This is a genomic window from Micromonospora noduli (genome assembly GCF_003264365.1).
Taxonomy (GTDB): Bacteria; Actinomycetota; Actinomycetes; order Mycobacteriales; family Micromonosporaceae; genus Micromonospora; species Micromonospora noduli.
Genome location: NZ_PYAK01000012.1, coordinates 56,642 through 111,843, shown reverse-complemented (window position 1 = coordinate 111,843; position 55,202 = coordinate 56,642). Strand labels below are relative to the sequence as shown.

At 71.1% G+C, this 55,202-nt stretch carries 60 protein-coding genes (1 of these 60 cut by a window edge); 18 read left to right on the top strand and 42 right to left on the bottom strand.

Features of this window, described 5'->3' with window-relative positions:
- Window positions 1-26 precede the first annotated feature (26 nt).
- Window positions 27-491: an Lrp/AsnC family transcriptional regulator gene (locus tag GUI43_RS12660; RefSeq protein WP_030331732.1), complete on the bottom strand. Its 465-nt coding sequence runs from the start codon at window positions 489-491 to the stop codon at window positions 27-29.
- Between the two features lie 59 nt (window positions 492-550).
- Between GUI43_RS12660 and ddaH the strand changes: the two genes are divergently transcribed.
- A complete protein-coding gene (gene ddaH, locus GUI43_RS12655) occupies window positions 551-1,384 on the top strand; it encodes a dimethylargininase (protein ID WP_341866351.1) in 834 nt (277 codons plus the stop codon).
- 66 nt (window positions 1,385-1,450) lie between these two features.
- Here ddaH and GUI43_RS12650 read toward each other — a convergent pair whose 3' ends face one another.
- Window positions 1,451-2,638, bottom strand: a complete 1,188-nt coding sequence (locus tag GUI43_RS12650; RefSeq protein WP_112583879.1) for an ABC transporter substrate-binding protein — start codon at window positions 2,636-2,638, stop codon at window positions 1,451-1,453.
- Between the two features lie 80 nt (window positions 2,639-2,718).
- Window positions 2,719-3,516: an alpha/beta hydrolase family protein gene (locus GUI43_RS12645; RefSeq protein ID WP_112698862.1), complete on the bottom strand. Its 798-nt coding sequence runs from the start codon at window positions 3,514-3,516 to the stop codon at window positions 2,719-2,721.
- Between the two features lie 84 nt (window positions 3,517-3,600).
- On the opposite strand from GUI43_RS12645, the gene GUI43_RS12640 reads away from it, so the two are divergent.
- Window positions 3,601-4,203 carry a bacterial proteasome activator family protein gene (locus tag GUI43_RS12640; protein WP_112698861.1) on the top strand — a complete coding sequence of 201 codons (603 nt, stop codon included), beginning with the start codon at window positions 3,601-3,603 and terminating at the stop codon, window positions 4,201-4,203.
- A 2-nt stretch (window positions 4,204-4,205) separates the two neighbouring features.
- Here the strand turns inward: GUI43_RS12640 and GUI43_RS12635 are convergent, their stop codons facing one another.
- From GUI43_RS12635 to GUI43_RS12625, 3 genes are all read right to left on the bottom strand, one after another.
- Window positions 4,206-5,018, bottom strand: coding sequence for an HAD family hydrolase (locus tag GUI43_RS12635; protein WP_091396753.1), 813 nt, complete (start codon window positions 5,016-5,018; stop codon window positions 4,206-4,208).
- A complete protein-coding gene (locus GUI43_RS12630; protein WP_112698860.1) occupies window positions 5,018-5,839 on the bottom strand; it encodes an HAD family hydrolase in 822 nt (273 codons plus the stop codon). Before GUI43_RS12630 ends, GUI43_RS12635 begins: the two co-directional genes overlap by 1 nt.
- A gap of 279 nt (window positions 5,840-6,118) precedes the next feature.
- Complete coding sequence (locus GUI43_RS12625) at window positions 6,119-6,859, bottom strand: hypothetical protein (protein ID WP_112698859.1); 741 nt, start codon at window positions 6,857-6,859, stop codon at window positions 6,119-6,121.
- A 131-nt stretch (window positions 6,860-6,990) separates the two neighbouring features.
- On the opposite strand from GUI43_RS12625, the gene GUI43_RS12620 reads away from it, so the two are divergent.
- From GUI43_RS12620 to GUI43_RS12610, 3 genes are all read left to right on the top strand, one after another.
- Window positions 6,991-7,422, top strand: a complete 432-nt coding sequence (locus GUI43_RS12620; protein ID WP_112583873.1) for an OsmC family protein — start codon at window positions 6,991-6,993, stop codon at window positions 7,420-7,422.
- 149 nt (window positions 7,423-7,571) lie between these two features.
- Window positions 7,572-7,919 (top strand): metallopeptidase family protein, encoded by a 348-nt coding sequence (locus tag GUI43_RS12615; protein WP_181518411.1) that lies wholly within the window; start codon window positions 7,572-7,574, stop codon window positions 7,917-7,919.
- Window positions 7,920-8,029: 110 nt separating this feature from the next.
- On the top strand, window positions 8,030-8,752 hold the full coding sequence (locus GUI43_RS12610; RefSeq protein ID WP_112583872.1) for an AIM24 family protein: 723 nt from the start codon (window positions 8,030-8,032) through the stop codon (window positions 8,750-8,752).
- A gap of 87 nt (window positions 8,753-8,839) precedes the next feature.
- Here GUI43_RS12610 and pheA read toward each other — a convergent pair whose 3' ends face one another.
- The 5 genes from pheA to GUI43_RS12585 form a co-directional block, all read right to left on the bottom strand.
- Window positions 8,840-9,793 carry a prephenate dehydratase gene (gene pheA, locus GUI43_RS12605; protein ID WP_091397560.1) on the bottom strand — a complete coding sequence of 318 codons (954 nt, stop codon included), beginning with the start codon at window positions 9,791-9,793 and terminating at the stop codon, window positions 8,840-8,842.
- 10 nt (window positions 9,794-9,803) lie between these two features.
- Window positions 9,804-10,298, bottom strand: coding sequence for a hypothetical protein (locus GUI43_RS12600; protein ID WP_112698858.1), 495 nt, complete (start codon window positions 10,296-10,298; stop codon window positions 9,804-9,806).
- 207 nt (window positions 10,299-10,505) lie between these two features.
- Window positions 10,506-10,895, bottom strand: coding sequence for an ACT domain-containing protein (locus tag GUI43_RS12595; protein ID WP_112583870.1), 390 nt, complete (start codon window positions 10,893-10,895; stop codon window positions 10,506-10,508).
- Window positions 10,896-10,970: 75 nt separating this feature from the next.
- Window positions 10,971-11,429, bottom strand: coding sequence for a hypothetical protein (locus GUI43_RS12590; RefSeq protein ID WP_112583869.1), 459 nt, complete (start codon window positions 11,427-11,429; stop codon window positions 10,971-10,973).
- A 169-nt stretch (window positions 11,430-11,598) separates the two neighbouring features.
- Window positions 11,599-12,336 carry a hypothetical protein gene (locus GUI43_RS12585; protein WP_112583868.1) on the bottom strand — a complete coding sequence of 246 codons (738 nt, stop codon included), beginning with the start codon at window positions 12,334-12,336 and terminating at the stop codon, window positions 11,599-11,601.
- Window positions 12,337-12,499: 163 nt separating this feature from the next.
- On the opposite strand from GUI43_RS12585, the gene GUI43_RS12580 reads away from it, so the two are divergent.
- Window positions 12,500-13,717: an arginine deiminase gene (locus GUI43_RS12580; RefSeq protein WP_112601298.1), complete on the top strand. Its 1,218-nt coding sequence runs from the start codon at window positions 12,500-12,502 to the stop codon at window positions 13,715-13,717.
- Window positions 13,718-13,832: 115 nt separating this feature from the next.
- Here the strand turns inward: GUI43_RS12580 and GUI43_RS12575 are convergent, their stop codons facing one another.
- The 12 genes from GUI43_RS12575 to GUI43_RS12520 all read right to left on the bottom strand — a co-directional run bounded on the left by GUI43_RS12575 (window position 13,833) and on the right by GUI43_RS12520 (window position 25,855).
- Window positions 13,833-14,720, bottom strand: a complete 888-nt coding sequence (locus tag GUI43_RS12575; RefSeq protein ID WP_112698857.1) for a DUF5926 family protein — start codon at window positions 14,718-14,720, stop codon at window positions 13,833-13,835.
- 59 nt (window positions 14,721-14,779) lie between these two features.
- Window positions 14,780-15,199, bottom strand: a complete 420-nt coding sequence (locus tag GUI43_RS12570) for an ATP-binding protein (protein ID WP_225855275.1) — start codon at window positions 15,197-15,199, stop codon at window positions 14,780-14,782.
- Between the two features lie 61 nt (window positions 15,200-15,260).
- Window positions 15,261-16,715, bottom strand: coding sequence for a sensor histidine kinase (locus tag GUI43_RS12565; protein ID WP_112583864.1), 1,455 nt, complete (start codon window positions 16,713-16,715; stop codon window positions 15,261-15,263).
- Between the two features lie 54 nt (window positions 16,716-16,769).
- Window positions 16,770-17,558 (bottom strand): glycerophosphodiester phosphodiesterase, encoded by a 789-nt coding sequence (locus tag GUI43_RS12560; RefSeq protein ID WP_112583863.1) that lies wholly within the window; start codon window positions 17,556-17,558, stop codon window positions 16,770-16,772.
- A gap of 10 nt (window positions 17,559-17,568) precedes the next feature.
- Window positions 17,569-17,904, bottom strand: a complete 336-nt coding sequence (locus GUI43_RS12555; RefSeq protein WP_030487745.1) for a rhodanese-like domain-containing protein — start codon at window positions 17,902-17,904, stop codon at window positions 17,569-17,571.
- A gap of 58 nt (window positions 17,905-17,962) precedes the next feature.
- On the bottom strand, window positions 17,963-18,880 hold the full coding sequence (locus GUI43_RS12550; RefSeq protein ID WP_249037732.1) for an LCP family protein: 918 nt from the start codon (window positions 18,878-18,880) through the stop codon (window positions 17,963-17,965).
- A 220-nt stretch (window positions 18,881-19,100) separates the two neighbouring features.
- A complete protein-coding gene (locus tag GUI43_RS12545; protein ID WP_112601300.1) occupies window positions 19,101-20,372 on the bottom strand; it encodes an LCP family protein in 1,272 nt (423 codons plus the stop codon).
- 159 nt (window positions 20,373-20,531) lie between these two features.
- Window positions 20,532-21,758, bottom strand: a complete 1,227-nt coding sequence (locus tag GUI43_RS12540) for an LCP family protein (protein ID WP_112601301.1) — start codon at window positions 21,756-21,758, stop codon at window positions 20,532-20,534.
- 76 nt (window positions 21,759-21,834) lie between these two features.
- Window positions 21,835-22,812, bottom strand: a complete 978-nt coding sequence (locus GUI43_RS12535) for an NAD-dependent epimerase/dehydratase family protein (RefSeq protein WP_112601302.1) — start codon at window positions 22,810-22,812, stop codon at window positions 21,835-21,837.
- Window positions 22,813-22,892: 80 nt separating this feature from the next.
- Window positions 22,893-24,584 (bottom strand): monocarboxylic acid transporter, encoded by a 1,692-nt coding sequence (locus GUI43_RS12530; RefSeq protein WP_091396810.1) that lies wholly within the window; start codon window positions 24,582-24,584, stop codon window positions 22,893-22,895.
- The gene (locus GUI43_RS12525) at window positions 24,562-24,927 is read right to left on the bottom strand and encodes a DUF485 domain-containing protein (RefSeq protein ID WP_088950720.1); all 366 of its coding nucleotides are present in this window, start codon (window positions 24,925-24,927) and stop codon (window positions 24,562-24,564) included. Before GUI43_RS12525 ends, GUI43_RS12530 begins: the two co-directional genes overlap by 23 nt.
- 175 nt (window positions 24,928-25,102) lie before the next feature.
- Window positions 25,103-25,855 carry a flavin reductase family protein gene (locus tag GUI43_RS12520; protein ID WP_112698882.1) on the bottom strand — a complete coding sequence of 251 codons (753 nt, stop codon included), beginning with the start codon at window positions 25,853-25,855 and terminating at the stop codon, window positions 25,103-25,105.
- A gap of 589 nt (window positions 25,856-26,444) precedes the next feature.
- Between GUI43_RS12520 and GUI43_RS12510 the strand changes: the two genes are divergently transcribed.
- Both GUI43_RS12510 and GUI43_RS12505 read left to right on the top strand, forming a co-directional pair.
- On the top strand, window positions 26,445-27,230 hold the full coding sequence (locus GUI43_RS12510; RefSeq protein WP_112698855.1) for a helix-turn-helix domain-containing protein: 786 nt from the start codon (window positions 26,445-26,447) through the stop codon (window positions 27,228-27,230).
- A complete protein-coding gene (locus tag GUI43_RS12505) occupies window positions 27,227-27,433 on the top strand; it encodes a DUF397 domain-containing protein (RefSeq protein ID WP_112698854.1) in 207 nt (68 codons plus the stop codon). The genes GUI43_RS12510 and GUI43_RS12505 overlap by 4 nt, the downstream gene beginning before the upstream one ends.
- Here the strand turns inward: GUI43_RS12505 and GUI43_RS12500 are convergent.
- Window positions 27,430-29,133, bottom strand: coding sequence for an ABC transporter permease (locus GUI43_RS12500; protein WP_373861052.1), 1,704 nt, complete (start codon window positions 29,131-29,133; stop codon window positions 27,430-27,432). The two genes, GUI43_RS12505 and GUI43_RS12500, sit on opposite strands and share 4 nt — an antisense overlap.
- The gene (locus GUI43_RS12495; protein ID WP_091396824.1) at window positions 29,118-29,882 is read right to left on the bottom strand and encodes an ABC transporter ATP-binding protein; all 765 of its coding nucleotides are present in this window, start codon (window positions 29,880-29,882) and stop codon (window positions 29,118-29,120) included. The genes GUI43_RS12500 and GUI43_RS12495 overlap by 16 nt, the downstream gene beginning before the upstream one ends.
- A gap of 214 nt (window positions 29,883-30,096) precedes the next feature.
- On the opposite strand from GUI43_RS12495, the gene GUI43_RS12490 reads away from it, so the two are divergent.
- Window positions 30,097-30,597, top strand: a complete 501-nt coding sequence (locus tag GUI43_RS12490) for a SigE family RNA polymerase sigma factor (protein WP_112583858.1) — start codon at window positions 30,097-30,099, stop codon at window positions 30,595-30,597.
- On the top strand, window positions 30,590-31,435 hold the full coding sequence (locus GUI43_RS12485; protein ID WP_112698853.1) for a hypothetical protein: 846 nt from the start codon (window positions 30,590-30,592) through the stop codon (window positions 31,433-31,435). The genes GUI43_RS12490 and GUI43_RS12485 overlap by 8 nt, the downstream gene beginning before the upstream one ends.
- A 98-nt stretch (window positions 31,436-31,533) precedes the next feature.
- Here GUI43_RS12485 and GUI43_RS12480 read toward each other — a convergent pair whose 3' ends face one another.
- From GUI43_RS12480 to GUI43_RS12460, 5 genes are all read right to left on the bottom strand, one after another.
- Window positions 31,534-33,177, bottom strand: coding sequence for a sodium/solute symporter (locus tag GUI43_RS12480; RefSeq protein WP_091396835.1), 1,644 nt, complete (start codon window positions 33,175-33,177; stop codon window positions 31,534-31,536).
- A complete protein-coding gene (locus GUI43_RS12475) occupies window positions 33,178-33,591 on the bottom strand; it encodes a DUF485 domain-containing protein (protein WP_225855272.1) in 414 nt (137 codons plus the stop codon).
- A 44-nt stretch (window positions 33,592-33,635) separates the two neighbouring features.
- Complete coding sequence (locus GUI43_RS12470; RefSeq protein WP_249037731.1) at window positions 33,636-35,138, bottom strand: DUF4153 domain-containing protein; 1,503 nt, start codon at window positions 35,136-35,138, stop codon at window positions 33,636-33,638.
- Window positions 35,139-35,335: 197 nt separating this feature from the next.
- A complete protein-coding gene (locus GUI43_RS12465) occupies window positions 35,336-36,418 on the bottom strand; it encodes a sensor histidine kinase (RefSeq protein ID WP_112583855.1) in 1,083 nt (360 codons plus the stop codon).
- On the bottom strand, window positions 36,415-37,095 hold the full coding sequence (locus tag GUI43_RS12460) for a response regulator transcription factor (protein ID WP_112698851.1): 681 nt from the start codon (window positions 37,093-37,095) through the stop codon (window positions 36,415-36,417). The genes GUI43_RS12465 and GUI43_RS12460 overlap by 4 nt, the downstream gene beginning before the upstream one ends.
- A 183-nt stretch (window positions 37,096-37,278) precedes the next feature.
- On the opposite strand from GUI43_RS12460, the gene GUI43_RS12455 reads away from it, so the two are divergent.
- A complete protein-coding gene (locus GUI43_RS12455; protein WP_170158720.1) occupies window positions 37,279-37,830 on the top strand; it encodes a Uma2 family endonuclease in 552 nt (183 codons plus the stop codon).
- A gap of 92 nt (window positions 37,831-37,922) precedes the next feature.
- Here GUI43_RS12455 and GUI43_RS12450 read toward each other — a convergent pair whose 3' ends face one another.
- From GUI43_RS12450 to GUI43_RS12430, 5 genes are all read right to left on the bottom strand, one after another.
- Window positions 37,923-38,585, bottom strand: a complete 663-nt coding sequence (locus tag GUI43_RS12450) for a DUF5701 family protein (RefSeq protein WP_112698849.1) — start codon at window positions 38,583-38,585, stop codon at window positions 37,923-37,925.
- Between the two features lie 66 nt (window positions 38,586-38,651).
- On the bottom strand, window positions 38,652-39,413 hold the full coding sequence (locus tag GUI43_RS12445; protein WP_088950711.1) for a LytR/AlgR family response regulator transcription factor: 762 nt from the start codon (window positions 39,411-39,413) through the stop codon (window positions 38,652-38,654).
- Between the two features lie 23 nt (window positions 39,414-39,436).
- Window positions 39,437-40,663 carry a sensor histidine kinase gene (locus GUI43_RS12440; RefSeq protein ID WP_112583851.1) on the bottom strand — a complete coding sequence of 409 codons (1,227 nt, stop codon included), beginning with the start codon at window positions 40,661-40,663 and terminating at the stop codon, window positions 39,437-39,439.
- A gap of 39 nt (window positions 40,664-40,702) precedes the next feature.
- Window positions 40,703-42,274 carry a sugar transferase gene (locus GUI43_RS12435; protein ID WP_167457705.1) on the bottom strand — a complete coding sequence of 524 codons (1,572 nt, stop codon included), beginning with the start codon at window positions 42,272-42,274 and terminating at the stop codon, window positions 40,703-40,705.
- A gap of 264 nt (window positions 42,275-42,538) precedes the next feature.
- Window positions 42,539-43,399: an Fpg/Nei family DNA glycosylase gene (locus tag GUI43_RS12430; RefSeq protein ID WP_112601306.1), complete on the bottom strand. Its 861-nt coding sequence runs from the start codon at window positions 43,397-43,399 to the stop codon at window positions 42,539-42,541.
- Window positions 43,400-43,479: 80 nt separating this feature from the next.
- On the opposite strand from GUI43_RS12430, the gene GUI43_RS12425 reads away from it, so the two are divergent.
- On the top strand, window positions 43,480-44,751 hold the full coding sequence (locus GUI43_RS12425; protein WP_112698848.1) for a glycosyltransferase family 4 protein: 1,272 nt from the start codon (window positions 43,480-43,482) through the stop codon (window positions 44,749-44,751).
- Window positions 44,752-45,061: 310 nt separating this feature from the next.
- On the opposite strand, the gene GUI43_RS12420 is transcribed toward GUI43_RS12425, so the two are convergent.
- The 5 genes from GUI43_RS12420 to GUI43_RS12400 all read right to left on the bottom strand — a co-directional run bounded on the left by GUI43_RS12420 (window position 45,062) and on the right by GUI43_RS12400 (window position 48,840).
- Entirely contained in the window at window positions 45,062-45,784 is a 723-nt protein-coding gene (locus GUI43_RS12420; protein ID WP_112698847.1) for a CDP-alcohol phosphatidyltransferase family protein, read from the bottom strand.
- Window positions 45,759-46,826: an iron-containing alcohol dehydrogenase family protein gene (locus GUI43_RS12415; RefSeq protein WP_112583846.1), complete on the bottom strand. Its 1,068-nt coding sequence runs from the start codon at window positions 46,824-46,826 to the stop codon at window positions 45,759-45,761. The genes GUI43_RS12420 and GUI43_RS12415 overlap by 26 nt, the downstream gene beginning before the upstream one ends.
- Window positions 46,814-47,545 (bottom strand): phosphocholine cytidylyltransferase family protein, encoded by a 732-nt coding sequence (locus tag GUI43_RS12410; protein ID WP_112698846.1) that lies wholly within the window; start codon window positions 47,543-47,545, stop codon window positions 46,814-46,816. The genes GUI43_RS12415 and GUI43_RS12410 overlap by 13 nt, the downstream gene beginning before the upstream one ends.
- 78 nt (window positions 47,546-47,623) lie before the next feature.
- The gene (locus GUI43_RS12405) at window positions 47,624-48,391 is read right to left on the bottom strand and encodes a hypothetical protein (RefSeq protein ID WP_112698845.1); all 768 of its coding nucleotides are present in this window, start codon (window positions 48,389-48,391) and stop codon (window positions 47,624-47,626) included.
- Complete coding sequence (locus GUI43_RS12400; RefSeq protein ID WP_181518408.1) at window positions 48,388-48,840, bottom strand: NUDIX domain-containing protein; 453 nt, start codon at window positions 48,838-48,840, stop codon at window positions 48,388-48,390. The genes GUI43_RS12405 and GUI43_RS12400 overlap by 4 nt, the downstream gene beginning before the upstream one ends.
- A gap of 109 nt (window positions 48,841-48,949) precedes the next feature.
- Here GUI43_RS12400 and GUI43_RS12395 point away from each other — a divergent pair, with 109 nt between their 5' ends.
- The 4 genes from GUI43_RS12395 (at window position 48,950) to corA (ending at window position 52,563) form a co-directional block, all read left to right on the top strand.
- Window positions 48,950-49,342, top strand: a complete 393-nt coding sequence (locus tag GUI43_RS12395) for a CBS domain-containing protein (RefSeq protein WP_091396882.1) — start codon at window positions 48,950-48,952, stop codon at window positions 49,340-49,342.
- Between the two features lie 83 nt (window positions 49,343-49,425).
- Window positions 49,426-49,884, top strand: a complete 459-nt coding sequence (locus GUI43_RS12390) for an ester cyclase (protein ID WP_112583998.1) — start codon at window positions 49,426-49,428, stop codon at window positions 49,882-49,884.
- Window positions 49,885-49,990: 106 nt separating this feature from the next.
- Entirely contained in the window at window positions 49,991-51,085 is a 1,095-nt protein-coding gene (locus GUI43_RS12385) for an aminotransferase-like domain-containing protein (RefSeq protein ID WP_112583842.1), read from the top strand.
- A gap of 323 nt (window positions 51,086-51,408) precedes the next feature.
- On the top strand, window positions 51,409-52,563 hold the full coding sequence (gene corA / locus GUI43_RS12380) for a magnesium/cobalt transporter CorA (RefSeq protein WP_112601310.1): 1,155 nt from the start codon (window positions 51,409-51,411) through the stop codon (window positions 52,561-52,563).
- Window positions 52,564-52,644: 81 nt separating this feature from the next.
- Here corA and GUI43_RS12375 read toward each other — a convergent pair whose 3' ends face one another.
- On the bottom strand, window positions 52,645-53,424 hold the full coding sequence (locus GUI43_RS12375; RefSeq protein ID WP_112583840.1) for a hypothetical protein: 780 nt from the start codon (window positions 53,422-53,424) through the stop codon (window positions 52,645-52,647).
- An 84-nt stretch (window positions 53,425-53,508) separates the two neighbouring features.
- On the opposite strand from GUI43_RS12375, the gene GUI43_RS12370 reads away from it, so the two are divergent.
- Entirely contained in the window at window positions 53,509-54,039 is a 531-nt protein-coding gene (locus GUI43_RS12370; protein ID WP_091396894.1) for a peptidylprolyl isomerase, read from the top strand.
- A 94-nt stretch (window positions 54,040-54,133) separates the two neighbouring features.
- The gene (locus GUI43_RS12365; protein ID WP_112583839.1) at window positions 54,134-55,045 is read left to right on the top strand and encodes a rhomboid family intramembrane serine protease; all 912 of its coding nucleotides are present in this window, start codon (window positions 54,134-54,136) and stop codon (window positions 55,043-55,045) included.
- Here GUI43_RS12365 and GUI43_RS12360 read toward each other — a convergent pair.
- On the bottom strand, window positions 55,038-55,202 hold the final stretch of the coding sequence (locus tag GUI43_RS12360) for a PH domain-containing protein (RefSeq protein ID WP_112583838.1). It continues 264 nt past the right edge of the window; 165 of the gene's 429 nt are visible here — the last part of the coding sequence; its start codon lies beyond the right edge, outside the window — the gene reads right to left on this strand; its stop codon occupies window positions 55,038-55,040. The two genes, GUI43_RS12365 and GUI43_RS12360, sit on opposite strands and share 8 nt — an antisense overlap.

Sequence of the window (55,202 nt, the reverse complement as noted above, 5' to 3'; positions counted from 1 at the left end):
GTCCATCTCCTCAACCTGGGTTGAGGTCAAGAGGTGCCGGCGGACGGGCCGACGCCGGGCGATTCGACCAGCCGGGAGAGCACGATGGTGCTGCGGGTGGAGGTCACGAAGGACTCGGCACGCAGCCGCTCCAGGGCCGCCTCCAGGTGGGCGATGTCGGCGGCGCGCAGGTGCACGAGCGCGTCCGCCTCCCCGGAGACGGTGTACGCGCCGACCACCTCGGGGTGTCGGCGGGCGGCGACGCCGATCTGCGCCGGGGTGGTCCGGCCGGCGCAGAACAACTCGACGAAGGCCTCAGTGGTCCAGCCGACGGCGGCCGGGTCAACGACGGCCGTGAATCCCCTGATGACGCCGGTGGCGCGCAGCCGGTCGACGCGACGCTTGACCGCTGGGGCGGAGAGTGACACCCGGGCACCGATGTCGGCGTAGGACGCACGGGCGTCCGCGACGAGTAACGCAATGATCCGCTGGTCTACCGCGTCTATCTGCAACGTTCCGCCTCTGGGAAGCAACGCTTGTGGCTGTTTTCAAAGTTCTACGGTACCTACTCTTGGTGACCGTGAACCAGCAGCGTTTCCCGCGAAAGCGGACATATCTCATGTGCTCGCCGGAGTACTTCGCGGTCGAGTACGCGATCAACCCGTGGATGGACGTGACCACCCCGGTCGACCGGGACCTGGCCGTCAAGCAGTGGGACCGGCTGCGCGAGACGCTTGTCGGCCTCGGCCACGAGGTGCACCTGCTCACCGCCGAGCAGGGCCTGCCCGACATGGTCTACGCCGCCAACGGCGGCTTCGTCGTGGACGGCACCGTCTACGGCGCCCGGTTCAAGCACGAACAGCGGGCCGCCGAGGCCGCCGCCCACCACGCCTTCTACGAGGCGCAGGGTTGGCGGTTCATCGCACCCAGCGAGACCAACGAGGGTGAGGGCGACTTCGCGTACGTGCCGGAGGCGCACGGGGGGCTCATCCTGGCCGGGCACGGCTTCCGTACCGAGATCCCCGCGCACGCGGAGGCGCAGGAGGCGCTGGGTCGTCCGGTGGTGTCGCTGCGCCTGATCGATCCCCGCTTCTACCACCTGGACGTGGCGCTCGCGGCCATCGACGACACGAACGTCGTCTACTTCCCGGGTGCGTTCTCGGCGGCCAGTCAGCGGGTGCTCACCCAGCTCTTCCCGGACGCGGTGATCGCTGACGACGAGGACGCGATGGCCTTCGGGCTCAACCTGGTCAGCGACGGCGCGAACGTGGTGCTCAACAGCGAGGCCACCCGCCTGGCCGGCAAGCTCAAGGCGGCCGGATACACCCCGGTCCCCGTCGAGCTGGCCGAGCTGAAGAAGGGCGGCGGCAGCGTGAAGTGCTGCATCGCCGAGCTGCGGCACTGACCCGCGAACGTCTCGGGGCCGGCCTCCCACTGGGAGACCGGCCCCGAATCGTGCTCCGGGTGGGCGTCAGCCCAGCGTGGCCAGCTCGTTGATCAGCACGTTCGACATGACCTGACCGTCGCGCTGCACCTCGCGCAGGTACCACTTCTGCTGCGGGGTACGCGGCTGGTTGAACTGCCAGATGCCGCGCGGGCTGTCGATCTGGCCGATCTTGCCCAGGGCCAGGTTGACCTGCTGCGGCGTCGGCTTTCCACCGGTCAGCTGGATGGCCTGGTCGAGCACCTGCGCCGCGTCGTACGACGCCATCGCGTACGTGGTGGGGGTGACCTGGTACTTCTTGCGGTACGCCGAGGCGAAGACCCGGTTCGACGTGTTGTTCAGGTCGGCCGAGTAGTTCAACGCGGTCTGGATGCCCAGCGCGTTGTCCTTCAGGTTCTCCAGCACGGCGCCCTCGGTGAGGAAGCCGGGTGCGTAGATCGGCCCGGCGAACTTCTCACGCAGTTGCTTGATGAACTCCACCGCCGCAGCTCCGGCGAAGAAGCAGAAGACCGCTGTGGGCTTCTTGGCCAGCGCCTTCGTGATGTCCGAGGCGTACGTCGTCTTGCCGGGGTTGGAGGTGGCGTTGGTGTAGGTCACCGGGTCGCCGATCCGCGGGTCGGTCGCGCCGAACTCCTGCCGGAAGCCGCGGACCACGTCCGGGCTGCCGACGTTCTCCGGCATGATGATCGCGATGCGGCCGTTCGCCGGCAGTTGGTCGCGCAGGTAGCGGCCCAGCGCCCGACCGGCCTCGTCGAGCACGTACGAGGTCCGCCAGATGTAGAAGACGCTCTGCAGACTGCTCGGTGAGGCGTTGGAGCCGATCAGCGGGACCCGGGCCTGCTCCACGGTGTCCCGGATACCGACCATCACCGCCGAGTTGACCACGCCGGTGAGTGCCAGCACGCCCTGCTTGAGCAGGCCCTCGACGGCAGCCTTGCCCGTCTTCGCGGTGTCGCCCTCATCGGCGGTCAGCAACTCCACGGGGTGGCCGCCGAGCCGCTGGTCGTGCAGGTCGAGGAAGAGCTGGAAGCCGTTGGTGATGTCGTCGCCGATGCTCTTGAAACCACCGGCCTGCGGCGTGATCAAACCGATCTTGATCGGGCCCCGGTCGGCGGTCGACTCGGCGTCACCGTCTGAGCCACACGCGGCGACGAACCCGGTGGTACCGAGCGCGGCCAACAGTTGGAGCGCCCGCCTGCGATTCATCTGCGACACCGAGTTCCTTCCAAGGAGCGTTGCAGGGCCGAACACAGCCCCACCGGCGTTCTACCTGGTCCGCGACGCTGCGTCAATGGCTAGTGATCATCGTGCAGGGACCGCAACACGACGAGGACCTGAGGCCAGGCGACGGCCTCCGGGTCGATCAGCCCGAAATGCTCGCATCCGGGCAGTTCAACAAGGGAAATATCGGAACCTGTGGCACGCGCCTCCGCGACGAAATCCCGGCTCATCTCCACCGGGACCTGATGATCGTCAGAGCCATGAACAACTACTATCCGTGTTCGTATCGGTACCAACATCCGTGGATCCGCGCTCGCGTACCGGTCCGGGACCTCCGCCGGTCCGCCGCCGAGCAGCGCGGCGACCGCGCCCGAGTCCAGATCCCGCCGGTACGCCTCGCCCAGATCGGCCACCGGGGCCAGGGCGAGCACTCCGCTCACCGTCGCCGGGGCGGTGGCCGCCACGTACAGCGCCAGGTGGCCGCCGGCGGAGTGCCCCACCAGGATCGGCGGGGCCAGGCTCACCCTGCCGGGCAGCGCCTCGGCCGCCAGCGCCGGCAGCTCGGCCACCCCGGTCAGTACGTCGGTCAGGGTGCCCGGCCAGCCACCTCCGGGCTGCCCGGTGCGGCGGTATTCCAGCTGCGCCACCGGGTAGCCGTCAGCGGCGAGCGCCGCGGCCAGCGGACCGGTGTGCCGCCGGTCGTACTCGGCCCGCCAGAAGCCGCCGTGCAGGACGACGACCAGCGGCCGGGCCGGCCCGGTTCCGGCCGGGAGGCGCAGATCGGCCACTTGATCCGGGTGGTCCCCGTACGCCACGGTCCGGTCGGGCTCCGGTGCGGGCCGGGTCAACACGGCGCGCGGGTCGACAGGCATGGCGCGACGGTAGCGCGCCCCGCCCGGGTGGTTCGGCCCCGGTAGTCGGTCCCGGCCGGCATGGTTCGCGCCCGCTGGGTAAAGATGGTCCCCATGACCGAAGCGCGCTCCGCTGGACAGAACGACGAGCCCGGCCCCGACGACTCCGGCCACTCCGGCACAGTGGTGGTGGTTGGCCCGGACGGCCGGCCGATCGGCACGATGCAGACCGACGAGGGCCAGGGCGAGGACCCGACCCGCCTGGTCGAACAGCCGGCCAAGGTGATGCGGATCGGCAGCATGATCAAGCAGTTGCTGGAGGAGGTGAAGGCCGCACCTCTCGACGACGCCAGCCGCAGCCGGATGCGCGAGATCCACGAGCGGTCGATCGTCGAGCTCAAGGAGGGCCTCGCCCCCGAGCTGCGCGACGAGTTGGAGCGCATCTCGCTGCCCTTCGCCGAGGACAAGGCCCCCAGCGAGGGCGAGCTGCGGATCGCGCACGCCCAGCTCGTCGGCTGGCTGGAGGGCCTGTTCCACGGTATCCAGGCGGCCCTGGTGGCCCAGCAGATGGCCGCCCGGGTGCAGCTGGAGCAGATGCGCGGCGGCCGGCAGGCGCTGCCCAGCGGCCCCGGTGGGGTCGTCCCCGGGATGCCGGGCATCGGCCAGCCGGGCGGCGGCGAGGGTCACAACACCGGTCAGTACCTCTGACCTCAGTCCACCCCGAAGATCTTTTCCAGGTACGCCGCCACGCCGTCCTCGGTGTTCGCCGTCGTCACGTCGTCGGCGACCGCCAGGACGGCGCGGTGCGCGTTGGCCACCGCCACACCACGCCCGGCCCAGGTCAGCATCGGCACGTCGTTGGGCATGTCTCCGAAGGCCAGCACGTCCGCCGCGGCCACCCCGAGCTGGTCGCAGTACCAGGCCAGCCCCGCCGCCTTGGTCACCCCCGCCGCCGAGATCTCCACCAGCCCGGAGGACGACGAGTGCGTGGCCTCGGCCAACCCCGCCACCGCCGTGGCGATCAGCTCGGCGAAGGCATCCGGGTCCTGCTCGCCGGCTCGGGCGAGGAGCTTCACCGCCGGGACCGAGAGCAACTCCTCCGGCGTCTCGATTGGCCGGATGCCGTTGGCATCGGCGTCCCAGCGCAGCGGGTAGTGCGCCTCGTGCCGCATCTCCCGGCTGTCCAGGATCTCCACGGCGAAGCTGATGCCGGGCACCTCGGCCCGTAGCCTCCGGGCCACCTCGGCCAGGTGGTGCGGGGCGAGCGGGTCAGCCCGCACCACCTCGTCGGAGAACGGGTCGTAGACCACGGCGCCGTTGGCGCAGACCGCCGGCAGCGGTCGGGCGAGCTGGTCGTACACCATCTTGAGCCAGCGGACCGGACGGCCGGTGACCAGGACGACCGGCGTGCCTCGCGCGGAGATCCGCGCGAGCAGGTCAGCGGTGCGTGGGCTGACGGTGTGGTCGTCGCGGATCAGCGTGCCGTCGATGTCGGTGGCAATGAGGCGGGGTGTGTCTCCCATTACCGGGACAGTAGCCGGTCCAGATACACCGCCACCCCGTCGTCGTCGTTGCGCAAGGTCACCTCGTCGGCGGCGGCACGCAGCGCGGGGTGTGCGTTGGCCACGGCCACCCGCGACCAACCGGCCCACTCGAACATCGGCAGGTCGTTGGGCATGTCACCGAAGACCAGCACATCGGCCGGGTCGACCCCGAGGGTCTGCGCCACCACGGTCAGCCCGGTCGCCTTGTCCGCGCCGGGCGGGCAGATCTCGATGAAGCCGAGACCGGCCTGGGTGAGCGTCGCGACCTGCGGCGAGACGATCCGGCGGGCCACCGCCAACAGTTCGTCCACGTGGTGGTCGGCGGTCCGGGCGAACGCCTTGATCACGTCGCAGGCGAGGCACTCGTCGCGAGTGCGCGCCTCGAAGCGGTCCTGGTAGGGCCAGCTCTCGTGGTAGTCGCCCCACAGCGGGGCGTCGTGCTCGTCGGACGCCTCGACCATCACGGTCAGTGGGCCGACCTCCGCCTCCAGGTCGGCGAGGAGCCGGGCCAGCACCTCGGCGGGCAGCCGCTCGTCGCGGAGCACCACCGGGCCGCTCGGGTCGCTCTGGTCGACCACCCGTCCGCCGCCGGCCATCACCAGGAAGTCGGCGGCGCGGATGTCGTTGCGGGTCAACTCGGTCAGCCGAGGGCCGCGGCCGGTAGCGCCGACCACCGGAATTCCGGCGGCACGCACCCGGTCGAGCACCCCATGGGTGTACGCGGAGACGGTGTCATCGCTGCGGACCAGCGTCCCGTCGAGGTCGGTCGCGATCAACTTGGGCAGTCCCGGGCGGGTCATCGTTCCTCCTTCGCCCGCCGCCGTCGCACCTGCCGTGGCCAAGGAAACCAAGGCCCGGCGTGACGGCGGGCAGCAACCGTACCTCGCGGAACCGGTCGCATCCATGGCTTCCAGGCGAATCGGACGCCAACCCCGGGCACCCGCCAGATGACCGCCCCGCGCTATCCCACTCCCCGCGCGATCTTGCACTCTCGATTGCTGATTCGCGTGTTACGCACCCTTTGTCCGGACAGCGATTGCAAGATCGGCGACGCGAGGGGTGGCGAGGGTGGGTGGGAGTCAGGGCTGGGGGTCGGGGCGGGCGAAGGGGGCGGCGGGGGTGACCGTGAGGTCGGCTGGGGCGGGGAGGCCGTCCTCGATCGGGTCGGGGTCCCGGCGCCGGCGCCAGGGCCGTGGTGCTGGCGCGTCGCCGGGCCGGTCATCATCTGGTGGCCCGGCGAACACGCCGGAAGGCGTGGCGGGGGTCAGCCGCAGGGCGGCCGCGAACAGCACACAGGCGACGAAGGCCATCACCAGCCCACGGCCGTACTCGATGTGAAAGCCGTCCTCAAGCGAGTAGAAGAAGTTTCGCTGACCAGGGTTGTCGAGGCCGGCAGTGGCGGCCACCAGCAGCACCAGCAGGGCACCGGCCAGGGTGAGGCCGGCCAGCCGGGCGTTCGGCCGCACGGCCGCCGTGCCGCGCAACGTCAGCGCCACGGCGCAGACGAGGGCGAGAAGCCCGACCAGGTAGCCGACCCCGAAGCCACCGACCTCGGACACCCCGGCGGGCACCTCGAACGTCGCGTTCCCCTCGGGCCCGCCGTTCGGCAGGCTCATCACCAGCCACTCACCGACGAGCGAGGCGACAGCGGCCACCGCGCCCAGACCGGCGAGCAGCAGGGGCAGCCGAGGATCCTGCGCGAGATCGGCCAGGGACAAGGCGAAGCGGCGTCGCGGGGCACGCTCGTCGGCACCCCACTCGATCACCGCCGGGGCCTCGGATCGGTCGCCCTGCCGCGGGATTGGAAGCTCCTCGGACATCGGCCACCCTTCCGCCGGTCACGGACCTGTGTCGCATCATGGCACAGCAAGCTGGTGGTGACCGGGATCGCAGGGCTGGCGAGCGCGCCGGTCTGTCGCTCGGCGGTCGCCTTTCCGCTAGCGTTTGCCCCATGCCTATCCGTACCGCTTCAGCACAATGGCAGGGCAATCTCACCGAGGGCGCGGGCACCGTCCGCACCGGTAAGGGCGGCCTGTCCGGCAACTACTCCTTCAAGTCGCGCTTCGAGGAGGGTGAGGGCACCAACCCCGAGGAGCTGATCGCCGCCGCGCACGCCGGCTGCTTCTCGATGGCGTTCTCCAAGGCGCTTGCCGACGCGGGCTCGACGGCCACCTCGGTCGAGACCACCGCCAAGGTGCACCTGGACAAGACCGACGCCGGCATGACCGTGACCCGGATCGACCTTGAGACGGTCGGCCAGGTCCCGGGGATCGACGACGCGGAGTTCCAGAAGCTCGCCGAGGCCGCCAAGGCCAACTGCCCGATCTCCCGCCTGCTCTCGCCGGGTGCCGAGATCACCCTCAACGCCCGTCTGGCTGCCTGAGCTAGCCGGACCACACCGTACGTCCACGGAAGGAGCCTCCGCCCGGTCCCGGGTGGTCGCTTCTTCCGTGCATGTGCGGATGACGGCCATGGTCGTCCAGCAGGACCGGGCCGCGTGCCCCCGCGTCGGGCACAATGGGCGAGGTGCCGGTGGAGATGAGCCGTGAGCGCTTCGAGGAGTTGGTCGGCGAAGCCCTCGACGAGGTGCCCGAAGAACTTCTCGGCCTGATGAACAACGTGGTGATCCTGGTCGAGGACGACCCGCCACCGGGAGAGGTCGACCTGCTCGGCCTCTACGAGGGGTATGCGCTCACCGAGCGCGGTTGGGACTATGCCGGCGTGCTACCCGACCGGATCTTCATCTACCGCCGTCCGATCCTTCGGATCTGCGACAACGACGAGGACGTCATCGACGAGGTGGCGGTGACAGTGGTGCACGAGATCGCCCACCACTTCGGCATCGACGACGCGCGCCTGCACGCGCTGGGCTGGGGCTGAGCCCGCGCCGCTCGTCCCGCCCCCGCCGCGCCGTCCGTCCGATGGCCGGTGCTTGCCGAGGTCGCCTACCGTCGGTGCAGCGAACGCGACCCTATTCAGGAGGCCCTTTCATGCGCAGCGAGCTGTTCTCCGCGGAGAATCTGGAGAAGGAGTCCGCGCAGCCCGGCATGCGGTTGCAGAACTCCAAAATGTTGAAGATCGAGCTCAACGGCGAGGCGATGGCCCGGGTCGGGTCGATGGTCGCCTACCAGGGGAATGTGCAGTTCCAGGCGTTGGGTTCAGGCGGGCTCGGCAAGTTCCTCAAGCAGAAGCTCACCGGCGAGGGCGTCCCGCTGATGAAGGTCACCGGCCAGGGTGACGTCTTCCTCGCCGAGCTGGCCAAGGACGTGCACATCATCGACCTGGAGCCGGGCGACGCCCTCTCCATCAACGGCAGCAGCGTGCTCGCCTTCGACTCCACCCTCCAGTACGACATCAGGATGGTCGGTGGCGCTGGGATGGCGTCCTCGTCCGGCCTCTTCAACTGTGTGTTCAGCGGCTACGGGCGGATCGCCATCACCACCAAGGGCACCCCGGTCGTGCTGAACGTGGACGCCCCGACGTACGTCGACCCCCAGGCCGCGGTCTGCTGGTCGGCCAACCTCCAGACCGGCTACCACCGGGCCGAGCAGCTCGGCCTCGGCACTCTGCTCGGGCGCCGCACCGGTGAGTCGTTCACCATGAGCTTCGCCGGTCAGGGCTTCGTGGTGGTGCAGCCGTCCGAGGAGCCGCCGGTCCTGGGCAGTGGCCAGCAGCAGCAGGAGGGCGGTCTGCTCGGCGGTCTGCTGAGCTGACCGGGAGTGGCGCGGGGCGCACCTGATCTGTCGAGCTGACCGCGGCGGCGCGGGCACTCCCGTTCTCCTGGGGGCGCTCCGCGCCGATCAGGTCAACTCGCCGGTACGCAGGCGGGTCAGCCAGGCCGCCGCGTCGGCGTAGTCGACGTCGGAGAGGCCCGCTGGTGCGGGCACCGGGCGTTCGCCCGCCTCGGCCCACCGGTGCCGGGGGTAGGAGCCCAGGAAGCGGACGTCGGCACAGACCCTGCGGAGCCCCTGCAACGCCTCGCCCAGGCGTACGTCGGCCACGTGGCCGGTGCAGTCCAGGAAGAAGACGTAGCGGCCCAACGCCTCGCCGGTCGGCCGCGATTCGATCCGGGTCAAATTGACCCCACGGACGGCCAACTCCATCAGCACCGACAGCAGTGCGCCGACCCGGTCGTGGGCGATGTAGACAGCGAGCGAGGTGAGGTCGTCACCGGTCGGCGGCGGTGGCGGCCCGGGGCGGGACACCAGCGCGAACCGGGTCACCGCGTCGGGGTGGTCGGCGATCTTGTCGGCGAGTGTGGTGAGTCGGTGCCGGGAGGCTCCGATCGGTGCGCAGATCGCCGCGTCGTACTCGCCTCTGCCGGCACCGGCGGCGGCCGCGCCGTTGGAGAGCACGTCGACCACCACGGCGTCGGGCAGGTGATCGCGCAGCCAGCCTCGGCACTGGGTGGATGCCTGTGGATGGGCCGCCACGGTGCGGATCGAGGGCAGCGGGGTGTCGGGCCGTGCGGCGAGCACGAACTCCACCGACAGGATCACCTCCCGGGTGATCACCAGCGGCTCGCCCTCGGCCATCTCGTCCAGCGTGACGCCCACCGCGCCGCCGATCGAGTTCTCCAGTGGCACCAGCGCGGCGTCGGCGTCGCCGGCGCGGACGCTGTCCAGCGCCTCTCCGACGCTGCGGGCGGGCGTACGGGTGCCGCGCTCGGCGGCGGGTATGGAGCGCAGGGCCTGCTCGGCGAAGGTGCCCTCCGGCCCGAGGAAGACGAAACGTGTCGGCGGTGTTCCCGGCATGCCGATCAGCCTACGCACCCGGTCCGTTGGCCGGGCCGGCGTCGCAGGCGAGTGCGCGAATCCCGGCCGGGCTGGCGGCGCGTACCTCGATGGTGCAGACGTCCGTTCCGGCGGTGACCAGCACCGGGGAACCCGGCTCACCCCGGGTGACCACCTGGAGTTCCTCGTGCCCGGTCACCGTCAGCACTGTGAACTGCCAGTCGCCGGCGCAGAGCGGCCCGGTGCGGACCTGGACCCGGACGTTCGCCGGCAGCACTCCGGCCCGGCCGCGCAACAGTTGCAGCACCCGCTGGCCGGTCGGCCCGTTGCGGCAGGCCGTCGCGACCAACCCGGCGTCCGGGGTGGGCGTGACCGTACCGAGAGACGGCGCGGTGGTCGGCGGGGTGGCCGGTGGGGTGCTCGGACCGGACGGTGTCGGGGCCGCGGTGTGGGTGGGCACGCTGGTCGGCTCCCCCAGCCCGGGTGGGGCGCCACAGCCGGCCAGCGCCGCGACGGCGAGCACCATCGGCAGGACTCGGACGAGGCTCCGCGCCGGAACGCGGTCGGCTGCCCGGCCAGGAGTCGCCGGTGGGGGGTGGATCGTCGACCGCGGTGCGGGGGACGCGGGCGGGGGTGGGGTGAACGGCACGGGCCGATCCTCGGGACATCGGAGAATTCGTCGCGGCCGGGGTGGCCGAGCCCATCGTAGGGTGAGCGGCCGGTCGGGTGAAGGTCAGCCGGTGACGCGGTGCCCGGCGCGCTGGAGCGCGGCCGTGCCCTCGGTCAGCCGGACGGTCGGCACCAGCAGATAGTCGGTGTCGAACGTGGAGAACGTGACGGCGCTGACCCGTGCCTCGGCGAGCGGGTCGACCAGCGCGGCCAGGCTGCCGGTGCCGGCCAGCGCCACCGGGGCGGTGACCCGTAGGCAGCGCCAGGTCGTCTCCACCACGGCCTGTGCCGGCGCCCGTTCGGTCGGGCAGATCACGGAGATCCCGTCGGAGGTCCAGCTCACCGTCACCACGTCTGCGCCGCGCAGCCCGCTCGACAGCGCGTACGGCAGGGTGGTGCCGGCGGCCAGCCGGCACACAGCGTATTCCCCCGGCAGCAGAGCGATATCGAGCATGAGGGCACCCTACGGCCTTCGTGATGACCCACCCCGGCAACGCCGCGTGCGGCGAAGGACACACCGCGCCGCAGGTCAGACCTCGGAGAAGAAGGTGAGTGAGCCGGCGACGGTGCCGTCGGTGAGCACGGGGGTGGAGATCGCGTCGACTGTCGCGTCGGAGCTGTTCGCCGAGGCGGCCTGCACCCTGAGTAGCCCACGGGCGAGTCGGCCGGAGGAGAGCGCCAGCAGGGGCGGAATCTTGTCGATCTCGGCTTCGGTCAGCTCGCCCCGGTTGGCGGTGAAGTCGAGCAGGCGCAGCCCGCCATCGAGCAACGGTCGCCCGATCAGCCCGGCCGGCTCACCGAGACAGAGCAGCTCGCAGCCGGCCGTGGAGATCGCCACCACCCGGGTGTCGGCGTCGATCAGCAGGCACGGCTCGTCGGCCCGGGAGACTGTCGACGACCATTGGCCGACGTTGTCGGACTCCGGCTCTGTCGAGGCCCGCGCCGCCGGCACGAACGCTTCCGAGAGCGAAAGTTCGACGTGGGCCACCGCGCCTCCTATGTGCACCGATCGACTGTCCACGCTAGCGGGTCGCCGACGGAATCACCGAGCGCACCGGGTCACCGGGGCGCACAGGGTGAACCGAGGCGACCGGTGACGGCGCGGAGACCGGTGAGGCGAACGGGGGGACCGGAGCCGCGTGGCGTCGCCGGTGACGTTACCGGCGGTGGGCCGGCTTGTCAGCGGCCGTTCGGCCCTCGTCGTACCACCGGTAGTCGGCGGTTGGACGGTACGTGCCGTTCAGCCAGGTGCCCGGGTGCTGCGCGACCCGGGAAAGCTTCTCGGCGGTCGCGGGGCTGATCCGGCTGCCGCCGGCCACGAGCAGCCGGTCCAGTTCCCGGTGGGTGGCCATCAGACAGTCCTTCGGAAGGCCGTAGACGCTGATCACGCCCGAGCCGACGAAGGTCAGCACCGGCGTCACCGGAACGGGCAGCCCCACCGCCTCGGAGAGCGCCTTGCTGGCCCGCTTGGCGTCCCGGCGGGACTCGGCCACGTACGGGGGCCGCTTGCCGTTGATCTGCACCACGTCTCCGGCGACGAGCACCCTGGCTCGGCCGTGGTCGGCGATGGTCACGGCGAAGAGGCCACTCGGCCCGATGGCGAGGAACCCGGCTCGCTCGTCCTGACCGCGGTCGAGGACGTCTGTCACGTCGGTGCGCGGCCACTCGATCACGTGCCAGGCGGGCCCGAGGTGGTCGAGTTGACCCAACGCCCGTGCCCCGGCCGCCTCCAGGCGGCGTGCACCCCGCTCGGCCCGACGGCGGCGGGCCCATTCGAGCGGTGTCGGACGGACCGGTTCGAGAACCCCCGGCGCCTCGACGCGGGGGTGTGGCACCGCGACGGGCGGCAGTGCCCGAGCGGACGGTACGGCTCGTCGTGCGGGAAAGACAGTCATCGCGACCTCCGGCAAAAGGTCCCTCGAAGTTATGTCCTCACTACCCTACGTTGCCACTACCGGTGTTCGGCAAGCCGGAACGCCGGAGTGACTGTGGATGAATGCCATATTCATCCACAGTTCTTTTCTCGGATGCCGCTAAACCCTGCCCTACGCTGCGGGAGTGACCCACTACGTCGACAGTGAAGTCGGGCGGCTCGGCACGGTACTGCTGCACCGGCCCGGCCCCGAACTGGCCCGGCTCACCCCGCGCAACAACGACTCGCTCCTGTTCGACGCGATCCCCTGGGTGGGGCGCGCCCAGGAGGAGCACGACGCGTTCGCCGCCGCCCTGCGCGAGCGCGGCGTCGAGGTGCTCTACCTGGCCACCCTGCTGGCCGAGACGCTGGCCGTCGCGGACGCCCGGGCCGAACTCACCGAGCAGGTGCTGCGCTCCCGGCGGCTCGGCGACACGCTGCGCGCCCGCGTCGCCGACCACCTCTCCTACCTGGACCCGGCCACGCTGGCCGACGTGCTCACCGCGGGGCTGGCCCACGAGGAGTTGCGGATCAGCTCCGAGCGACCGGGAGGGCTGGTCTACACGCTGATGGACCGACACGACTTCGTCATCGACCCGTTGCCCAACCTGCTCTTCACCCGAGACTCGTCGCTGTGGATCGGCGACCGTGTCGGTGTCACCAGCCTGGCCATGCCGGCCCGCCGCCGTGAGACCACCCTGACCGACGCCATCTACCGCCACCACCCCCGGTTCGCCGGCACCGAATTCGTCTACCGTCCCAGCCTCGAGCACCTGGAGGGCGGGGACGTGCTGCTGCTCGCGCCCGGTGTGCTGGCGGTCGGGGTGGGCGAGCGGACGACCCCGGCCGGCGCGGAACGCCTCAGTCGGCAGGTCTTCGCCGCCGGCCTGGCCCACACCATCCTGGTGGTGCCGATCGCCCAGAAGCGCGCCACCATGCACCTGGACACTGTGTGCACGATGGTCGACGTGGACGCCGTCCTGATGTACCCCAACATCGCGAGCACGCTGTCCGCGTACACGGTGATCGCCGGCGGGGACGGCGAGGACCCGCGGGTGGACGGGCCGGCGCCGTTCCTGCGGGCCGCCGCCGACGCGATGGACCTCGACCTGCTCCGGGTCATCGACACCGGGCTGGATCCGGTCACCGCGGAACGCGAGCAGTGGGATGACGGCAACAACACCCTCGCGTTGGCCCCTCGGCTGTGCGTCGGCTACGAGCGCAACACGGAGACCAACGCCCAACTGGAGCGGGCCGGCATCGAGGTGATCCCGATCGCCGGCTCCGAGCTGGGCTCCGGTCGTGGCGGACCGCGCTGCATGTCCTGCCCGATCACCCGCGACCCGCTACCCGTCGCCAGCTGAGCACGCGACGACCGCACCCGCCGCCCGGCTGGGCGGAACGGACCGACCGCGCCCGTCGCCCCGGTCGAGCGGGACGACCGCACCGCCGCCCGGCTGTGCGGGACGACGGCCCGGCTCAGCGCAGGGTGAGCTGGCGGCCGAGCAGCCCCTGACGGGCCCGGCGACCGGCGGCGTCGAGTGGGTCGGTGACGGTGAGCGCCTCGGCGTACCGCTTGGCGAACTGCGCCACCGGCTCCTCCCACTCGGCCGCCGGGGTCTCCTCCGGCAGGTCCCAGACCGGCACGAGTCGACCGTGCGCGCGGAACATGCCGGCGAACCTGGTCTGCTCGCCGAGCGTCAGCGTGCCGGCCGCGCCGAGGCGGGCCAGCGCGTCCAGTGCGGCGTCCTCGTCGTCCGGCAGCACCCAGCGCACGTGGGCCTTCTCCGGGACCTGACACCAGTACGCGGCCTTCGCCGCGGTCAGCCGGACCGTCGGGTAGATGGCCGCGTTCGCCCGCTCCAGCGACGCCTGGACGGTCGGATCGTCGGCGGCCCCGGGGTCGAGCCAGAAGTCGAAACCGTCGTGCATGGTGATGTCCAGCGGACCGTCCACGAGAATGTCCTGCAGCCGGGGCCCGGGACCGGGCAGTGGCGGCACGGCCACCTGGCCACCCGGCTCGGCACGCAGCGCGCTGAGCAACGCGTCTGCCAGATCCCGCGACACGTCACCGGACTGCTGGTGGCGCTGGAGACCGATCAGCACCCGGCCGTCCGGCTTGGTGATCGCCGGGGCGGCCATGGGCAGGACCGTGGCGAGCGTCACCGTCCGGTCGCCGAATTCCTCGACCACTGCGGGCGCCAGCCGCAGCGGGGCGGAGGCGGCGGGCACCAGTTCGCGCAGCGCGATCCACTCGGACTCGTCGATCAGCCCGTCGAACGGACGCGGCACGAAGACGTCCCGCACCTTGTCGCGACGGGGGGTGGTGTCGGCGGCGGCGCGCTGGCTCTTTCGACGCTTACTCACGGCGTCACAGCCTAGAGCCCCGAGCGGCTCGCCGTGACCGGGACCCGCCCGAGCCGTCCTCAGCCCGCTGGCACCAGGTCGGGTCGGGGTGTCGGCACCCTGTCGAACTCCGCCCAGACGCGCTGGCCCATGCCGTCCTGCTCGACGCCCCAACGGGTGGCCAGGCCGGCCACGATGTGCAGCCCTCGCCCGTCCGCCGCGTCCGGGCTGGCCGTCCGGAGCCGTGGCCCGGCGCTCGCGCTGCCGCCGTCGGTGACCCGCAGCTGGATCAGTGCGCCCTCGGCCGAGGGCCGCAGCTGCCAGGCAACCCGGATCACGCCGCCGGGCAGCGGTCTGGCGTGCCGCACCGCGTTGCCCACCAGCTCCGCGAGCACCGCGATCAGGTCCGCGAGGAGCGTCGGGGGTACGACGTCCGCCAGCTCGGCGGCGAGCCGGTGTCGGGCCAGCCGTGCCCCGCCCGGGTGGTGGGGAACCACCACGCACCAGGCTCGATCCCTCGTTGCCGCTGCCACCGTCGCCTCCACGTCGCGCCACCCCTGGTCAACCGCGTGGTAGCCGCACCTCTGCGACCGTACCGCCGCCGGTCCTCGGACGTAGGGATACCCATCCATTCTGCTGTTCAACGATCCGGCGGACGAGATAGAGGCCGAGCCCGGCCCCCGGGTAGCCGCGACGGTCGCCGGACTCGCCCTGCCAGAACCGGTCGAACGCCCGTTCCACGTGCTCGGGTCGGATGCCGATGCCCTGGTCGCTGACCCGGAACGCCACCAGGTGACCGTCGCCCGAGGCGGTGATCTCGATGGGAGAACCAGGTGCCGAGTACTTACCAGCGTTGGTCGTCAACTCGGTCAGCACCGTGGACAGGCTGGGCCGGTGACCGAGCGCCTTGGGCAGATCGCTCGGGAGGCGGAGCACCAACCGACGGCGCAGCTCCGCCGGCAGGTCGACGACGGCGGAGCGCAGCGCCTCGCCGAGGTCGAACGGGGTGGGAGGGTCGTCGCCCGGCCCCACCTCGGCCGCCGAGCTGAGCAGACGGTCGACCAGCCGGGCCAGCTCGTTGGCGCGTTGCCCGATCACCCGGGCCGCCTGCCGTCGGTCGACGTCGGTCAGCGACTCCCAGTGGTCGGTGAGGGTGTCCGCGTACCCCTTGATGACGGTGACCGGGGTGCGCAGCTCGTGGCTGGTCACCGCGACGAACAGCTCGCGGTCGTGGTCGCGGCGCTGCTGGTCGGTGATGTCGCGGAAGGTGACCACCCGTAGCGTTCCCGGGCCGGGCAGGTCGCCGGAGGTGATCCGCAGCCAGCGGCCGTCCGGCATCCGGTGGTCCCGAACCTGCCCGGAGGGCGGCAGCGGGAACGGCAACGGGCGGCTCAGCGCCTGCTCGACCGTCCGGCCGGTGACCTGGGCGGCGGCCGGGTTCCAGAGCCGGACGTTCCCGTCCCGGTCGACGACGGCCAGCCCGTCGGCGAGGGCCGCCACCACCGGGCCGTCGCCGTGCACCGGCAGGCCACTCTGGTCGCCGTACATGTGCCCGATGCAGGAGGCGAGATAGCCGATGACTCCCTGCTGCTCGGCGCCCGGCTCCTCGTCGCCCGGGTAGAGCGCGTGCAGGCTGCCGACGGTGTGACCGCCGATCTCGGCCCGGGAGACGACCATCCGGCGCAGGCCGCTGCCGGCCAGTTCGCCGGCCAGCTTGCCGTTGAGGTCACTCACCCGCGCCTGACGCACCCGTGGCCCGGAGAGCAGGCAGACGGTGTCCGGGTCGTCGACGGCCAGTGGTCGGCCGAGGGCCCACTCCGCCGCGCCGGTCGCGGCGATGACGCGACCGCCGGTCGGACCGAACTCGACGAACGCCATCCCGGTCGCACCGAGCGCCGGCTGGGCCACCCGGAGCAGCTGGGTGAGGACCGGTAGGCCCGCGTCCCCAGAGTTGATCATCTCGATCACGACGGTGTGGCCGGCGAGGAGAGCGGGGAAATCGATACGCTCCGGCATGTGCCGAGTCTGCCCCGCCGGCCCGGTTTTGGGCACCCCCGCCCGGTCGATGGGTCAGCGGTCCAGCCGGGCGAGGGCGTACGCGGGCCGGTCGGTGATGATCCCGTCCACCCCGGCGGCCAGCACCAGCTCCAGGTCGGTCGGCTCGTTGACCGTCCAGACGTACACCTGGTTGCCGGCCGCGCGCAGTGCGGGCAGCAACTGCGGGCGGGCCCGGACCAGGCCGATGCCCGGCCCGGCGATCCGGGTGCCGAACGGCAGCCGACCCAACCGCAGCCAGGGCGGCAGCACCTCCAGCAACAGCACGGTGGGCAGCGTCGGGGCCAGCTCGCGCACCCGACGGACCGCCAGCGGGGAGAACGACATGACGGTGACCTGCACAGGGTCGTCCGGCGCGGGGTCGGCCAGCCCGTACCGGCGCAGCAGGCTGACCAGTCGCCGTTCCACGTTCGAGCCGTAGCGGGACGGGTGCTTCGTCTCCACCAGCAGTCGGACCGGCCGCCCGGCGGCGAGCACCGCGTCCAGGAGCCGGGCCAGGGTCAGCAGCCGGGTGTGGGACTCGTCCGGTGGCAGGTCGCCGTTCGGGGCGCTGCCCGGGTGCCAGGAGCCGAAGTCCAGGGCGTCCAGCTCGGCGAGCGTACGCGCGCTGACCAGACCGCGACCGTTGCTGGTGCGGTCGAGTCGTCGGTCGTGCACGCAGACCAGGTGCCCGTCCCGGGTCAGCCGGACGTCGCACTCCAGGCCGTCGGCGCCCTCGTCGAGGGCGCGCAGGTAGGCGGCGAGGGTGTGCTCGGGTAGGTCGAACGAGGCGCCGCGGTGCGCGAAAACCAGTGGCCCGCCCATTCCGCCGGCCTCAGATGACCTGGCCGGGCTGCCCGTTCGCGTCGACCACCGGTCGGCCGACCGCAGCCCACTGGCGCATCCCGCCGTCGGCGTTTCGCACCTGCTCCCAGCCGTTGTTGATCAGGTAGGCCACGACCTGGGCGGAACGCCCGCCGGAACGGCAGACGACCGCCACCTCCCGGTCGGTGGGCACCTCGGCCAGCCGGGCCGGCAGCTCCATCATCGGCAGGTGGTGGGCGGTGGGCGCGTGGCCGGCCGCCCACTCGTCGTCCTCCCGCACATCCAGCAGGTAGGTCTCGTCGGCGATCTCGGTCACGGGCACGGTGGGAACCTGGGGTCCGAACACAGGAAGCAACACTAGATCCTTGTGGCCCGGTTCGGCACCGACCGGGCCGTCGGCACCGTCACAACCGGGTCACCCAGCGGGGGTTTGCCTGCGCCCAGGCCGGTACCCGGGTGCCGCGGACCGCCTCGAAGAGCCCGTTGCCGCCGTTGTCCAGCACCACGTACGAGACCTCGTCGATGGTCTGCGGCGAGGAGGGCACCTGGACGCCGCGCATCCCGTCGGGCGGCAGCGCGCGCAGCGCGAGGAGCAGGTCCTCCAGGGGTACGCCGTTGGTGTCGACTGTCAACGAGCTGCCGACCGCCCGGAGCACCTGGTCCAGTTTGACGGGGTTGCTCCGCAGGTCCGCCCTGCCGGCGCTGTCCAGCATCGCCCGGAGCAACTGCTGCTGGTGGTGTTGCCGGTCGTAGTCACCGCCGGGCAGGTCGTAACGCTGTCGCACGTAGTCCAGCGCCTGCGCACCGTCCATCTGGTGGCAGCCGGTGGTGAAGACCCGGTTGGTGTGGATCGAGCGGACCTCGGTGTCCACGCACATCTCCACCCCGCCGAGCAGGTCGATGACCTTCCGGAAGCCGGAGAAGTCGATAAGCGCGGCGCCGTCGAACCGGATTCCGGTGAGCTGGTGCAGTGTGGCGGAGAGCAGTTGGGCGCCGGCCTGCCCGCCGCCACCGTGCTCGTACGCGGCGTTGATCTTGTCTTGACCGCCGCCGAAGCCGTTCGCCGGCGGGATGGCGACCAGCAGGTCACGCGGGATGGAGACCAGGTACGCCTCCCGCTGCCCGGCGGGGACGTGCACGATGAGGATGGTGTCCGAGCGTTGGTCCGGGCCGCTGTCGCCCGGGCGCCGGTCGGAGCCGACCAGGAGGTAGTTGAGCGGCCCGTCCAGGTCGGTGCGCTCGGTGCGGGCGTCGGCGTCGAGCAGTTGCTCCTTGGTCACCGTGCGGTCGTAGCGGTGGCTGAGCGTCTTGAGCCCGGCCACGGCGAGCCCCGCCAGCAGGACGAGAGCCAGGCCGATGCCGAGCAGGATCCGCGGCCAACGGACGCGAGGCGACCGGGCGGACGGGGTCGTTCCGGCCCGGCCCGCTGCGTTCCGTCCCCACCTGGACGTGACCGCCTCCCCGCAGCCGATACGTGAAACCTGCTCACGTCAGGCTACGGGCGGTGACGAGGCCGTCGCTGGCTTTCCGCGACTCCCGGCCTCACTTGCGGGTGGAGATCACCTCGGGGTGGGTGAAGACGAACTCGGCGAGTTTATCCTGCTTGACGGCCTGGAACATCGCCATCGTCTCTTCGCTCAAGCCCTCGGTGTTGTTGTTGTTGGCGTGGAAGGTGCCGTTGTTGGTCTTGAGCATGGTCAGCTCGTTGCCGGTGACCCCGCGCATGGTGAAGATGAAGTCCTCGATCGGCACGCCGCCGGTGTCCAGTACGAACGCCTTGCCCGCCGCCTTGATCAGGTTGTTCATCTTGGCCGGGTTGGACAACATCCCGCCCTCGGTGGCCTTCTTGGCCATCGCCTTGATCAGCTGCTGCTGGTTGGCCTGGCGGTCGTAGTCGCCGTTCTTGAGGGACTTGCGCTGCCGGGAGTAGTCGAGCGCGGCCCAACCCTCCATCTCCTGGCAGCCCTTCTTGTGCACCACCGGGGTCCGCTGCTTGCCGGTCTTCTTGGCGTCCGCGTTCCACATCGGCTTGCCGTCGACGTACGACATGTGCAGCGACTTGACCTCCTGGCTGACACAGATCCGCACCGTGCCCAGGGTGTCGATGACGTTCTTGAAGCCCCCGAAGTTGATGATCGCCGCGCCGTCGAAGCTGATCCCGGTGAGCCGCTTGATCGTCTGTGCCATCAACTGGGCGCCGCCCTCCCAGCCGCCACCGTTTGCGGCACCGGCCTGGAACGCGGCGTTGATCTTCCCGGAGCCGCCGCCGTAGCCGCTCTTCTTGAACGCCGGGATCTGCGCCTCGGTGTCACGAGGGATCGAGATCAGGTACGCCTGGTCGTGCGTGGCCGGAATGTGCAGGATGATGATGCTGTCCGAGCGGACGTCGTCGGCGGCCCAGCGCTCCCGCGCGTCCACGCCGAGCAGCAGCATGTCGATCGGGCCGTCCAGGCTCGCACCGCCCTCGGCGTCGGACTTGCCGGCATCACCCAGCAGGTTGCCCTTCGCGATGCCGCCGGTCGCCTGCCCGATCAACGCCTTGCTGCCGACGATGGCCACCCCGCTGCTGAGCATCAGCACGGCACCGAAGACAACGGTCAGCCTGGCCCAGAGCGGGTCCTTGCGCTTGGTCCGCTTCTTCGACCCACCGCCACCCGGGCGGTCGCCGCCACCGCCGCCACCGCCGCTGCCGGGCGGACGCGAGCCCGGCCCGCCGCCCGAGGGGCGTGCCTGCACGGGTATGGCCGCAGCGACTCGACCGCTGGGGGCGGCGGACCCGGGGGTAGAAGGGCGACGACTGGCCTGAACCGGCATGCGTGCTCCAGCTCGTGATCAGGAGGGGGCGGCACCACTGTACGTACATCAAATCGACTTGGCGAGTTCATCCCGGGTCAATCCGGACGTCGAATTTTGCAGACTCAGTCGATCGTCGCTGCTCGATGACCCGAACGGTTGGTGCCAGTCGGGCCGTCGTCAGCCGCCGTCGTTGCTCTTCGGCGGGTTCGCCTTGACCCACTCGGCCATCGTGTCCGCGGACATGGCCTGGTACATCGCGAGCGCCTTCTCCCGGTCCGACACCACCACCGACTCGCCGTTGATGGTGTCGCTGCCCGAGTTCGGGCTGGTCACAAAGGTGAGGTTCTGGCCGCGCAGGTTGCGGAACTGCAGCGCCATGTCTGTAACCGAGAAAGTCTGGTCGACGGTTACGGCCGCGGTCACCGACTTGAGGAAATCGTTGAGCTTCTTCGGGTTCGCCAGCGTGCCGGTGCTGGCCGCCTTGTCCATCAGTGCCCGAAGGAACTCCTGCTGGTGCCGCATCCGGGCGAAGTCCCCGTCCGGGAACTGCTTGCGCTGCCGGATCCAGTCCAGCGCCTCCGCGCCGTCCATGTGGTTGGTGCCCTTGGTGAAGGTCCGGTACGGCTTGTGGATCGAGGTGACGGTGCGCTCGACCTTCAGGTCCACCCCGCCGAGGGCGTCGGTGACCTCCTTGAAACCGCCGAAGTCGATCGCCATCACGTGGTCGATCCGAACGTCGGTGAAGCACTCCACGGTGCGTACCGCCAGCGGCAGCCCACCGAACGCGAACGCGGCGTTGATCTTCGCGCGCGAACCGGAGCCGCAGTCCGCGCCGGCGCTCTCCGGGATCGGCACGTACAGGTCGCGGGGGATGGAGACCAGGTAGGCCTCCTGGTGGTCGGCCGGAATGTGCATGACGATGATCGTGTCGGCGCGCCACTGACTCTTGCTGTCGACCGGCGCGTCCGGGTCCCGTGAGTCGCTGCCTACCAGCAGGATGTTCAGCGCGCCATCGACGGTCTTGGCGGGCCGACCACCGGTGATCTCCGCGAACGGGTCGGTGCGGGCCAGGTCACTGTTGAGGTTGCGGGCGTACAACCAGGCGCCGACGCTGCCGAGCAGCGCCAGCACCAGCACCACGGCCCCGGCCACCAGGGCGATCCGACCCCAGCGCGGTCGCGGGCCGCGCCGCCCCGGACCACCGGTGCCACCCGGACCGCCGGGCCCGGGGGGCCCCGCCGGCCCGCCGGAGCGGGGCTGCTCCTCGTCGTACGACGGGTAGAAGCGCGCCTCGGTCGGACGGGCACGCCCGGAGGCACCCCGGTCGGGGCCGGGCACCGAGGCGCGCCCGGCGCTGCGGTGCAGGTACGGATGCGGGACGCCGGCAGACGAGGTCGCGGACATGTAACTCAGGGTACGTAGCGGGAGCCACTGCCGCCTTCAGGCGACACTCAGCGGCAGGCGGTACGCGAAAATCTGGTTACCCTAGCCGCGACCGGAAGTACTCGATCGTGCGTCGCAGGCCATCTTCGGGCGCGACCGACGGCTCGTATCCGAGCAGTTCACGAGCGAGCGTGAGATCCGGTCGACGCATCTCCGGGTCATCCGAGCTGCGGGTGACATAGGTCACCTTCGAGGTGCTGTCGGAGAGCGACACGATCAACTCGGCGAGTTGCCGCATGGTCAGCTCGTGCTCGGTGCCGCAGTTGACCGGACCCGTCTCGGTCGAGTCGAGCAGCAGCAGGATGCCGCGCACCAGATCCTCGACGAAGCAGATGGACCGGGTCTGGTTGCCCGTGCCGTGCACGGTGATCGGCTCGCCGCGCAGCGCCTGGGAGATGAAGGTGGGGATGGCGCGGCCGTCGTCCGGGCGCATTCGCGGGCCGTAGGTGTTGAAGATCCGGACGATCGCCGCGTCGAGCCCCCGGTAGCGGTGGTACGCCATCGTCGCGGCCTCGGAGAAGCGCTTGGCCTCGTCGTAGACGCTGCGGACCCCGATCGGGTTGACGTTGCCCCAGTAGGTCTCCCGCTGCGGGTGCTCCTTCGGGTCTCCGTACGCCTCGGAGGTGGAGGCCATCAGGAACCGGGCGCCGTCGGCGGTCGCGCGCTCCAGCAGGTGCAGGGTGCCGACCGAGCCGACCCGGAGGATCTCCACCGGCAACTGGGCGAAGTCGGTGGGGCTGGCCGGAGAGGCCATGTGCAGGATCGCGTCGAACCGCTCGGCCAGCGCCGGGTGGTGGGTCGGCAGACCATCGGAGATGTCCGCTTCGACGAGGGTGAAGGTCGGCCGATCCAGCAGGTGGGCGACGTTCTCCTTGGAGCCGGTCACGAAGTTGTCCAGCGCCACCACCGTGCAGCCCCGGGCGATCAGGGAATCCACCAGGTGCGACGGGACGAAACCGGCGCCGCCGGTGACGAGAACGCGGTGACCGGAACCGAAGCGCTCAGCAACCTTCATGCCGGTCAGCCTACCGACCCCCATTTCCACGAAGAGGCCCCCTGTTGAGCACAGGGGGCCTCTCGTGACGAGCGCTCGGATCAGTGGGCGCCGGAGCCCGTGAGGGCCCGCACCTCCAGCTCCGCGTACTTGTCCTCGTCGTGCTCCTTGGAGATGACAGTGCCGATCCACCCGCAGAGGAAACCGAACGGGATGGAGAGGATGCCCGGGTTGGACAGCGGGAACCACTGCCAGTCGTGGTCCGGGAACATCGAGGTCGCCGCACCGGAGACCACCGGCGAGAAGAACACCAGCAGCACGGCCGAGAGCAACCCGCCGTAGATCGCCCACACCGCGCCGGAGGTGTTGAACCGCCGCCAGAAGAGGCTGTAGAGGATCGCCGGCAGGTTGCCCGAGGCGGCGACCGCGAAGGCCAGCGCCACCAGGAACGCCACGTTGAGGTTCTGCGCATAGATCGACAGGGCGATCGACACCGCGCCGATCCCCAGGGCGGAGATCCGGGCGACCCGCACCTCCTGCCGCTCCGACGCCTCACCCTTCTTCAGCACGTTCGCGTAGAAGTCGTGCGCCAGGCTGGACGACGAGGCCAGCGTCAACCCGGCGACCACCGCGAGGATGGTGGCGAAGGCGACCGCCGCGATGATCGCCAGCAGGGCTGCCCCGCCCAGTTCACCGCCGAAGAAGTCGATGCCGAGCGCTTCGGCCAGCTGCGGCGCGGCAGTGTTGCCGGCCTTGTCCTGTGCCGTGATCGCCTGGCTGCCGACCAGCGCCGCCGCACCGAAGCCGAGGGCCAGGGTGAGCAGGTAGAAGGTGCCGATGATGCCGATCGCCCAGAGCACGCTCTTACGGGCCGCCTTCGCTGTCGGCACCGTGTAAAAGCGGATCAGGATGTGCGGCAGACCGGCGGTGCCGAGCACCAGGGCGATGCCCAGGGACAGCAGGTCGACCTTGTTGTAGAACGTCTGTGTCGAGTTGCCGGCGACCTCGACGCCGTACCGGAGCCCGGGTTCGAGGAACGCGCTGCCCTTGCCGGAGGCGGCGGCCGCCTGGCCGAGCAGCTCCGACAGGTTGAAGTTGAACTTCGCCAGCACCAGGATGGTCATCAACAGCGCGCCGCCCATGAGCAGGAACGCCTTGACGATCTGCACGTAGGTGGTGCCCTTCATGCCACCCACGGTCACGTAGATGATCATCAGCGTGCCGACCATGATGATGGTGGCCACCTTCGCGGTGTCCGCATCCATGCCGAGGAAGGTCGTCCCCGGCCGGATGCCGAGCAGCAGCGCGACCAGCGCGCCGGCGCCGACCATCTGGGCGAGCAGGTAGAAGATCGACACCGTGATGGTGGAGACCGCCGCCGCCGTACGCACCGGACGCTGACGCATCCGGAAGGCCAGCACGTCCGCCATCGTGTACCGGCCCGAGTTCCGCAGCAGCTCCGCGACCAGCAGCAGGGCCACCAGCCAGGCGACCAGGAAGCCGATCGAGTAGAGGAAGCCGTCGTAGCCGTACAACGCGATGATGCCGGCGATGCCGAGGAACGAAGCGGCCGACATGTAGTCGCCGCCGATCGCCATGCCGTTCTGGAAGCCGGAGAAGGACCGGCCGCCAGCGTAGAAGTCGGTCGCCGTCTTGGTCTGCCGGCTGGCCCAGATGGTGATGCCCAGGGTCACCGCCACGAAGACCAGGAAGAGCGTGATGGTCAGGTTGCGGGCGGTGTGATCGCCCGCCTCAGCCGCGAGGAACGTCTCAACCGCGTGAACCGTCTTCACGGGTCACCTCCCCGATCTCGGCGCGGATCCGGTCCGCGATGGGGTCGATCTTCCGGTCCGCGTACCGGGAGTAGAGCCAGGCGATCAGGAACGTGGAGACGAACTGGAGCAGGCCGAAGACCAGTGCGACGTTGATGTTGCTGCCGAACAGCTTCGTGCCCATGAAGTCCCGGGCGTACGCGGAGAGAATGACGTAGAGCGCGTACCACAGGAAGAACGCGACGGTCATCGGGAAGACGAAGCCGCGCAGCGCACGCCGCAGCCCGGCGAACTCGTCCGACCGTTGTACGGCCAGATACTTGTCCGACTGGGAAGCAGCCGGAGCGGGTGTGTCCGTGGACATCTGTGGATCACCACCTTCACAGGCGTCAGAGGAGTTTCGCGCACCGTAAAGAGCGCACTCCCCGGCAGGGAAGGCTGAGATCGACGCCGGTCGGCGAGTGCGCCGAGCGGTTGGCTGGCTGCGCCAAGTGACTCAGGTCACTGCGGTGATCGGTCGCCCCTGGCGAGGCGTCCGTTCAGGCCGGCAGCTCGTGGTAACGACCGCGGTAGTGCAGCAGCGGAGTTGCCTCCTCGGCCAGTTCGACCGCCTCGATCGTGGCCTCGACCAGCAGGCCCCAGCCGTACTCCCGGGCGGTGTCCAGCCGGCACCCGGCCCAGCCGCCGGCGTCCGCCGGAACCGGCCCGTACGGCGTGTCGTTCCACGCGCCGGTGGCGAAGAGCCCGCCCGGGGCGGGGAAGAGGCCGGCGAACCGGTCGGCGAGTTGCCGGTGCGGCGGGCCGAGCGGCGTGACCGCGAACCGACCCGACTCCTCGACGGCCGCCCAGAGGTCGGACTCCGGGTCGATCAGCCCGAGCAGCCGGTCCGGTTCCCCCTCGGCCACCAGGGTGGACGAGACGGTCAGCCCGGCCGGACCGGGCGTCGTCCAGAGGGTCACCGGTGCGGCGAGGCGACCACGCAGCCGGCGTACCGGCGACCGTTGCCCGGTCGGCACCGCGAACGGATCGGTGTGGTGGATCTCGGCACCCGGCTCATGATTCACGTGAAACATTGTGCCGCCCCGACCCCTCGCCCAACCAAGGAAGCGCTCGTGCAGATCGGCGGGTCGTCCGCCGAGCCGGGCGAGCTGATCACCGGCCTCCGCCATCATCGTGGCCAGGTAGACCAGCAGCCCCACGCGGTCGTCTCGGTACTCAGCGAGCAGTGCCAGCCGCGCCGGCTGACACGGCCAGTGCGCGCCGCAGCCCCGACACCGCCACAGCGGCCGCATCGGCACGTGTGGCCGGCTCACCAGCCGGGCCCGGTCTTCGCGATCAGCCGACCCCGTACGGTGGTCGAAGGGTCTCTCCGGTTTGAGCGATATACCTCTGAGGCATGAATATGACTCAGAGGTATATCGCTTGTGGTGGCGTGGCGCTCCCGGCCGGCGCAGCTCACCAGCGGCCACCGTTCGCGCGCCAGGTTTGCGCCGGGGTCAGCCAACCGGCCCGGCCTGGTCGCGGCAGGGCCACCGTCGGCCCGTTCGCCCACGCGGGTGGTTGATTCGGCGGGCCTGCCGACCGCTCCGATCCGGTCGCGCCCGGCACGGCCGCCGGTGCCGCAACCTTCTTTCTCCGGTACGACCACCGCGCCCCGTTCCTGCCACGGATGAACCCGAACAAGGCTGATCTCCTCCCAGTCGACGAGGGCCGCCCCGATCGGGGGATGACCGGGGCGGCCCGAACGCAGGACCCAGTCGCCGGGACGTCGCCTCCACCGGCCGGGCCGCGTGTTATCCACCCTGGACTGAGCGGCGCGGACAGGGGAGGATGCCAGGGCTTACTACGCAGCGCGGTCACGTACTTACCGGAGAGGTAAGGATGAACGTCGAGATGTGGGTACGGGCGTTGAAGGCCGCCCGGGCCGGTGCCGAGGTGTCCCAGGAGGCTCTGGCCACGCTGACCAAGTGGAGTCCATCCACGGTGGCCGCCATCGAGACCGGCCGACGTCGGCCGACAATGGAGTTCGCGGTGGCCGCCGACGAGGCCCTAGCCACCGGCGGCCTCCTCGCCGAACTGTTGCGGGCCGCCGATCGGCAGCGGCTACCGACCTGGTTCGTTCCGTGGCGCAATCATGAGGAGCAGGCGATCCGGCTCTGCGAGTTCGAGCCGTGCCTGATTCCGGGGCTCCTGCAAACCGAGGACTATGCTCGCGCGGTCATTTCCGCTGGTGGCCTGAATCCGACCAAGTTGGTGGACGAGTTGGTCACGGTCCGGATGGATCGACAGCAGTTGTGGCAGCGGGCAGAGTCGCCGCAATGCGTCTTCGTCCTGGACGAGACGGCTCTACGCCGCCCGATCGGCGGACCGGCGGTACTGGACGCGCAGCTTGCTCGGCTGATGGAACTCGCCGCCATGCCGAACGTCAGACTGCACATCGTGCCCCTCGATGCCGGAGCCCATGTCGGACTGACAGGCGGATTTCTGCTCGCTGAGCTGCCCGACGGTGAACGGGTCACCTATGTCGAGGACGTGGCTCGCGGACACGTCATCGACGACCCGGACGTCGTGCGTCTGATTGGTCGGAAATGGGATAGCCTGCTGGGCGAGGCACTTTCCACAAGCGCCTCGCTGGATCTGATCCGGAAGCTGAAGGTGACGCCATGACCGTTCCTCAACCCCGCTGGCGGACGTCGACCAGGTCCGGCGACACGGGTGGTGCCTGCATCGAGGTGGCGGACAATCTGCCCGGCGTCGTTCTGGTCCGGGACAGCAAGGATCGCTCCGGCCCGACCCTCAGCTTCGCGCCGACCGCCTGGCGTGGCTTCATCGCCGACGCCGCCCAGGACCCCAGCCGCCGCGCCGGTTAGCGGCGCGGGGTGACAGTGGCCAGCAGTTCCGGCTGGCGGCGGTCCAGCACGTCGCCGGCCAGGTACGCGCCCAGCAGTGCCGCGCCCAGCCCGTACGCGGCACCGACCGGCAGGGCCAGCCAGAGCCACGCGTCACCGAGCAGCGCGGCGGCCACCACCATCGGCACAGCGGCGACCACCGAGGCGAGCATGGCCAGCAGGGTCAGCAACCCCTTCGCCAGGCCCGCACCGCTGTTCATGGCGAACGGGTTGCTCGTCTCCGGCAGTGAGTACGCCCCGAGCACCGAGATCAAACTGTTCACCGCCAGCCCGGCGCCGTAGGTGGCGACCAGGCCGCCGATGGTGAGACCGATCCACTCCGGTCGGCTGAGCAGAAACGACAACACCACCGCGACGACGCCCAACATCGGCAGCACGTACAGCGAGAAGGCCGTCATCCGGGCCCGCAACTCGACCCGGCCGGGAACCCCGGCCACCACGTTCGCCGCGTACGCGCTGCCGTCGAAGCCGAACTGGTTGGCCAGGGTGACGGCGGCGAGCACGCCCACGAGGAGCATGGAGATGGTGACCACTACCGGTGAGCTGTCGCTGGCGGCGGCCGTGAACCCGGCACCGTCCTCGAACGCGAAGTCCCCGCCCGTAACGTTGATCAACACCGGCACGAAGATGCCGACCACCGCGATCGTGATCAGGTTGGCCCGGCGGCGCGCGTCCCGCCACCAGTAACGGGCCTCCCGGGCGACCAGAGCACCGAACCGGTCCCGGCCGGCCCAGGTGGCGACCCGGGGAAACAGTTGGGCGACAGCGCCGCCGGTGACCCCGCGCCGCACCGGGGCCTTACCGGCGCTCGCCGCACCCACCATCGCCGACTCGATCGACCGGGACCACCAGGCCAGCAGGGCGCCGAGCGCCACCACCGTGATCAGCAGCTTGACCGGTGCCGCCCACACCCGCCCCTGGGCCACGTCGATGCCGACGGTCCACGGAGCGCCCAACGGTGTCCACCCGATGACGGTCGCCACGCCGGTCAACCGGGTCCAGTCCGCCTCGCGCAGCGCGGCGAGGCCGAAGATCTGCAACGGGCCGAGCAGCGCGGCTGTCACCGCCAGCAGCACGGCCGCCAGGTCGCGGACCCGTCGGGACCGCAACATGGTGGCGAAGGCGCTGGTCACCGCCCGGCTGGCGGCCACACAGAGCAGTATCCCGGCGAGCACACCCACGACGGCGACCAACCCCGCCGACCAGCCACCCAACGACCAGGCGGTCAGCACCAGCCCGAACGACGCGATGAGCACCGCCAGCACCGGCACGCTGATCAGGGCCGCCACGAACAGGCCGGTCACCAACGTGCGCCGGGGCAGCGGCAGCAGCGCGAACCGGGCCGGGTCCAGTGTCTCGTCCACACCGAAGAAGACAAGTGGCAGGAACAGCCAACCGAGCACCAGCAGCCCGCCACCCGCCGCCGCGATCAGCACCGCGTACCGGCCGTCGCCGGTCAGGCCCGGCGCGGCGAAGAGGAAGAACCCCGCGGCGGCGAACCAGAGCCCGAGCAACGCGCCGCCGACGAACAGGGCGATCCGCCAGCCCTGGCCCCGGAAGTTGTTGCCCATCACCCGCAGCTTGAGCCGCACGAAGTGTCGAGCGGAGACCGACCGTACCGGCGCGGCGGGGGTGGCGTCCGCGCTCACTGGGAGAGCCACGACAGCTCCTCGCCGGTCGCGGTGCGGCCGCCGACCACCTCGACGAAGACCTGCTCCAACGAGCGACCGCCACGGACCTCGTCGATGGTCCCGACCCGCTTGATGGTGCCGCCGGCCAGGATCGCCACGTGTGAGCAGAGCCGCTCGACGACCTCCATCACGTGACTGGAGAACACCACTGTGCCGCCGCCGGCCGCGTAGCGGGTGAGGATGTCCCGGATCAGCGCGGCGGAGACCGGGTCGACAGCCTCGAACGGCTCGTCCAACACCAGCACCCGAGGGCCGTGCAGCAGCGCGCAGGCCAGGCCGATCTTCTTCTTCATGCCCGCCGAGTAGTCCACCACCAGCGTCCGACCGGCGTCGCCGAGCGCCAGCACGTCCAGCAGCTCGGCAGCCCGCTGGTCAACCACCGCTGGGTCCATCCCCCGCAACAACCCGTTGTACGCCAGCAACTCCGCGCCGGTCAGCCGGTCGAACAACCGGACCCCGTCGGGCATCACGCCGAGCAGCCGCTTGGCGGTGACCGGGTCCTGCCAGACGTCGTGCCCGAGCACCCAGGCCGAGCCGGCGTCCGGCCGCAACAGCCCGACAGCCATCGACAGGGTGGTCGTCTTGCCGGCGCCGTTCGGGCCGAGGAGGCCGTAGAAGGAGCCGGCGGGGACGTCCAGGTCGACGCCGGCCACCGCGATCGTGCCGTCGAACCGCTTGGCCAGGCCACGCAGTGCGAGCGCGGGGTGCTCAACAGTCATGCGCCGACGTTATCCGTCGATCGCCAGTTCCGCCGTCCGGCGACGGGCGGACCCGCGATCATCCCCGAGGCGGACGAGGATCGCGCGGAACGAGCTCGGCGTCGCGCCAGGCAGCCTCGTTCCTTGCCAAACTTCCGCTCTCCTTGCTGCACCTGATGCAACCGACCGTCGTGCTGGCGGGTGACAGTGGCAGAAGACAACGGGGGAGGGGACGTTGGACAGAGACGAGGGGTTCGAGGACTTCTATCGGGCCACCAGGCATCGGGTCGTCACCGTGCTGTACGCGCTCGGTGGCGACATCCATGAGGCGCAGGACGCCGCACAGGAGGCGTACGTGCGGGCCTGGCAGCGCTGGCAGCGCGTCGGCGAGTACGGCGATCCGGAGGCGTGGGTGCGCGGCGTGGGGCACCGCCTCCTCATCAACCGATGGCGCAAGATCCGCAACGGCATCCGCGCGAACCGGCGGCACGGTCCGACCACTGCCGTGGGACCACCCTCGGAGAACACCGTCGCGCTCGTCGCGGCGTTACGTCGATTGCCGCTGGAACAACGCGAGGCGATCGTCCTGCACTACCTGGCGGACCTCTCGGTCGCTGACATCGCGACTCAGATCGGTGTACCGCTCGGCACCGTCAAGGCCCGGCTCTCCCGGGGCCGCCAGGCCATGGCCCCCATGCTCGGCACCACCCTCCCCGAGGAGGTCAGCAATGCCTGATCAGCCCTTCGCCGACCTGTTCCGCGACACCGAGCACCTGAGCTGGGCCCCGACCGCACAGGTGCGGGAGCGCGGCCGGCGGCGGACCCGTCAGACGAGAATCGCGGCGGCGCTCGCCGCAGTGGTGGCGGTGGCAGTGGTGGCCACCGGGGCGGTGGCGCTGGCCGGCGGCCGGGAGGGCGCGCCGACGCCGGTGCTGCCGGCGACCGGATCACCCACCCCGTCACCCGCGCCGTCGGCCACCTCGGCCGCACCTCGGCCGTCGACGACCAGCACCACTCCCGCCGCACCGCCATCGAGCCCGTCACGTAGGCCGTCGGCCGGTTCCACCGACCCGGCGATTCCGGCCGCAGCCATGCTGCGGCTCTCGGATCTGCCCGCCGGCTTCACGATGGCAGAGGACGACATCGACGGCGACTGGAGCCTGGAGTCAGTGTCGATCTACTGTCGCGAAGCGCCGACGGGGACGTCCAACGGCAGGCTCGCCCAGCGAACCGTCTCGTTCGACTCGCCGACCGACAGGATGATCCAACGCGTCGTCCGTTTCTCGATTCGCGATGCTGCCCTTGAGATGGACGCGGTCCGGGCACTTTTCACCGACTGCAAACCCAGGGGGGCGACCAGTTCGATGTCGGTCCTGGCCGATGGGCTGGGGGCCGGTGACGAGTCTCTGCTGGTGGGCTCGGACATCGAGGGCGTGCGGAGCCGCTGGCTCGTCGTACGGCAGGGTGACCTGGTGGCACAGGTCGCGTTGGACACGGACACCACCCCGAAGGAGGCGCGGCGGTACGCCCGCCCGGTGGCGCAGCGGCTCTGCGCCGGCACTGACACCTGTTGACCTGGTGGCGCCCCCGGCGCACCTCTGCCATGGTCAAGCTGGATCCGAGGGCAAAGGCGCATGGCGGTGACATGGCTGAGGGCATGTCGCAGCGGTGATCACTGCATGCGGAGGGCTTCCGGGGTGTGTAGGCGGAGCATGGTGGCGGCGACGTCGGCCGGGGCCCGCCTGCGGGTCGCCATCGACACGGCGACCATCACGGTGAAGGCCAGCGGCACCGTCCAGGCGGCCGGCTGCGCGATGAGCGTGGCCGGCCAGCCGGACAGCGGTGGGCCGAGCACTGTGACCAGCACCGCGCCGATCGCCGCGCCGCCGCCGGCCACCACGCCGGCGGTGGCGCCCACGTCCGTCAGCCCGCGCCACCAGATGCCGAGCACCAGCAGCGGGCAGAAGCTCGACGCGGCGACCGCGAAGGCCAGCCCGACGACCTGCGACACGTCCAGCCCGGAGACGTGCAGCGCCAGCACCGCGGGCACACCACCGGCGATGACGGTGGCCAGCCGGAACCCGCGTACCGATCCCCGACCGAGCACGTCCGTCGAGATCACCCCGGCGACGCTGGTCAGCAGGCCGGACGAGGTGGAGAGGAACGCCGCGAAGGCACCCGCGGCGACCAGCGCGGCGAGTAGCCGCCCGGCCAGGCCGTCACCCAGGGCCGCTTCGGGTAGCAGCACCACCACCGCGTCCGTCTGGCCGCTGAGCAGCAACTGCGGGGTGTAGATCCGACCGAGGACCCCGTACAGGGTGGGCAGCAGGTAGAACGCGCCGACCAGCGCCAGCACGACCAGGGTGGTCCGGCGGGCCGCCGCGCCGTCCGGATTGGTGTAGAAGCGCACCAGCACGTGCGGCAGGCCCATGGTGCCCAGGAAGGTGGCCAGGATCAGCGAGTACGTGGCGAACAGGCCCCGGTCGTCGTCACCGGCGGCGCTGGGCAGCAACCAGTCGTTGGCATCGGTGGCGACCCCGGAGACGTCCGGCACCGGATCACCGGCGGCGAAGGTCAACTCGTCACCGGGGCGTACCTCCCGGATGTCACCGTCGGGCAGGGTGAGGGTCGCGCGGTGCTCGACCACGACGGTGGTCGCGGCCCGGAACGTCGGCCCGTCGGGCGGGGTCACCGCCGGGCGGCCGTCGGCCTGCCACTGCAGGGCCAGGAAGATCACCGGTACGGCGAGAGCGGTCAGCTTGAGCCAGTACTGAAAAGCCTGCACGAAGGTGATCGCGCGCATGCCGCCCAAGGCCACGTTCGCGGTGACCACGGCCGCCACCAGTAGGGCTCCGAGGGGGTACGGGGAGCCGGCCACCGTGGCCAGGGTCAGCCCGGCGCCCTGGAGCTGCGGCACCAGATACAGCCAACCGATGAAGATGACGAAGGCGGTGGCCAGGATGCGGAGTCGACGCGACCCCAGCCGCAGCTCGCAGAAGTCGGGCAGCGTGAACGCACCGGAGCGGCGCAGCGGCGCGGCCACGAAGAGCAGCAGGGCCAGGTAGCCGGCGGCGAACCCGACCGGGTACCAGAGCACGTCCACGCCGTACTTGAGGACCAGCCCGGCGATGCCGAGGAAGCTCGCCGCCGACAGGTACTCCCCGCCGATGGCGGCGGCGTTCCAGGTCGGACTGATCGCCCTGGACGCCACCAGGAAGTCGGACGTGGTCCGGGCCAACCGCAGCCCGTAGAAGCCGATCCCGACGGTGACCAGGGTGACCGCGACGATGGCCGGGACCACGAAGTCGTTGCCCACTCAGTGCTCCGGCCGTTGCACCAGGTCGGTGAAGTCCTGCTCGTTGCGCTCGGCCAGCCGCACGTACGCCCAGCCCACGCCGATCAGGAACGGGAAGGAGGCCACCCCGAGCAGCAGCCACGGCAGGTTGACGCCGGCGACTGTGGTCCGGCCGAGCGAGGGCGCGATCGCGAACAGCCAGGGCAGCCCGCCCAACCCGATGGCCACCACCAGGGACAGCCGCAGCGCCAGCGCGAGCTGGGCCCGGACCAGGCCGCGGACCAGCGCCTCGCCGACCTGGGTCTGCTGGGCCAGCTCGGCGCGGGTCCGCTCGGCGCGGGTGTCCTGCCTGGTGATCTCGGCCAGCACGATCCGGGACCGCCGGGGCGGCGGTACCGCACCGCTCGACCCCACGTCGGGGAGTTGCTTGGCCACCCCGGCAGTCTCGCCCGCCGTACGCGATTGTCAAGCGTTCATGCTCACCAGCGTTGCAAGCCGAGGCAGTCGGTCACGCTGGCGCGCACCGGGGTCGTGTGGAGAACCCGCCGGGCGCGTTCCCTGCCGAGGTTCGCCGCCCAGAAGCCGTCCCGGGGCAGCTCGGCGGCGATCTCCCCCAGCGCACAGGAGCGCATCGGCTCGGGCAGCCGATCCAGGGCCGGTACGGCGTCGGCCGACAGCCCGGACAGGTAGCTGACGTCCAACCGGCCGGTCTCCAGGTACCGGTCGACGTTCCGTTCGGCGATCAGGCGATCCGGGTTGAGAAGGGCCAACCCGAGCAGCGCCAGCACCGCGGTGCCGACCACCAGCCGGGGGAGCCATTCGGCCCGCAACCGCGCCACGGCAACCCCGACCAGGACGAAGAGCAGCCCGAGCCAGATTTCGATGGTCGACACGACGAGCCGCAGCCGGGTGGCACCGTACGCGTCGGCGTAGACCTGCATCCGGTAGAGCGCCGAGGCGACGATCACCAGACTGAGCACTGTGAGCGTGCCGAGCAGCCCGCGGACCAGCAGCCGGTCCCCTCGGGTGGCCTTCGGCGCCCGACGGGCGGCGATCGCGATCACCAGCAGGGTGAGCGCGGTGACGGCGAGCAGTTGCCAGAACCCGCCACGGGCGTACTGGGCGTAGGTGAGCCCGGCCGTACGCAGCACGTGCCCCGCCCCGCCGAACAACACAGTCAGCTGGACCAGCACGAACGCGGCGAACAGGGCGTCGAGCAACACCAGCGGGAGGGTCCACTCCAGCCGGTGGGCCGGCCGTGACGACGCCGGTCGCAAGCCCTCCAGGTCGGGTGGGCGGGTGACCAGGTACGCGCCACCGAGCAGACCACCGCCGATCAGGGCCAGCCGCAGCAACCAGCCGATCACACCGGCCGGCGCGATGTCGGGCAGCAGACCGCCGACCAGGTTGGCGAAGACCGCGTCGGCGGAGGAGAAGAGCAGTCCGAACAGCGTCAGCAGGACGGCGGACACCACCAGGCTGGTAACGATGCGTCCGAACCCGATCCCCGAGCCCGCCGAGCGGTTGGTGCGCACTCCGCGTACCGCCCACGGGAGCGCCCGTACCGTCGCGGCCGGTGGCAGGGTCACGGCGACCAGCATTCCGAATGGGCTTCGCCCGCCGGTCACCGCGAGCGTCCCGGCCCCCACCGCTGCCACCAGGCAGAGCGCGAAGAGCCAACCGGCGGCCCGGAAGGTGCCGACGGCGATCAACGCGACAGTCGCGGCAGCCCAGGCGGCCTGCGCCACCCGCCCCGGTGCCCCCGTGGCACCGGGACGGGCGGGTTCGGCGCCGGTTGCGGGACCGGGCTCGGTCGGCGCGGTGCGGCCCGCAACCGGGGAGGACGCCCCGGACCTGACGACCGCGGCGGTGCTGAGGGCGGCCGTGCCGGCCAACGCGGCGACCAGCCAGCCGAGGCCCGGACGAACCATCGTGAGCACCGAGGCGCCGACGACCGCCGCCGCCGCCGACGCCACCAGCACCGTCGGAACCGCATCGCCGGATGGTCCCGGCCAGCGCCGCGCGATCACCGATGGTGGCCGGGGCGGGAGCGGTGTGGCCGGAGCTGCCGGGGGCCAACCGGCTGCCGGCGGTGCGGCCGGGCCGGGCCTGACGGCCGGGGCGGCCTGCGCCGGCCCGGTCGGCCCGGTGGCCGGGAGGGGGGTGCTGCCGGGGCTGGTCATGCGGCCTCTTCTCGGTATGGCCCGTCGCACGGGATGGTGACCTGAATGCGGCAGCCGGGCCGGTCACCCCGGTCTGGCCCGGCGGGATCGAGGACACCGATCCGACCGCCGTGCAGTTCGACGACCCACCGGGCGATGGCCAGGCCGAGCCCGGTCCCGCCGCCGGCCGACCGGTCGCCGCGGGTGAACCGCTCGAACACCCGGGAACGCTCGTCCGGCGGAATGCCCTGGCCCTCGTCGCTCACCTCGAAGCGGAGCTGGTCGCCGTGTTCCTCCGCGCACACCCGTACCGTGCCGCCGGGTGGGCTGTGTCGGGCCGCGTTGTCGAGGAGGTTCGCGAAGACCTGGTGCAGCCGCCACGGGTCCGCGTGGACCGTCAGCGGTGTCGGCAGGTCACGGAGCTGGAAGCGCACGTCCAGGCCGGCGCCGGACGCGCTGGCCGTGGCGTGCTCCACCGCCTCGTCGAGGAAGTCCCCCACGTCCATGCGTACGCGCCGCAGCGGCACCACCCCGGCGTCGAGTCGGGACAGGTCGAGCAGGTCGGCGACGAGGTGCCCGAGCCGTTCGGTCTGGGCCAACGCCGAACGCAGCGCCGCGGGTTCGGGGTCGGCGACCCCGTCCACCATGTTCTCCAGCACGCCCTGCAACGCGGTGATCGGCGTACGCAGCTCGTGCGAGACGTTGGCGATCAGCTCGCGTCGACGCTGGTCGGCGGCGTGCAGATCCTCGGCCATCTTGTTGAACGCCTGGGCCAGCTCGCCGACCTCGTCGCGGGAGGTGGCGCGCACCCGACGTGTGTAGTCGCCGCGGGCCATCGCGCCGGCGGCCGCCGTCATGTCCCGCAACGGTGAGGTCATGCCGTGTGCGAGCACCTGCGAGGTGAGCAGGGCGACGGCGATGGCCGTGGCCGAGGTGATCGGCGGCGGCCAGCCGATGCCGTACGAGAAGTAGGCCAGGCCGGCCGCCCCGGAGGCGACCAGCAGCACACCCAGCTTCAGCTTGATCGAGCGCACCGGATCCAGCGGTCGGGGCAGTAGCTCCAACACCCGGTCCAGCCGGGTGAGCAGGGTCGCCGTCATGACGGCAGCTCCAGGGCGTAGCCGACCCCGTGCACAGTGCGGATGAGGTCGGCACCCAGCTTGCGGCGCAGAGCCTTGATGTGGCTGTCCACGGTGCGGGTGCCGCTCCCGTCGCCCCATCCCCAGACCTCGGCGAGCAGCCGTTCCCGGGGGAGCACCGTGCGAGGCCGCCCCGCGAGGTGGACCAGCAGGTCGAACTCGGTCGGGGTGAGGTGCACGTCCGCCCCGGCCCGGCGGACCCGTCGCTCGGCCTCGTTGATCTCGATGTCGCCGAGGCGGATGGCGGGCGGCGCGGGAGTGGCGGCGGCCCGCTCCATCCGACGCAGCAGGACATGCACCCGGGCGGTGAGTTCCCGCATCGAGAACGGCTTGGTGAGGTAGTCGTCCGCGCCGACCGCCAGCCCCACGAGCAGGTCGGTCTCGTCGTCCCGGGCGGTGAGCATCAGCACCGGCACCGGCCGGTCGGCCTGGATCCTGCGGCACACCTCCAGGCCGTCGAAGCCCGGCAGCATCACGTCGAGGACGACGAGATCCGGATGTCCGGCGTGGAACTGCGCGACCGCGCTGGGCCCGTCCGCCGCGATCTCCACAGTGAAACCCTCGGCCCGTAGTCGGGCGGCGATGGACTCGGCGATGGTCCGTTCGTCCTCAACCACCAGTACCCGGCGTGCGTTCATGGGTCCTGACTGTAGGCAGCGGCCGTGGAGATCAGTGGTTTGCGTTGTGAATAACCTGTGGAGAACCGGTCACGGCTGTGGATAACTCGGGGATCATGCCGGCTGGCGTGGGGGAACTCCGGAGGCTCGTTGTGGACAACCGACCGAGCTGTCACTGTGGTCCGGTAGAGAGGAGGTGTGACGGTGACCAACCCTGCCCGGCCCGGCTGGGGTGACGCCTGGACGGTGGACGACCTCCAGAACCTCCCCGAGGACGACCAGGTCTACGAGATCTTCGACGGGACCCTGCTCGTGTCCCCCCATGCGGACGTCTTCCACGGCGCGGTCGCCAATCGCCTCCGCCGGATCCTCGACCGGCAGGCCCCCGTCGGTGTGCTCGTTGGACAGGACATCGGGGTCAGCGCGAAACGCTCGTCGTACTTCGTGCCTGATCTCTTCGTCGCCAGTGAGAGCGCACTGGACAGCGGCGGTGCCGCGCTCGACCCGGCCAACGTGCTCCTCGTCGTCGAGGTGATCTCGCCGAGCAACGCTGGCCGGGATCTGGTGCTCAAACGCCACGAGTACGCGGCCGTCGGCATCCCGCTCTACTGGCTGGTGGAGCCCCGCAAGCAGACCCTGACCGTGCTGGTGAGTAGCGCGGGCGGTTACCGCGAGCAGGCCGTTCTGGCGGTCGGCGAGGTCTACCGCACCGAGCAGCCGTTCCCCCTCGCCCTGCCGTTGGCCGACATCTTCTGACCTCGGGGCTCGATCCACTCGAGTTCCTGAAAGTCGGGCCATCCGGGCCGGTGGGATGGCCCGACTTCCAGGAACCCGAGTACGGCCTGCGGTCACTCCAGGCCGATGCGCTCCGGCCGGGCTGAGGCGGAGCCGAGCCAGGTGTGCGGGTTGCCGTACCAGCACCAGCCCAGCTTGGGTGCGCCCTGGCTGATCCACAACGCAGGCACCCGCTTGTCGCCGCAGCGGGAGCCGACCAGCGAGAAGCACCGGTTGCTCGCCAACGCGGCCGGGTGCAGCGTGATGAAGGCGAGCCCCTCGTCGATGCTGAGCGGCAATCGGCCCTGAGCGGTGATCCCGTCCATGGCCGTGGCGGGTGCCAGATTGCGGTACTCCTCGCCCCGGTCGACGTCGAAGAGCAGGTACGCCGGCCCGGCCGGCACCTCCAGCTCCTTGATCGGGTCGAAGCGGGGCAGGTCGTCCTCGGCGTAGTTCCGGTCGATGACGCCGGGCTTGCGCTTGCCGGCCAGGGTGGTCAGCTCCACCCGTTCCGGCACACCGATCAGGTCCCGGGTGATGACCAGCAGGAACGGCACCCGGGCGTCGGTGGGGTCGGGCAGGCCGGCGGTGCCCTCGACCGCCCTGGCCCGCAGTGGCGCGACCAGGTCGCGGAAGGCGCTCTCGGTCAGCCGGGCGAGGGCGGGGTAACCGAGCTGCACCAGTCGGTCGAGTTGGCTGTCGAACTCGGTTTCGGCGTCGAACGGGGTCTCGGTCACGGCAAGCCTCCCGGAAGTCGTACGGACTAGCGTACAACGTACGGTAGGTCTGCTTCCATTCCCGGGTCAGCGACTCCAATCCTGCTTCGCGGCCCTGACCAGCTTGTCCTTCAGCTCCCGGGTGTGCCGCCGGCTCACCGGCAGCTCGGTCGAGTCGATCACCACCACGTAACCGGAGTTGACCAGCCGCAACTCCGCGATCAACTTCAACTGCACCAGGTACGACCTGTGCACCCTGACGAAACCGGCATCGGCCCAGCGTTCCGCCAGCGTGGCCAGCGAGACCCGCACCAGGTGCGACCCCTCCGCGGTGTGCAACCGGGCGTAGTCGCCCTGCGCCTCCACCCAGCGCACCGCCGACCGGGGCAGCATCCGGGTGGTGCCGGCCAACTCGATGGGGATGGTCGGGTCCTCCTCCGCGCGGGCCAGCGCCGCCGGATGCGACGGCACCACCCGCGAGCCGATCACCCGGCGCAGCGACTCGGCCAGCCGATCGGCGCGCACCGGTTTCCGCACGTAGTCGGTGGCGCCCAGATCGAAGGCGTCCACCGCGCCGTCGTCGTACGCGGTGACGAACACGATCGCCGGTGGCCGGGCGAAGCGGCGCAACACCCGGGCCAGCTCCATGCCGTCCAGGCCGGGCATCCGGATGTCCAGGAAGACCACGTCCACGTCGCCGTCGCGCAACAGCCGCAGCGCCTCGGTGGCATCGCCGGCCGTGTGCAGCCGGGCCACCCGGGGGTCGGCCCGCAGGTGGTACGCCAGCTCGTCGAGCGCGGGCGGCTCGTCGTCCACCGCGAGGACGCGCAGGAAACCGGACGCGTTCACCGCACCCGTCGCGGTCCGCTCGCTCACGACCCTGCCCGCACGCCGGGGTGGAACTTCGGCACCCGCATGCTCACCTTCGTGCCCGAGCCCAACCCGGTCTCCACGACCAGACCGAACCGGTCCCCGAAGACCGAGCGCAACCGCTCGTCGACGTTGGAGAGGCCGACGTGCTGGCCCGTGTCGTCGCCCGGGTCGCCGGTGCCGCGGGCCAGCTCGGCGATGCCGGCGGTCAGCGTGGTCGGATCCATTCCCACTCCGTCGTCCTCCACCGTGATGTGGCATTCGGCTCCCGCGTCCCGGGCCTCGATGCTCACCATGCCCGTGCCCGGCTTGCGGGACAACCCGTGGCGAACCGCGTTCTCCACCAACGGCTGGAGGCAGAGGAACGGCAGCGTCACCGGCAGCACCTCCGGGGCGATCTGCAACCGCACCTGCAACCGGTCACCGAACCGGGCCCGCTCGATGGTCAGGTAGCGGTCGATCGACCGCAGCTCCTCGGCCAGCGTGGTGAACTCCCCGTGCGCCCGGAACGAGTACCGGGTGAACTCCGCGAACTCCAGGATCAGCTCCCGGGCCCGCTCCGGGTCGGTGCGTACGAACGAGCCGATCGCGGTCAGCGCGTTGTAGATGAAGTGCGGGCTGATCTGCGCCCGCAACGCACGGATCTCGGCGCGGGCCAGCCGCTCCCGTGACGAGTCCAGCTCGGCCAGGGCGAGCTGGTTGCCGGCCCAGTGCGCCGTCTCCAGGGTGGCCTGCACCAACCCCGGAGGCGGCGGGCTGTCGGCGACCGCCACCAGCGCGCCCACCACCCGGCCGTCCGCCCCCAGCAACGGCGCGACCACCGCCCCGCGGACCGGGCAGTCGACCCGGTCGCAGTGCAGCTCCTGCTCACCCAGCACCGTCGAGCGGCCGCTGTCCACCGTCCGCTGGGCCGCCGCGAGCAGTTGCTCTCCGTGGTGCGTGCCGCGCCCGTCCAGGGCCAGCAGCCGGTCGGCGTCGGTGAGCGCCAGCCCGACCGCGCCCACCAGCGCCCGCAGATGCCGTACGGCCTTCGCCGCGCCCGCCGCGCTCAACCCCGCTCGCAGCGGCTCGGCGGCCAGGCCGGCGGTGTGCAGCACCTCGTAGGTGGCCCGCTGGGTGGCGGTGGCGATGCCACGGCGGGCTCGCAGTCGCAGCACCGCCAGCAGGGCTGCGGTCAGCGCGGTGACGAGTGAGACGACGCCGACCACGGCGGAGAGGTTGGCAGCCATGCAGCGATCCTCGCCCCTGCGAGCCGGCGCGCCAACCCTCTAGTACGCGCCCTTACGGGCGAGCACCACGCCGACGGTGCGCCACAGGATGCTCAGGTCGTACGCGAGCGACCAGTTGTCGACGTAGTAGAGGTCCAGTCGGACCGACTCGTCCCAGGACAGGTCGGAGCGGCCGGAGACCTGCCACAGCCCGGTCATGCCGGGGCGGACCAGCAGTCGGCGCCGTACGTCACCCAGGAAGTCACCGTCGTCGGCCGGTAGCGGCCGGGGCCCGACCAGCGACATCTCGCCCCAGAGCACGTTGATCAGCTGCGGCAGCTCGTCCAGCGAGGTGGCCCGCAGGAAACGACCGACCGGGAAGACCCGAGGGTCCTCCTTCATCTTGAACAGCATGCCGTCGGTCTCGTTGCGGTCGACCAGGCTGGCCAGCCGGTCCTCGGCGTTGACGTACATGGTTCGGAACTTCCAGACCCGGAACGTGCGCCCCTCGTGCCCCACCCGGGGCTGGCGGAAGAAGACCGGCCCGGGGTCGGAGATCCGGATCGCCACGCCGATGGCCAGGAAGAGCGGGATCAGCAGCAGCAGGCCGAGACCGGCGGCGACCCGGTCCATCAGGTTCTTGGCCAGCAGCGCCGGTCCGGAGAGCGTCGGCTCCTCGACGTGCAGCAGCGGCAGACCCTCGATCGGCCGGATGTGCACGCGAGGGCCGGCGATGTCGGTGAGCTGCGGCGCGACCACCAGGTCGACGCCGGAGCCCTCCAGCTGCCAGGCCAGCCGGCGCAACTCGCCCGGCTCCGCGCTGGCCGACCCGCAGACGGCGATCGTGTCCCCACCGACCTCACGGACCAGGGCCAGGACGTCGCGTCCGGCGTACACCGGAACCGGGGTCGGCATGCCCCGGGCAGCCGCGTACCCGTCGGTGATGTGAATGGCGACGGGCATCAGCCCGGCGGCCGGGCTGCGGGTGACCGCCGCGTAGACCTCCAGGCACTCGGGCAGGGTGCCGACCAGCACCATCCGGTGCGCGGCCTGGCCGGCCCGCCGCCGGATGTAGTGCAACGCCCAGCGGGCCACAAAACGACCCCAGAGGATCAGCAGCGTCGCACCGACCAGCGCCGTGCCCACTGTGAACCGGGAGAGCTGGGTCACGGTGGAGAAGGCGAGGAACGAGACACTCGCCGCAACTGTCACCGAGGCGCGGATCACCCGCTTGAACTCGTCCGGGCCAAGCCCCAGATAGCGCCGGTCGTACGCCCTGTTGCTCCAGAGGATGATCACCCAGCCGAGCGGAAGCAGCAGGTATGAGACGGTGTGGAACCACGTCGGGTCCTGCTGGGTGCCGGAGAACCCGGAGGCGGCCTGGTCGAAGAGCTGGATCGCGATCCAGCTGGCGAACGCCGCCGCGCCGAAGTCGAGCAGCAGCAGGATCGCGATGTAGGGGCGGTGCCAGCGGGAGACACGGCGTCGCGCCCTCGTCCAAGCCGACCGAGGTACGCCGTTGTGGGACGGCGGCGTCGGCGGCTGGATCTCGAAGCTGTCGACGTGCCGCACGAGTCTGCTCCGGCCTTCGTTGGTTACCGGGCGCTGGAGGCTTGCCGTCACCTCACCCATGTCCTCCCGCATGACACGGGCCGCTCACTCGGCGTGAAGGCCCGGGTCGCCCACCGTCCCAGTCTCCCACGCGGCCTCCGACCGATCGTCGCCCCAAAGGAGATTGGCGACCGACGGTGCTGGCGGGATCTGGCCGGCTCCGCACCATTTCAGAAGCCGGGGACCGGGCCACTATACCGATGGATGCGCGCGTGGCGAGAAGGGCGGACCGGAGCTTCCGCTCAGGGAGGGCGATTCCCCGCCGTAGCTCCGAAGTGCAATTACTCACCGTACGAGGCGAGACAACCGACGGTCAGCGAGCGGCTTGCCGCCGGTCTGGCAGGTGGGGCAGTACTGGAGGCTTGAGTCGGCGAACGACACCTCGCGCACGGTGTCACCGCAGACCGGGCAGGGCAGCCCGGTGCGCGCGTGCACCTTCAGCCCGGAGCGCTTCTCACCCTTCAGTTCCGCGGCCCGCTGGCCGAGGGACCGCTCGACCGCGTCGCCGAGGACCTGTCGGGTGGCGGCGTGCAGGGTGGCGATCTGGGCGTCGGTGAGCCGATCGGTGATCGCGAACGGGGACAGCTTCGCGGCGTGCAGGATCTCGTCGGAGTACGCGTTGCCCACCCCGGACAGCACCGACTGGTCGGTCAGCACCCCCTTGACCTGCCCCCGCCTGCTCCGCAGCCGCTCGGCGAAGGTGGGCAGATCCGCGGCGAGCGCGTCCGGGCCCAGCTTGGCCACCCCGGGGACCGCCGCGAGGTCGGTGACCAGATAGGCGGCCAGCTTCTTCTGGGTGCCGGCCTCGGTGAGGTCGAAGCCGGAACCGTCGTCCAGGCGTACCCGCACCGCGATCGGGCCCTTGCCCGGACGTAGCGGGGTGGTGGCGGGGAACGCCTCCCGGTAGTGCAGCCAGCCCGCTCGCGCCAGATGCACCACCAGGTGCAGGCCGCCCTCGAAGAGGACGTCGAGGAACTTGCCGTGCCGGCTGGCGTCGACCACCGCCCGGCCGGCGACCTCGGTCGGCGCCGGCTCGTACGTCTTCAGGGCGCTGATCGCGGCGATCTCCAGCCGATCGACGCGCCGCCCCACCGCGCGCTGACGCAGGTAACCCGCGAGCGCCTCAACCTCCGGTAGTTCGGGCACGACACAACGGTAGCCTTCTTTCCCGTGAGCGTGAGGAATGAGCTTGCGAGTCCCGCAATCGCGAACGAAAGGCAAGCTCCGTGAGAATCGTGGTGGCACACAACCGGTACCGGGAAGCCCAGCCTTCCGGTGAGAACACGATCGTCGACTCGGAGATCGCTCAGCTCACCGCCGCTGGCGTCGAGGTGCTGCCCTTCATTCGCAGTTCGGACGAGATCCCGTCGATGTCGAAGGCGGCGAAGGCGCTGCTGCCGATCTCGCCGATCTGGGCGCCGCGCGCCCAGCACGACCTGAGCCGGCTGCTCACCGAGCACCGACCGGACGTTCTGCACCTGCACAACCCGTACCCCCTGATCTCGCCCTGGGTGGTGCGGACCGCGCACCGGCACGGTGTGCCGGTGGTGCAGACGGTGCACAACTACCGGCAGGTCTGCTCGTCGGGGATCTACTTCCGCGACGGCGTGATCTGTCAGGACTGCAAGGGCCGGGCGTTGGGGGTGCCGGCGATCAAGCACCGCTGCTACCGCGACTCGGCGGTGCAGAGCGCGCTGATGGCGACCACCCTGGCCGTGCACCGGGGCACCTGGCGCTCGGTGGATCGGTACGTCGCGCTCACCTCGGCGATCGCCGATCACCTCCGCGAGTACGGCATTCCGGACGAACGCATCGTGGTGAAGCCGAACTCCGTACCCGACCCGGGTCGGCCGGTGCCGCTGGGTGACGGGTTCCTCTACATGGCCCGGCTCTCCCCGGAGAAGGGCGTCGACCTGCTGCTGGACGCCTGGCGCCGGCACCCGGTGGGTGCGCTGGGCACGCTGCGGATCGCCGGTGACGGTGAGCTGCGTCCACTCGTGGAGGCAGCCGCCGCCGAGCGACCCGACGTGGTCTACCTCGGTCAGCTCGACCGGGCCGGCGTGCGGGCCGCCGTCGAGGCGAGCGCTGTGGTGATCGTCGCCGCGATGTGGCACGACGTGCTGCCCACCGTGATCATCGAGGCGTTGTCGAGCGGCCGTCCGGTGCTCGGTACGGCATTGGGTGGCATTCCGTACCTGCTCGGTGCCGACGCCCCGCACGAACCCGCCGGCACCGGGCCCGCCGAGATCGCCTCCGCGGTCGCCGGGGGCGGCGGCGGGCCAGCCATGCCGGCGGGGATCGGTCTGGGCGAGGCGGGTTGGGTGGTCGCTCCGGAGCCGACCGCGCTCGCGGCCGCCCTGCCGGTCGCCCGCGCCGGAGCGCCCGGGCTGACAGTGGCCGCCCGCGCCCGCTACGAGCGCATCTTCCACCCCGACGTGGTGACCAAGCAGCTCATCGACATCTACGCAGGCCTGGCCCGGACCCCCAACCACGTCTGAACCCGGTCCCGCCCGCGTTGGCCTGCCCGGCATGATCGCGCTCGATCCAGGAAGTAGTCCCATCCGGCTGCTCCGAGGCCACTACATCCTGGATCGAGCGCGATCTTGGCGGCGGACGCCGCCAAGCCGCCGCCCCTCCGCGCGGTGCTGCGGACGGGCAGGCGGATCTGCCCGCAAGATCTCCGCAACATCAGGGATGTTGGGGTCTCTCGCCGGTCGGAGGCAGCAACTTCGGGGAAGTTGGGTGGATCTTGCTGGCGGGCAGTGCGCAGACGGGCGGGCGCGTGGGTGAAGGGCTGGGCTGGGTGGGTCAGCGCAGGGAGGCGCGGGCCGAGAAGGCGATGCTCGCCAGCAGGAAGCCGCCGTTGACGATCGTGAAGGCGACCATCACCCAGAGGACCAGCGCGGGGGCCACGGCGAGCACCACGGCGGCCACGAAGACCACAGCGCCGTAGTCGCGGACCAGTTTCACCAGGCGCACCGGCAGCGAGGTCGAGGTGACCATGCTGGCCGCGTTCGGGCCGGCCTGCATCACCGACGCCACCAGGTTGACCATCCAGGTGCCCGCGAAGGTCGCCACGAGCCAGGTCGGCGTGCCCGGCTCCTGCGCCACGGCGGTGGCGGCCAGGGCTGCCACCAGGGCGATCTGCGCGGCCACGTCGCAGAGCACGTCGACACGCGCGCCGGCCGCGCTGCCCTGGCCGGTCACCCGGGCCAGTTGCCCGTCCGCGCAGTCCAGGGAGTACGCCACCTGCCAGCCGACCAGGGCGAGCAGACCGACCACCCAGGCCGGTACGTCCCCGGCGGCGACCGGGCCGGCGAGCGCCACCACGGTGACCGAGGTGGCCAGGCCGAGCACCAGGTTGGTGATGGTCAACGCGGTCGGTCGCAGCCCGAGCCGCTGGGCGACGAGCGCGAACACCGCCCCCAGCCACTGGCTGATCGACTCGCTGAACAGGCCGCCGCCCCGGTTCACCCGGTGGAAGTCGGCGACGGTGGGACGGGGGTCAGCCAAGCTGGTCGCGGATTGCACCGGCGTAGTCTGCCAGCCGCTCCCGGGTCTCGGTAGGCGACAGTGTCAGGTGTTCGAGGATGGTGTACCGGTCCGGCCGGGTACGCGGCGCGAACTGCACCGCCTCGATGAACTGGTCGTCGGTGAGCGCCACCTCGGCGGGGAGCCGGGGCAGACCGTGCCGGGCCAGGCAGGCCGACATCTCCCCGAAGCGGCGGAGGTCGCCGCGCAGCCAGGTGCAGAACAGCGCACCCAGCCCGGCCAGCTCGCCGTGCGAGGCGGTCCCCGGAAAGAGCGAGTCGACCGCGTGCATGATCTCGTGGCAGCCGCCGCTGCACGGACGGCTGGTGCCGTCGACAGCCATCGCGAGGCCGCTGGAGATCAACGCCTCGGCGAGGACGATCACGAAGGCGTCGTCGCTCATGTCGCCAGGGTGGTTGAGCACCGCTTCGGCGCCCGCCCGCGAGAGCGAGGCGGCCAGCCCGTCGACAGGCTCGCCGCGTACCTGTCGGGACAGCTCCCAGTCGGCCAGTGCGCTGATGTTGCTGATCACGTCGCCGATGCCGGCCCGGTTGTGCCGGTCCGGGCCGCTCTCCACGAAGTCCAGGTCGACGATCACCCCGATCGGGATGTGGACGCCGTAGGAGCCCTTGATCCCGTCGGTGATCAGGCTGGCCACCGGGGAGGCGATCCCGTCGTTGGCGAGGCTGGTCGCCACCGACACCATCGGCAGCCCTCGGCGGGTCGCCGCGTACTTGGCCACGTCTATGGTCTTGCCGCCACCGATGCCGACCACCGCGTCGTACGACCGGGCGCGGAGTTTGCCGCCCAGGTCGTCGGCGGCGTCCAGCGTCCCGCCGGAGACGGTGAACACGTCCGCCGAGCGCAGTGACGGTCGGATCAGCTCCGCGATCTGGGCACCCTGACCCGGGCCGACCACCACCGCGACGTCGCCCCCGGAGGAGATCCGCCCGTCGGCCAGGATCGCGCCCAGGTCGGCGACCGCCCCCCGTCGCACGTCGATGTGCAGCGGGGTGAGGACGCTCCGGGCTAGTAGCGGCACGCGATCTCCCGCGCGCGGGCCAGGTCGGCGTGGTTGTCGACCTCGACCCACGGGACGTCACCGATCGGCGCCGCCCGCACCTCCCCGCCCCGGTCGGAGAACTCCTGGTAGCCGTCCTCGTAGTAGAGGTTCGGGTCCCGTCGCCAGGTCGCCTCCAGCGCGTCGGCGAGGGCCTCGGCGACCTGCGGCTCGATCAGCGTCGCGCCGATGTACTCCCCGTACGCCTCGCCCGGGTCCATGATCTTGGTGATCCGGGTGAGCTGGCCGGCGGCGTCGAAGGTGGTCTTCATCTCCTCCTCGGCCAGCGGCTTGAGGGTGTCCACGGCCAGCAGGATCCCCGGGCCGCGCTCGGCCAGCAGGGTCTTCTCGATGCTCACCGGGTGCACGGTGTCCCCGTTGACCAGCAGCACCCCGCGCGCGAAGTACTCCCGGGCGAGCCAGAGCGAGTAGGCGTTGTTCCACTCCTCGGCCTTGTCGTTGTGCACCAGGGTGAGCGTGACCCCGTACCGCTTCTCCAGGTCGGCCTGCCGCTCGCGGACCGCGTCCGCCGCGTAGCCGACGACGATCACGATGTCGGTGAGCCCGACCTCGGCGAGGTTGCCCAGCGCGATGTCCAGGATCGTCGTCTCGCCGTCCACCGGCACCAACGCCTTGGGCAGGGTGTCGGTGTACGGGCGCAGCCGTCGTCCCGCTCCGGCCGCGAGCACCATTCCGATCATCGCGACATCCTCCCTAGTCCTGCTCCCGTCACCGGTGGAGGATAGCGCCGGCCGGGTGCGCCGCTCCGGCCAACCGGGTCAGCCGGGCAATGCCGCCAGGTCGGCGAGCATGGTCAGGCGCTCCTCCGCGCTGAGCGCGGCGTACGGGGCGGCGGCCCGCCGGTCGGTCTCCAGTTCGATGGCGAGTCGCTCGGGGCCGGCCGGCAGGGCGGCGATGCTCGACGCGCTGTGCCCTGCGGCGGTCCAGGCGGCGGCGTGCGCGTCGGCCCTGTGGTGTCGCAGTGTGCTGAGCCGGTTGAGCAGCAGCACGCCCGACGGGGTGCCGTCCGGCTCGTACGGGGGTGCCAGCGCGGCGAAGGCCGAGGCGACCCGGTCCGGCTCCTCGTCGGCCAGCACCAGGGCGTACGACAGCAGTCGGCCGAGCATGGCCACCAGCCGGGCCACCCGGTCTTCGTGGCCGGCCCACAACTCTTCGGTGACCTCGGCGTGCACCTGGTACAGCTCGGCGAGGAAGGCGGCGCCCCGCTCGGTGGCGGACAGGGCGCCGTCCGGGCCGCGGTAGATCATCCCGTGGGCCACCTGCTTGTCCACGGTCCGCCGGCAGGCGACCGGGTCCTGGTAGCGGGTGATCGCCGCGAAACCGGGCCCGTCGACAGTGCCACCGGGTGCGGCCAGCCGGGTGCGCAGGTCGACCAGGAAACCGGTCGCCGTGATTCCGCCGTAGCGCTGGGACAACTCGGCGCCACCACCGTCCCGGCCGGCCAGGATGCCGGCGCGGAAGGTCCGGTCCACGGCCGGCGCGAGCAGCCCGGCGATCCGGTGGGGCGCCAGTTCGACGGTGTTCACAGACCGATCGACCGCAGGACGGCGAAGCCCTCCTCCGCGATCCGCCGGATCAGCCCGTCGTTGACGTCGCGGTGCTCGTCGAGCACTGTCACCTCGTGCTCGGCCAGCCAGCGGTACTCGGTGTGCTTGCCGGCCTCCAGCATCGGGCGGTCGAGGTCACCGTCGACGCGGACCAGGAAGTCGTACTCGGTCCGGGCCAGGCCGTCGTCGCCGACGTAGCTGTACTCGCCCACCTGGCCCAGGACGTGGGAGAGGACCCAGCCGGTCTCCTCGGTGATCTCCCGACGCAGTGCCTCGTCGATGTCCTCTCCCGGCTCCACGTGACCGCCGACGATGTCCCAACAGTTGGGAAACAGGCGTCGGTGTGGTGAGCGGCGCTGAAAGAAGATGCGGCCGTCATGGTCGACGATCAGCGCGCCGGCGCAGCGCAGGGGCTCGGTGGACACCATCCGACAGTAGCCAGCGTCCGCAGCTTGTGCGATGCCGCTCTTGTCCCGGAAACATCCACCGACCACCATGTCCGTACCGAATGCCACCGTCCCAAAGGGGTGATGTGTGATGCAGGTACGGGATGCGATGTCCAGCCAGGTCCTCGTCGTCGGTCCGGAGCACACGCTCCGCCAGGCGGCCCGGATGATGTCGGCCCGCGGTGTCGGGTCGGCGGTCGTGATCGACCCGGATTCCGAGGGTGTGGGGATCATGACCGAACGCGACGTGTTGAAGGCCATCGGCGCCGGCCTGGACTGCGACGTGGAACGCACCGGCGCCCACCTGACCTGGGACGTGGTCTACGCGGGGCCGGAGTGGACGGTGGCCGAGGCCGCCGCCGCGATGGCCCGGGGCGGATTCCGGCACCTGGTGGTGCTGGACGGCCAGGAGGTGGCCGGCGTGATCTCCGTGCGGGACATCATGCGGGTCTGGTCGGAGAGCCAGGCGGTCGCCACGACGTGACCGGGGGTGGTGTGCGGGGCCGGATCGATGGGTAGACATCCCTTGCGGGCGCGGAGATGCCGTGGCCCGTGGGGGAGGTCCCGATGCGCGACGCGGAGCGGCTGGTCGAGCAGCAGTACGACATGCTCCTGCGTCGGGACGTGGCCCGGCTGCCGGATCTCTACGCCCCGGAGGCGTTCTACGCCATGCCGGGCGTGACGGTCCGGCCGATCGAGCTGCCCGCGCTGCTGCGCACCTGGACCGGCGCCTTTCCGGACCTGCGGGTCGACCCGATGGGCGCGGTCCGCACCGGCGGTGGCGCCGCGGTCGAGCTGCGACTGACCGGCACCCACACCGGCACACTGCACTCGCCGTACGGCACCGTCGCGCCCACCGGCCGGCTGGTGAGCTGGGAGGTGGCCGACGTGGTCCGGGCCCGCAAGGGTCGGATCACCGCCTGGCGCTCCTACTTCGACTGGAGTCAGCTCCTCGACGCGCTCGGCGTGCAGCTGGAGGGACTTTCCCGGGCCGCGCAGCACGACGCGCTCGCCCTTCCGGTCTGATCTGCCGCCGTCCGGTGGAGTGGGGTCACCCGACCCGGTGGCTCAGGATGCGGACATCGCCGTGCCGACCGCGCGTCCCCCGCCGCCGCCCGTACGCTCAACATCCATGACCGCCGAGCAGTTGATCTCCTTTGCCCGTGGGGCTCCCTCGCTGGACATCGTCGATGTCGAGGGGCTCAAGGCCGCCGCCGTCCGCGCCTTCGACGCCGACCCCGCGGGGGTGACGGCGTACGGCACCTCCGTCGGGTACCTACCGCTGCGAAAGTGGATCGCCGAGAAGCACGGGGTCGAGGCCGACCAGGTGCTGGTCACCAACGGGTCGCTTCAGGCCGACGCGTTCCTCTTCGACCACCTGGTCCGCCCCGGCGACGCGGTGGTGGTGGAGCGCCCGACGTACGACCGGACGCTGCTCAACCTCCAGCGGATGGGCAGTGAGCTGCACGGCATCGCCGTCCAGCCGGATGGCCTGGACACTGCCGAGCTGCGCAAGCTGCTGGAGTCCGGGGTCCGCCCCCGGCTCGCGCACGTCATCCCGAACTACCAGAACCCGGCCGGCATGACGCTGTCCCTGGAGAAGCGCCGGGAGCTGCTCGACCTGGCCGCCGAGTACGAGTTCACGATCTTCGAGGACGACCCGTACGCGGACGTCCGCTTCCGTGGCGAGGCGCTGCCGTCGATGCTCTCGCTGGACACCCGCAACGTGGTGGTGCACGCGTCGAGCTTCACCAAGACGGTCTGCCCGGGCGTGCGGGTCGGTTACCTGGTCGGCCCGGCCGACCTGATCGCCTCCATCGCGAAGAACGCGACGAGCCTCTACATCTCGCCCGGGATGGTGTCCCAGGCGATCGTGCACCAGTTCTGCGTCTCCGGTGACATCGACCGCTCGATCGAGACGGTCCGGGCGGCGCTCGGCGAGCGGGCCCAGGTGCTCGCCGATTCGTTGCGCCGGCACCTGCCGCAGGCGCGGTTCGTGGAGCCCGACGGCGGCTACTTCCTCTGGGTGGAGTTCCCGGAGGACGTGCTGGTCGACCGGCTCGCCCCGGCGGCGGCCGAGCGCGGGGTCGCCGTGGTCAAGGGCAGTGACTTCGTGCTGGACGGCGGGCGGCATGCTCTCCGACTGGCCTTCTCGGCGGTGACGGCCGACCGGATCGATGAGGGTGTCCGGCGGCTCGCCTCGGCCGTCGAGGCCGTCCGCAGCTGAATTAACTGTCGGGTTCCTGACAGAACGACGATGCCGGCCGTCCCGGGGCTCCCCTCCGGGCGGCCGGCTGGCCCACAATGCTGCGAGCGTCACCCCGCCAGCTGCGGAGTTCACCGCCCGGCCTCCGGGCCGGCCCTGCCGGGTTGATGCGGCAGCACAACCTCCCGCCCCCACAGGTGCCGGGTGGGCCGTGTCGTCCCCCGCACACCCCCCGATGCGGCCCGGCCCGCCCGGCGCCGCCCCCCACGCGACCGCCGTCACACCGGTCCTCTACCGCGATCGGCGTAGCCTGCAAGCCGCAGCTGAGCGCGGGAGGTGACGCGATGACGGATCGGACAGAGCGGGACCGGACGGCACCGTCGACCACCGGTCGGGTGCTGCGACCTCGGGCGTGGCCCTCCCCGGTCCGGGCGATGACCCGGATCCTCAACGCCGACGGCTCGCCGCCCGTGCCGGCGCCGACGGGCACGGGCACCGGCCGCAGCGCGGTGGTCGACTGCGCGCTCTACGTCGACGGCAGGCGGCAGCCCGGCGACTGGACCTACGCGGAGGCGTTGGCCGCTGCCCGCCGCGAGGAGCACGGGTTCGTCTGGATCGGTCTGCACGAGCCCGAACTGGCCGAGATGACCGCCATCGCGGAGACCTACGGCCTGCACGAACTTGCGGTCGAGGACGCGGTCAAGGCCGAGCAGCGCCCCAAGCTGGAGCGGTTCGGCGACGTCGTCTTCCTGGTGCTGCGCACCGCCCGCTACTGCGAGCACACCGAGCTGACCGAGAACTCCGAGGTGGTGGAGACCGGGCAGGTGATGCTCTTCATCGGCCCGAACTTCGTGATCAGCGTCCGGCACGGCGATGCCTGCCGGCTCGCCCCGATCCGCGCCGACCTGGAGACCAAGCAGGAGTTGCTGCTGCACGGCCCGTGGGCGGTGGCGTACGGCGTGACCGACCGGGTGGTCGACCTCTATCTGGAGGTGGCCGAGCAGATCGAGGACGACCTGGACGTGCTGGAGGCGGAGGTCTTCGACCGGCACGGCCACGGGCGGATCCAGCGGATCTATCAGATGAAGCGGGAGCTGGTGGAGTTCAAGCGGGCGGTGGTGCCGTTGCAACGGCCGCTGATGACGCTGACCTCCCAGGTCAACCGGGACGTGCCCAAGGAGATCCGCAAGTACTTCCGGGACGTGCAGGACCACCTGAGCCGCACCGTGGAGCAGGTGAACTCCTACGACGACCTGCTGAACTCGATCCTCCAGGCGCGGCTGGCCCAGGTCACCGTCGACCAGAACAACGACATGCGCAAGATCGCCGCGTGGGCGGCCATCGCCGCGGTCTGGACCTCCATCGCCGGCGTCGAGGGCATGAACTTCGAGAACATGCCCGAGCTGAAGATGACGTACGGCTATCCGGTGGCCCTGGCCCTCATGCTCGGCGTCTCACTGGCCCTCTACCGCTGGTTCCGCCGCAACGGCTGGCTCTGACCCTTCGGTAGCGCCGCTCACGCGGAAGCGCCGACGAGTGGGTGGACCCACTCGCCGGCGCCCGATGCGCTGCTGTTGATCTCAGCGGCGGCCGTTGGTGCGGGCCGTGTCCTTGCCCAGCGCCTTGGTGAGGTCGTCGGTCGGCCGACCGGAGACATCGGTGGCGCCCTCGGCGACCGACGGGACCTTGTCGGTCGGGCGGACACCGGTCTGCTTGGCCGGGGCGGTGGTGCTGGCACTGGAGCCGCCGGCCACCGCCGAGCTGCCAGCGCCGGTCATCCCCGCCGCGCCGGACATGGCGGACCCGTCGGACCCCCGGGCGGCGGACGGCGTACGCACCTCGATCGAGTCGACCTCGTCGCGCATCGGCTCCAGGGTGCTGCGGGTCGGGTCGTACTCGGCCCACTCCTGCTGCTCCCGGCGGCGACGCAGGGCGACCGCGCCGGCCAGGCCGGCGATGGCACCCGCCGCCAACAGGCCGGTCATCATCGAGCCGCGACGACGCGGCTGCTTCTTCTTACCGGTGATCCGCATGGTCTTCGACTTGGCCTTCCTGGTCAGCGGCCCTGCCTGCGCGGCGCCGTCACGAGCAGCCGCCGCCAGCGGTGCCAGCGTGGTGAGAGTCGTCCCCCAGCCGGTGGACGCGCGGTCGCGTACCTTCGCGGCCGTCGGTGCGACGTAGCCCCGGGCCACCTGGACCCGCGGGCCGACGGTCGCGCCGGCGCCCTTCGCGGCGTGATTGGCTGCCAGCATCAGGTGGCTGATGCTCTGGTTCAGCTCGGCCTTGGCCAGCTGCCCCTGGGACTTACGCCGCCCGAATCCAAACACGGTCCTACCTCCTGGGAGTTGTTCCTTCGTCATCCTCCACCTTCGGATGCCTCCGCGATGCCAGATCGGGCACATGGGAGGATCCGCATGGAACTGACCAACGAGTGAGGAGTACCCGTGGCCGAGGCTGTCTACGCCACCCTGCACACCAACGCTGGCCCGATCCGGCTGGAGCTCTTCCCCAACCACGCGCCGAAGACCGTCCGCAACTTCGTCGACCTGGCCGAGGGAAACCGTGAGTACACCGACCCGCGCACCGGTCAGCCGGGCAGTGGGCCGTACTACGACGGCACCATCTCGCACCGGGTGATCAGCGGTTTCATGGTCCAGATGGGCGACCCGACCGGCACCGGCCGGGGCGGACCGGGCTACAAGTTCGCCGACGAGTTCCACCCGGAGCTGCGGTTCGACCGTCCGTACCTGCTGGCGATGGCGAACGCCGGACCGGGCACCAACGGTTCGCAGTTCTTCATCACCGTGTCCCCGACGCCGCACCTCAACAACCGGCACACCATCTTCGGCCAGGTCGCCGACGAGGAGTCGGTGAAGATCGTGGATTCGATCGCGAACACCCCGACCGGTCCGAGCGACCGTCCGCTCCAGGACGTCGTCATCGAGCGGGTCGAGATCGAGCGGTCCGCTTCCTGAACGACTGGCGAGGTACCTTTGCTCGCATGATTGAGCGCTCCGGAGCACAGCCGGTGCCGGTGGACCGTGCGGTGGCGGACGGAGGGTCGGCCCGGTGAGCGAGTCTCCGCCGACCACCCCGGTCTGCTACCGGCACCCCGGCCGGGAGACCTACGTCCGGTGCACCCGCTGTGACCGGCCGATCTGCCCGGACTGCATGCGGGACGCCTCGGTCGGGCACCAGTGCCCGGAGTGCGTCAACGAGGGACGTCGCAGTGTCCGGCCGGCGCGTACCGCCTTCGGCGGCGGTACGGCCGGCCGGCACGGCTATGTCACCAAGGCGCTGATCGCCGTGAACGTGCTGTTCCTGCTCGCCTCCATCGCCTCTGCCCGGGGCGGGGACGCGGCGGTGGGCGGCTCCGGCTTCGGCGGCCTGATGGGTGGCAGCACGCCGCTGACCGAGTGGGGTGCGGTGCTCGGCCGGGCCTACCTCTCCGACTACACGCTCGGCGGGATCGCCGAGGGCCAGTGGTACCGGCTGGTCACGGCGATGTTCCTGCACTACGGCGTGCTCCACCTGCTGCTCAACATGTGGGCGCTGTGGGTGCTCGGCCGGTCGCTGGAGGCCAACCTCGGGCGGGTGCGGTTCGCCGCGCTCTACCTGATCGCGGGTCTCGGCGGCAACGTGGCCGCCTACCTGTTCAGCAGCCCGCGGGCGGCCACCGTCGGCGCGTCGACCGCCGTGTTCGGTCTCTTCGCCGCGCTGATCATCATCGAGCGCAGGTTGGGCCGGGACATTTCCCGGATCATCCCGATCCTGGTGATCAACCTGGTGTTCACGCTCGCCGTGCCGGGCATCTCGATCCCCGGGCACCTGGGCGGGCTCGTGGTCGGCGCGCTGATGGCGTTGGTGCTCGCGTACGCGCCGCGGAGTCGTCGCACGCTGGTGCAGGTCACCGGTGGGGCGCTGATCCTGCTGATCCTGCTCGCGCTGGTGCTCTTCCGGACCGCCGCACTGCTCACCTGACCGGGCGGGCTGCCCGCAACGCGGCGGCCACCTCTTCCGGGGTGGCTCCCAGGTCGTACCGGCCGAACAGGTGCAGCGAGTTACCTGCGTCGATCTCCAGGGTTTCGCTGGTCAGCCCCAGCCGGGGCCGCCGGTCGACGGCGATCGCCTCGACCGC

Excerpts from the sequence above, each read along its gene's own strand:
- GUI43_RS12625 (WP_112698859.1), bottom strand. The coding sequence starts at position 6,859 with ATGTCCGAGGAGCTTCCAATCCCGCGGCAGGGCGACCGATCCGAGGCC.
- GUI43_RS12600 (WP_112698858.1), bottom strand. The coding sequence starts at position 10,298 with ATGGTGCTCGCCGTCGCGGCGCTGGCCGGCTGTGGCGCCCCACCCGGG.
- GUI43_RS12410 (WP_112698846.1), bottom strand. The coding sequence starts at position 47,545 with ATGATCGGAATGGTGCTCGCGGCCGGAGCGGGACGACGGCTGCGCCCG.
- GUI43_RS12640 (WP_112698861.1), top strand. The coding sequence starts at position 3,601 with ATGGTCCCCATGACCGAAGCGCGCTCCGCTGGACAGAACGACGAGCCC.
- GUI43_RS12400 (WP_181518408.1), bottom strand. The coding sequence starts at position 48,840 with ATGGTGTCCACCGAGCCCCTGCGCTGCGCCGGCGCGCTGATCGTCGAC.
- GUI43_RS12525 (WP_088950720.1), bottom strand. The coding sequence starts at position 24,927 with ATGTCCACGGACACACCCGCTCCGGCTGCTTCCCAGTCGGACAAGTAT.
- GUI43_RS12610 (WP_112583872.1), top strand. The coding sequence starts at position 8,030 with ATGCGCAGCGAGCTGTTCTCCGCGGAGAATCTGGAGAAGGAGTCCGCG.
- GUI43_RS12585 (WP_112583868.1), bottom strand. The coding sequence starts at position 12,336 with ATGACTGTCTTTCCCGCACGACGAGCCGTACCGTCCGCTCGGGCACTG.
- GUI43_RS12510 (WP_112698855.1), top strand. The coding sequence starts at position 26,445 with ATGAACGTCGAGATGTGGGTACGGGCGTTGAAGGCCGCCCGGGCCGGT.
- GUI43_RS12635 (WP_091396753.1), bottom strand. The coding sequence starts at position 5,018 with ATGGGAGACACACCCCGCCTCATTGCCACCGACATCGACGGCACGCTG.
- GUI43_RS12435 (WP_167457705.1), bottom strand. The coding sequence starts at position 42,274 with ATGGGTGAGGTGACGGCAAGCCTCCAGCGCCCGGTAACCAACGAAGGC.
- GUI43_RS12540 (WP_112601301.1), bottom strand. The coding sequence starts at position 21,758 with ATGTCCGCGACCTCGTCTGCCGGCGTCCCGCATCCGTACCTGCACCGC.
- GUI43_RS12385 (WP_112583842.1), top strand. The coding sequence starts at position 49,991 with ATGACCGCCGAGCAGTTGATCTCCTTTGCCCGTGGGGCTCCCTCGCTG.
- GUI43_RS12560 (WP_112583863.1), bottom strand. The coding sequence starts at position 17,558 with ATGGGCGGGCCACTGGTTTTCGCGCACCGCGGCGCCTCGTTCGACCTA.
- corA (WP_112601310.1), top strand. The coding sequence starts at position 51,409 with ATGACGGATCGGACAGAGCGGGACCGGACGGCACCGTCGACCACCGGT.
- GUI43_RS12375 (WP_112583840.1), bottom strand. The coding sequence starts at position 53,424 with ATGACGAAGGAACAACTCCCAGGAGGTAGGACCGTGTTTGGATTCGGG.
- GUI43_RS12545 (WP_112601300.1), bottom strand. The coding sequence starts at position 20,372 with ATGCCGGTTCAGGCCAGTCGTCGCCCTTCTACCCCCGGGTCCGCCGCC.
- GUI43_RS12495 (WP_091396824.1), bottom strand. The coding sequence starts at position 29,882 with ATGACTGTTGAGCACCCCGCGCTCGCACTGCGTGGCCTGGCCAAGCGG.
- GUI43_RS12440 (WP_112583851.1), bottom strand. The coding sequence starts at position 40,663 with ATGGCTGCCAACCTCTCCGCCGTGGTCGGCGTCGTCTCACTCGTCACC.
- GUI43_RS12565 (WP_112583864.1), bottom strand. The coding sequence starts at position 16,715 with ATGCCGGAGCGTATCGATTTCCCCGCTCTCCTCGCCGGCCACACCGTC.
- GUI43_RS12460 (WP_112698851.1), bottom strand. The coding sequence starts at position 37,095 with ATGAACGCACGCCGGGTACTGGTGGTTGAGGACGAACGGACCATCGCC.
- GUI43_RS12505 (WP_112698854.1), top strand. The coding sequence starts at position 27,227 with ATGACCGTTCCTCAACCCCGCTGGCGGACGTCGACCAGGTCCGGCGAC.
- GUI43_RS12630 (WP_112698860.1), bottom strand. The coding sequence starts at position 5,839 with ATGACCCGCCCGGGACTGCCCAAGTTGATCGCGACCGACCTCGACGGG.
- GUI43_RS12465 (WP_112583855.1), bottom strand. The coding sequence starts at position 36,418 with ATGACGGCGACCCTGCTCACCCGGCTGGACCGGGTGTTGGAGCTACTG.
- GUI43_RS12395 (WP_091396882.1), top strand. The coding sequence starts at position 48,950 with ATGCAGGTACGGGATGCGATGTCCAGCCAGGTCCTCGTCGTCGGTCCG.
- GUI43_RS12595 (WP_112583870.1), bottom strand. The coding sequence starts at position 10,895 with ATGCTCGATATCGCTCTGCTGCCGGGGGAATACGCTGTGTGCCGGCTG.
- pheA (WP_091397560.1), bottom strand. The coding sequence starts at position 9,793 with ATGCCGGGAACACCGCCGACACGTTTCGTCTTCCTCGGGCCGGAGGGC.
- GUI43_RS12645 (WP_112698862.1), bottom strand. The coding sequence starts at position 3,516 with ATGCCTGTCGACCCGCGCGCCGTGTTGACCCGGCCCGCACCGGAGCCC.
- GUI43_RS12520 (WP_112698882.1), bottom strand. The coding sequence starts at position 25,855 with ATGCGGCCGCTGTGGCGGTGTCGGGGCTGCGGCGCGCACTGGCCGTGT.
- GUI43_RS12390 (WP_112583998.1), top strand. The coding sequence starts at position 49,426 with ATGCGCGACGCGGAGCGGCTGGTCGAGCAGCAGTACGACATGCTCCTG.
- GUI43_RS12535 (WP_112601302.1), bottom strand. The coding sequence starts at position 22,812 with ATGAAGGTTGCTGAGCGCTTCGGTTCCGGTCACCGCGTTCTCGTCACC.
- GUI43_RS12485 (WP_112698853.1), top strand. The coding sequence starts at position 30,590 with ATGCCTGATCAGCCCTTCGCCGACCTGTTCCGCGACACCGAGCACCTG.
- GUI43_RS12620 (WP_112583873.1), top strand. The coding sequence starts at position 6,991 with ATGCCTATCCGTACCGCTTCAGCACAATGGCAGGGCAATCTCACCGAG.